Origin of the sequence: Streptomyces sp. NBC_01197, from assembly GCF_036010505.1 — a bacterium.
GTDB lineage: Bacteria > Actinomycetota > Actinomycetes > Streptomycetales > Streptomycetaceae > Streptomyces.
The window spans coordinates 6,083,499-6,138,770 of the sequence record NZ_CP108569.1 but is presented as its reverse complement, the minus strand read 5'-3'; the positions used below and the strand labels follow the sequence as shown (position 1 = coordinate 6,138,770).

The following is a 55,272-nucleotide window of genomic DNA, read 5'->3' as shown; positions in this document are numbered from 1 at the left end:
CTCACGCAAACTATCGGTCCTGCCCCACTTCGGAGGAATCGGCCTCCGACAGCGCCGCGTGGCGGTCCCTGTCGGGTCCCTACAGAAAGCATCTGGCAGCAGGGCGCGTCCGCGCGACATGATGCGAGCGACCGGTCGTGACGACAGGAGACCTCGTGCCACATTCGATCGACGCAGCCTTCACGGCTCTGCCGCTGCGCGCCCTGGCCGACGCGGCGCTCGCCCGCGCCCGCGCGCTCGGCGCCGACCACGCCGACTTCCGCTTCGAGCGGGTCCGCAGCGCGACCTGGCGGCTGCGGGACGCCAGGCCCGCGGGCTCCACGGACACCACGGATCTCGGGTACGCCGTACGGGTCGTGCACGGGGGGAGCTGGGGGTTCGCCTCCGGTGTCGATCTGTCGATGGACGCGGCGGCGCGGGTGGCCGGGCAGGCCGTAGCGATGGCGAAGCTCTCCGCCAAGGTCATCAGGGCGGCCGGATCGGAAGAGAGAGTGGAGCTGGCGGACGAGCCGGTGCACCCGGACCGGACCTGGATCTCCTCGTACGAGACCGACCCCTTCTCGGTACCCGCCGACGAGAAGACCGGGCTGCTGGCCGACTGGTCGGCGCGGCTGCTGCGGGCGGACGGCGTCGCCCATGCGGACGCCTCGCTGATGACCGTGCTCGAGAACAAGTTCTACGCGGACACCGCGGGCACCGTCACCACCCAGCAGCGGGTCAGGCTCCATCCGCAGCTCACCGCGGTGGCGGTGGACGCGGACACCGGTGAGTTCGACTCGATGCGCACCCTCGCGCCGCCGGCCGGGCGCGGCTGGGAGTACCTGACCGGCACGGGCTGGGACTGGGACGCCGAGCTGGAGCGGATCCCGGAGCTGCTCGCCGGGAAGATGCGGGCGCCGAGTGTCGAGGCGGGGGCGTACGACCTGGTGGTGGACCCGTCCAACCTCTGGCTCACCATCCATGAGTCGGTCGGGCACGCCACCGAGCTGGACCGGGCGCTGGGGTACGAGGCGGCGTACGCCGGGACCTCATTCGCCACGTTCGACCAGCTCGGCACGTTGGCGTACGGCTCCCCCGTGATGAACGTGACGGGCGACAGGACCGCCGAACACGGCCTGGCCACGGTCGGTTTCGACGACGAGGGGGTGGAGGCGCAGTCCTGGGATCTGATCAAGGACGGCACGCTGGTCGGGTACCAGCTGGACCGCAGGATCGCGAAGCTGACGGGACTCGGCCGGTCCAACGGGTGTGCGTACGCGGATTCGCCGGGGCATGTGCCGGTGCAGCGGATGGCCAATGTGTCGCTCGAGCCGGATCCGGGCGGGCTCTCCACGGAGGACCTGATCGGGGGCGTCGAGCGGGGGATCTACGTGGTGGGCGACCGGTCGTGGTCGATCGACATGCAGCGCTACAACTTCCAGTTCACCCAGCAAAGGGCATATCGCATCAAGAACGGACAACTCGCCGGGCAGCTGCGGGACGTCGCCTACCAGGCGACGACCACGGACTTCTGGGGCTCGATGGAGAAGGTCGGCGGCCCGCAGACGTACGTACTGGGCGGCGCCTTCAACTGCGGCAAGGCCCAGCCGGGCCAGGTCGCATCGGTCTCGCACGGCTGCCCGTCCGCCCTCTTCCGGGGCGTGAACATCCTCAACACCACGCAGGAGGCCGGGCGATGACCCCCTCGAACCGCACCAGCAGGCCGCACGAGATCGTCGAGCGGGCCCTCGCCCTGTCCACCGCGGACGGCTGCGCCGTCATCGCCGACGAGCGTTCGAGCGCCAATCTGCGCTGGGCCGGGAACGCGCTGACGACCAACGGTGTGACCCGCGGCCGGACCCTGACCGTCATCGCGACGGTAGACGGCAAGGAGGGCACCGCATCCGGTGTCGTCTCCCGGTCGGCGGTGACCGCGGCCGATCTCGAACCGCTGGTCCGGGCCGCCGAGGCGGCCGCCCGCAACGGCTCCCCCGCCGAGGACGCCCGGCCGCTGGTCACCGGGGTGCCCGAATCCGCCGGCTTCACGTCAGCGCCCGCCGAGACCACGTCGGCGGTCTTCGACGCCTTCGCACCGGCGCTGGGCGAGTCCTTCGCCCGCGCGCGCTCCGGCGGGCGCGAGCTGTACGGCTTCGCCAGCCATGAGATGACCTCCAGCTACCTCGGTACGTCCACCGGTCTGCGGCTGCGCCACGACCAGCCGAACGGCACGCTGGAGCTGAACGCCAAGTCCCCCGACCGGTCCCGTTCCGCCTGGGCGGGCCGGGCCACGCGGGACTTCGCCGACGTCGACCCGGCCGCGCTTGACGCCGAACTGGCGCGGCGGCTGCGCTGGGCCGAGCGCAGGGTGGCGCTGCCCGCCGGGCGCTACGAGACGCTGCTGCCGCCGACCGCGGTGGCCGATCTGCTGATCTACCAGTTCTGGTCGTCCGCCGCCCGGGACGCGGCGGAGGGCCGTACGGTCTTCTCCCGGCCCGGTGGCGGGACCCGGCTCGGTGACCGGCTCTCCCCGCTTCCGATGACCCTGCGCAGCGATCCGGCCGAGCCGGGTCTGGAGTCGGCGCCCTTCGTCCTCGCGCACTCCTCCGGCGACGACTCGTCGGTCTTCGACAACGGCCTGCCGCTCTCCCGTACGGACTGGGTGCGCGACGGCCGGCTGGAGAACCTGGTCACCACCCGGCACAGCGCGGAGCTGACCGGCCTCCCGGTGGCGCCCCCCATCAGCAATCTGATCCTGGAGGGCGGCGGGGAGCGCTCGCTCGACGAGATGGTGGCCGCGTCGGGGCACGACGGACCCGCCCTGCTGCTGACCTGCCTCTGGTACATCAGGGAGGTCGACCCGGCCACCCTGCTGCTGACCGGGCTGACCAGGGACGGCGTCTACCTGGTGGAGAACGGCGAGGTCACCGGCGAGGTGAACAACTTCCGCTTCAACGAGTCGCCGGTCGATCTGCTCTCCCGGGCCACCGAGGCCGGGCGTACGGAGCGGACGCTGCCGCGCGAGTGGGGCGACTGGTTCACCCGCGCCGCGATGCCCGCCCTGCGCATCCCGGATTTCAATATGAGTTCCGTCAGCCAGGGCGTATAACCTCTGGGACGTACTTCCAGCCGCACCGAAGGAGACGCGAGACCCGTGACGGACATCGTCGACGAGCTGAAGTGGCGGGGGCTCTTCGCCCTCTCCACTGACGAGGACGCATTGCGCAAGACGCTCGCGGACGGTCCCGTCACGTTCTATTGCGGCTTCGACCCGACGGCGGCGAGCCTGCATGTGGGCCACCTCGTACAGGTCCTCACCGTCCGCAGGCTCCAGCAGGCCGGGCACCGGCCGCTGGCGCTGGTGGGCGGGGCCACCGGCCAGATCGGTGACCCGCGGCCGACCGCCGAGCGGACGCTGAACGACCCGGAGACCATCGCCAACTGGGTGGGCCGGCTGCGCTCGCAGATCGAGCCGTTCCTCTCGTTCGAGGGGGAGAACGCGGCGGTGATGGTCAACAACCTGGACTGGACCGCGGGCCTGTCCGCGATCGAGTTCCTGCGGGACATCGGCAAGCACTTCCGGGTGAACAAGATGCTCACCAAGGAGTCGGTCGCCCGCCGCCTGGAGTCCGAACAGGGCATCAGCTACACGGAGTTCAGCTACCAGCTGCTCCAGGGAATGGACTTCCTGGAGCTGTACCGGCGGTACGGCTGCACGCTCCAGCAGGGCGGCAGCGACCAGTGGGGCAATCTCACGGCGGGGATCGACCTGATCCACCGCCTGGAGCCGGACGCGTCCGTGCACGCGCTGGGCACCCCGCTGATGGTCAAGGCGGACGGCACCAAGTTCGGCAAGTCCGAGAGCGGGGCCGTCTGGCTGGACGCGGAGATGACCACGCCGTACGCGTTCTACCAGTTCTGGCTGAATGTGGACGACCGCGACGTCTCCACGTACAACCGCATCCTCAGCTTCAAGAGCCGCGCGGAGCTGGAGGAGCTGGAGCAGCTGACCGGGGATCGGCCGCAGGCGCGGGCCGCCCAGCGCTCGCTGGCCGAAGAGCTGACGACACTGGTGCACGGCGCGGACCAGTGCGCGGCGGTGGTCGCGGCGTCCAGGGCGCTCTTCGGACAGGGCGAGCTGACGGAGCTGGACGAGGCGACGCTGAGCGCGGCGCTCTCCGAGCTGCCGCACACCAAGGTCGACAAGCTCGTTCCGGTCGTGGAGCTGCTCGCCGACACGGGTCTTGTGCCGAGCAGGTCGGCGGCCCGCCGGGCCGTCAAGGAGGGCGGGGCGTACGTGAACAACGTGAAGGTCACCAGCGAGGACGCGGTGCCGGCGGCCGGGGATCTGCTGCACGGGCGGTGGCTGGTGCTGCGCCGCGGCAAGAAGAACCTGGCGGCGGTCGAGGTCACGGGCGCTTAGTACATACGTGAGGGGGCGGCCGGTGCGGAACCGGCCGCCCTCACGCGTGCGTGGCGTCAGGTGGTGTGTCTGCTGCCCCGGACCGAGGTCCAGAGCTTGTCCCCCACGCCGACGATGATCACGGCGCCGATCAGCTGGAGCAGATGCCTGATCCAGTCGATGCCCCGGGTGTCGTTGACCCCCAGCCCGGTGGCCACCCAGTTGCCCAGCACACTGCCCAGGATACCGAAGATCACGGTCAGCCACAGCGGGATCTGCTGCTTGCCCGGGATGATCGCCTTCGCGATCAGGCCGAGCACCAGCCCCACGATGATGGCCCACAACCAATTCATGTCGCCTCCTGATGCGGCTGCTGGATACGCACGGGCCTCAGTTTCGGCCCACCCTCCATACGGCGCATGTCGGACACCGCCATACGTGCCCCGGCGGCCTCGGTACGGGCGGCACGGACGCGCCCCGCTCTTATGGGCGGCCGGGCGTCGGCGTAACGTGGTGCCGTCCGGTCCGGGGAGAGTCCGGCGCAGGAATCGGGTGGTGGAGCGTGATGCGGAAGCAGAGCAGCGGTGAGGTCTTCCGGATCACGGGTGCCCGTACCGGCCTTGAGGAAGACGTACGCGGCCGGCAGCGCCGGTACATCATCTCGATGACGGTGCGCACCGTCGCGGTCATCCTGACGGCGGCCCTCTGGAACGTGACACGGCCGGTGGCGATCGGGACGCTGGTGCTGGGCGCCCTCCTTCCGTACGTCGCCGTGGTGATCGCGAACGCGGGCCGCGAGAACGCTCCGGGGCTCCCCACGACGTTCGTTCCCGCGCCGTTCCGCCCGCCGCTGGAACCGTCTTCCGTGGTTCCGGGGACGGAACCGGCCGACGAGGCGCCCACCACGGAGCGTGAGCAGCGGGCGGCGGAACAGGGCTGAGGCGAGGCCGAATTCCTGCGGGTGTCAAAGCTCAAGAAAAGCTCAGATCAATCATGTAGTTACGGTGCCGCACTCCGATGGGCCCGTGACATACTTTGGAGGCGCTCCGCATCCCCCGTCGGAGCGACGGACCGACGCCGGGCAGCTCCCCCCGTGGCTGCTCGGCGTCGTTTTTTCCGGCACCTCTCTCCGGCACCTCGCCCGTCCGTAACGGCGATGCTTTGGCCTAGGGTTGAGGTGTGAACTCCCCCGATTCGACTGGTTCCGCCCCGGTCCCGCCCGCCGCAGTCACACCCGCCCCGGTCTGCTCGGCCAAGGGGTGCCGGGCCGACGCCGTGTGGGTGCTGGCGTGGAACAACCCGAAACTGCACACCCCGGAGCGCCGGAAGACGTGGCTGGCCTGTGCGGAACACCGGGAGCACTTGTCGCAGTTCCTGGGGGTGCGCGGCTTCCTCAAGGACGTGGTGGCCCTGGCCGAGTGGGAGCAGCGAGCCCAGGCCGACGAGACACCGGCCGACGAGACGGGGGGCGAACAGGCCCGGGCCCAGGGCGGATAAACACAGGGCCGTCAGCCGCCGATCGCCGACATGGGCCGGTTGGGCTGGAGGAACGACGGGTCGTCCAGACCGGATCCGGCCTTCTTTCCCCACATCGCCAGCTTCCAGCGCCGGGCGATCTCCTCGTCCGGCTCCCCGGAGCGGAGCGCGGCCCGCAGGTCGGACTCCTCCTGGGCGAACAGGCAGGTGCGCACCTGTCCGTCCGCGGTGAGCCGGGTGCGGTCGCAGGCGGCACAGAACGGGCGGGTGACCGAGGCGATGACGCCGACCCGGTGCGGACCGCCGTCGACCACCCAGCGCTCGGCGGGCGCCGAACCGCGCTCGTCGCTGCCCTCCTCGGTCAGCGTGAAGCGGGTGCGCAGCGACTGGAGGATGTCACCCGCCGTGATCATGCCGTCGCGCTTCCAGCCGTGCTGGGCGTCGAGCGGCATCTGCTCGATGAAGCGCAGCTCGTACCCGTGCTCCACGGCCCAGGCGAGCAGGTCGGGCGCCTCGTCGTCGTTGAGTCCCGGCATCAGCACGGTGTTGACCTTGACCGGGGTGAGCCCGGCGGCGCTGGCGGCTGCCATACCGTCCAGCACGTCGCGGTGCCGGTCCCGGCGGGTGAGGGTCTTGAAGACGTCCGGGCGCAGGGTGTCGAGCGAGACGTTGACCCGGTCGAGGCCGGCGGCCGCCAGGGCCTGGGCGGTGCGCTTGAGGCCGATGCCGTTGGTGGTCAGGGACATCCGGGGGCGCGGCTCCAGGGCCGCGACACGCTCGACGATGCCGACGAGACCGGGGCGCAGCAGCGGCTCACCGCCGGTGAAGCGGACCTCGGTGATGCCGAGGCAGGTCACTGCGATGCCGATCAGGCGGACGATTTCGTCGTCCGTGAGCAGATCGGGCTTGGCAAGCCACTGCAGGCCCTCTTCCGGCATGCAGTAGGTGCAGCGCAGATTGCAGCGGTCGGTGAGTGACACTCGCAGGTCAGTGGCCACTCGGCCAAAGGTGTCGATAAGCACGGTGGGCCCCCTCCCCGATAGCGGAAATGCGTACGGACCCGAGCCTACGCGACACGGGTGACAGTGACACTGGCCGAATACCACAGGGCGGGCGGGGGCCCGGTCGTATGGATCTACGACTGGATGTACGACCGGGCCCTGGTGCCGCCTCGTCCTGCCCGGGCGGACTGCCTGTGCGGACACCGCATCCTGGCTGTACGGACACCGCGTCCTGCCTGTGCGGACGCCGCGTCCTGCCGCGCGGACGGCCGTCAGTGGGCGCCGAATCCGGTGAGGGACCTGACCTCCAGCTCGGCGTACTTGTCCTGGTCCGGCTTCTCGGGCGAGAGCAGCGAGCCCAGCCAGCCGAGCAGGAATCCCAGCGGGATGGAGATGAGGCCGGGGTTCTCCAGGGGGAACCAGGCGAAGTCGACGCCCTTGAACATCGAGGTGGGCTTTCCCGAGACGACCGGCGAGAAGAGCACCAGCACCACGGAGGAGACGAGCCCGCCGTAGATGGACCACAGAGCGCCCGCGGTCGTGAACCTCTTCCAGAAGAGGCTGTAGAGCAGGGTCGGCAGGTTGGCGGAGGCGGCGACCGCGAAGGCGAGGGCGACCAGACCCGCCACGTTCAGATCGCGGGCGAAGGCCCCCAGCGCGATGGCGACGGCACCGATCGCGACGGTCGCCCAGCGTGCCGCGCGCATCTCCTCCTTCTCGGTGGCCTGCCCCTTGCGGATGACGTTGGCGTAGATGTCGTGCGCGAACGACGACGAGGAGGCCAGGGTCAGTCCGGCGACCACCGCGAGGATGGTGGCGAAGGCGACCGCGGAGATCACCGCGAGCAGGACCGAACCCCCGGTGGAGCCGGCGCCGCCGCCGATCTCCAGGGCCGCGAGCGGGGCCGCCGTGTTGCCCGCCGGATTGGACGCGATGATGTCGGCGGGCTTGAGCAGGGCCGCGGCACCGAACCCGAGCACGATCGTCATCAGATAGAAGGCGCCGATGATGCCGATCGCCCAGTTCACCGACTTCCGGGCGGCCTTGGCCGTCGGCACGGTGTAGAAGCGGATCAGGATGTGCGGCAGGCCCGCGGTGCCGAGCACCAGCGCGATGCCCAGCGAGATGAAGTCCAGCTTGGAGGTCCCCGTAGCGCCGTACTTGAGGCCGGGTTCCAGGAACGCCTTCCCCTTGCCGCTGTTCGACGCGGCCGAGCCGAGCAGGTCGGAGACGTTGAAGTGGAATTTCAGCAGGATCAGGAACGTGATGAGGATGGTTCCGGCGATCAGCAGGACGGCTTTGACCATCTGGACCCAGGTGGTGCCCTTCATCCCGCCGATCGTGACGTACACGATCATCAGGACACCGACCAGCGCGACGATGGCGATCTTCCCGGCGTCGCTGGTGATGCCGAGCAGCAGCGAGACCAGGACGCCGGCGCCCGCCATCTGCGCCAGCAGATAGAAGATCGAGACGACGATGGTGGACGCACCCGCGGCGGTGCGGACGGGGCGCTGGCGCATCCGGTAGGCGAGGACGTCGCCCATCGTGTAGCGGCCGGAGTTGCGCAGCGGCTCGGCGACGAGCAGCAGGGCGACCAGCCAGGCGACCAGGAAGCCGATCGAGTAGAGGAAGCCGTCGTAGCCGAAGAGGGCGATGGCGCCCGCGATGCCGAGGAACGAAGCGGCCGACATGTAGTCGCCGGAGACCGCGAGTCCGTTCTGCAGCGCGGTGAACTGCCGGCCGCCCGCGTAGAAGTCGGCTGCGCTCCTGGTCCGGCGGCCGGCCCAGACGGTGATGACGAGCGTGGCGACGACGAAGACCGCGAAGAGCGTGATGATCAGGGGCCGGTGCTGGGTGGTCGCCGACGCGGCGAGCTGGACTGCGGGGTTCATGCGCGCTCCTCCATACGTGACTTGATGGCGGCGCCCTTCGGGTCGAGCCGGGTCGCGGCATGCCGCGAGTAGAACCATGCGATGAGGAACGTGGTGAGGAACTGGCCGAGGCCGAGTACCAGGGCCACGTTGATGTTGCCGAAGAGCGTGGTGCCCATGAAGCCGCCCGCGTAGCTCGACAGCAGGACGTACAGCAGGTACCAGGCCACGAAGCCGACGGTCAGCGGGAAGGCGAAGGAGCGGTGGGCGCTGCGCAGTTCGCCGAACTCGGCGCTCTGCTGCACCTCGGTGAACATCTCTGTCGTGGGCCGGTCCGGGCGGGGCCCGGTGTCCGTTCCTTCCGGGGTCTGCGGTGCATCGGTGGCCACGGATTCTCCTCGCGACGTGCTTACGGTGGGTGGGCTTCCGGAGGACCCGCGGTACGGGTCTCCGACAAGGGCACGGCGCGCGGGGCGGAGTGGTTCAACGCCCGGCCCTTCTTGCTGGACTGATTGCCGGGCAGGAACGGCCGGCGTCGGCTTCACTGGTCGGGCAGCGCCCAACTGCGGCTCGCAGGGCGTCGGTTGGCAGGGATGATGTGGAGAACCCATGGCTCGTCCGAGATACGCCCATCCGGGATACGGGCGGTGGCGCGCCCTCGCGCTGCCCGCGGGACTGGCCCGCTACGCGGAGCGCAAGGGCACGGTCAACGTCGCCGGCGCCGCCAATGACGGGTTCGACCTGGCCTCGCACGCGGTCACCGACGCACTGAGCCCGGACGACGGCACAGCGGTCACCCGCACGGTGGACCCGTCCAGGTGCCCAGTGATTCCGGGCCAGTTGCCGGGCGTGGTCACGGTGGCGGCGACCGGCGCCAAGACCCTCAAGTCCTCCTACTCCAACTACGGCCTGGGGGTCATCGACATCGCGGCGCCGGGCGGCGACTCGGTGGCGTTCCAGCCCCCCGAGCCGCCCGCGACCAGCAGCGCGGTGCTCGGCCCGGTACCGGGCGGCGGCTATGCCTACATGTCGGGTACGTCCATGGCGTCCCCGCATGCCGCCGGGGTCGCGGCGCTGATCAAGTCCCGCCATCCGCATGCCTCGCCCGCCCAGATCGAGGCGCTGCTGTACGCGGGGGCCGACCGGCTCGCCTGCCCGGACCCGTACCCCATCGACGCCGACGGTGACGGCAGGCCCGACGCGGTCTGCCGGGGCGGCAGGGACCACAACAGCTTCTACGGGGCGGGCCTGGCCGACGCGCTGCACGCGGTCACCCGGTAGGACGTGGCCGCCGGACCGGGCCGGGCCGCTGCGCCCCCTACTTCACGAGCACCTTGAGCGCGGTGCGCTCGTCCATCGCCCGGTAACCGTCCGGCACCTCGTCCAGGCCGACGGTCCGGTCGAAGACCGGTGACGGGTCGATCGTGCCGTCCAGTACGTCGGGCAGCAGCTCGGGGATGTAGGTGCGGACCGGCGCGACACCACCGCGCAGGGCGATGTTGCGGTTGAACATGTCGCTGAGGTCCAGGCCCGTACCGCTGCCGTGCGGGACACCGACGTATCCGATGGCCCCGCCGTCGCGGGTGACGGCGACGGCGGTGGCCATCGACTGCTCGGTGCCGACGGCCTCGATCACCGCGTGCGCGCCCTGGCCGCCGGTCAGCTCGCGCACCGCGGCGACGGCCTCGTCGCCGCGGACCGCGACGATGTCCGTGGCACCGAAGGTCCGGGCGATGTCCGTACGGGCCTGGTGCCGGCCGAGCGCGATGATGCGCTCGGCGCCCAGCCGCCTGGCGGCCAGTACCCCGCAGAGCCCGACGGCTCCGTCACCGACGACGGCGACGACGCTGCCCGGCCGCACACCGGCGCCGAGGGCTGCGTGGTGGCCGGTGCCCATGACGTCGGAGAGCGCGAGCAGCCCGGTGAGCAGCCGGTCGTCGGTCGCTGCGGCGGCCGGGAGCTTGACGAGCGTGGCGTCGGCGAAGGGCACTCTGACCGCTTCACCCTGGCCGCCGTCGGAGCCGGCCGAGCCCCAGAACCCTCCCTGCGGGCAGGAGGTGGTCAGCCCCTCGGCGCAGTACTCGCACGCGCCGTCGGACCAGACGAAGGGCGCGACGACGAGGTCACCGGCGGCGAACCCCCGCACGTCGGAGCCGGCCGACTCGACCGTGCCGAGGAACTCGTGGCCTATGCGCTGCCCGGGGACGCGCGCGGCCACCCCCCGGTAGGCCCAGAGATCGCTGCCGCAGATACAGGACCGCAGGACCCGGACGACGACATCGGTGGGCTGCTGGACCACGGGGTCCGGCACCTCCTCCACCCGGATGTCATGAGGGGCGTGGATGACGGTGGCGCGCATGGGACAAATCCTTGCTGATCAGACAGGTGTACGGCTGCCACGGTACGCGGGAGCCGGCGTGCCCGCGGACCGGAGCACCCCCGCGGCCAGCAGGGACTGGGCCGCCACATAGGTCGCCATGACCCAGAAACCGGGTAGGGGCGGCTGAGGCAGGTCCGCGATGCCGGTGGCGATCAGCGTGTCGGAGACCAGGAAGAGCGCACCGCCGAGCCCGGCCGGCAGGCCGAGGCCGCTCGCCCGGTACGCCATGGCGGTGAGCAGCAGCGAGTAGCCCGCCACCGGGATCCGCAGCCCGGCCGGGAGGGCGGACAGCAGCACGGCGGCGGTGGCGGCCAGCGCGACCGCGTAGCCCGCCCCGAGGTACGGGTTCGTCCGGCCGCGGCCGAAGAGCACCAGGTAGCAGACGTGTCCTGCGGCGAACAGGGCCATCCCGGCGAGGAAGGCCGGGTCCGCGTTGATCAGCAGCAGGGTGTCGCCGCCCCAGCCGAACAGCAGCGCCGCGATCAGCAGCCGGGGCGCGCCCCGCGTGTACACCTGGGCGGCGAGCAGCGGCATCAGGAGCGGTTTGGCGACGGCGTGGAGGGTCTGGGCGGTGTGCCCGTGCGCAAGGAGCGCGGAGAGGTCGGTCAGGGCGGCGAGCGCGTAGGCGAGCAGCAGCAGCCGCGCGGCCCGCTCCCGCGTCACGCGATCCGCTCGGACGGGTTCTCCCGGACGGCGGAGGCGGTGGCTGGACCAGGAGCGGCGGCGGGAGAAGGTGCGGGAGCGGATGCGACGGCGGGCCCCACCGGCTCCATGGCGGCGGCCCCGGTCACCGGTACCGGCTGCCAGCCCGGTCCGCCGAAGACCCGCCCCGCCCGTTCGCGCCAGTTCGCCGCGGCCCGTACGTCCCGGGCGATCGCCGCGTACTCGTGGGTCGCGACCCGCAGCGGGTTGTAGGTCTCGATGTTCTTGGTCAGCCCGAAGACGGGCCGCACGGTCTCCGGTGTGAAGGATCCGAACAGCCGGTCCCAGACGATGAGGATCCCGCCGAAGTTGCGGTCCAGGTAACCGCCCTGGGAGGCGTGGTGCACCCGGTGGTGGGAGGGCGTGTTGAGTACGTACTCGAAGGGGCGCGGCAGCTTGCCCACCCGCTCGGTGTGCACCCAGAACTGGTAGACGAGGTTGGCCGACGAGCAGAAGGCGAGCGCGGCCGGATGCACACCGAGGGCGATCAGCGGGACGTAGAACGGCCAGACGGTCAGCGACGTCCAGGGCTGGCGCAGCGCGGTCGTGAGGTTGAACTTGCGGCTGGAGTGGTGCACGACGTGGCAGGCCCACAGGACGCGGACCACGTGGTGGCCGCGGTGCGACCAGTAGTAGAAGAAGTCCTGGCCGAGCAGCATCAGCGGGACGGTCCACCACAGGACGGGGACGCGCAGCGGGGTCAGTTCGTAGACCGCGGTGTAGATCGCGACGATGGGGATCTTCCACAGGAAGTCGAAGACCAGGCTGCCGAGACCCATGCCGATGCTGGTGACGGCATCCCTGGTCTCGTACCCCGCGGAGTCCTCGTCGGGATGGAACCGGTAGCTCGCCATCTCCACGACGGTGAGCAGGACGAAGGCCGGTATGGACCACAGCACGACATCGGGCAGATTCGGCATGCCAGCACGGTACGGCCGCCGGATCGGCCCCGGCTAGATGTTGTTACTGACAAGTATGCGAGACATTCTGTCAGCGTGTTTTGGTGAGTTCCGCCAATCGGCGCCGCCCGGCGGGTCCTTGAGCCAGTCCCCTGAGCTGGTTCCTCGAACGGGCCTGGGCAGCCCGGCCGCTCAGACGCCCGCCGCGCCGAGGAGCGCCCCGGCGGCGTAGGTCACCGCCATGGCCAGCGCGCCCCCGGCCATGTTCCGCACCACTGCGGGGCGCACCGGTGCGGCGCCCAGCCGGGCGCTCCACCAGCCCGCCACGGCCAGCGCCGCCAGGACCGAGAGCACCGTGATGTACAGCCGGACCGGGGCCGGCGGCAGCACCATGGCCAGCAGAGGCAGCAGCGCACCGGCCGTGAAGGCGGCGAAGCTGGCGCCCGCCGCGTGCCAGGGACTGGTGAGGTCGTCGGGGTCGATGCCCAGCTCGACTTCGGCGTGGGCGCGCAGCGCGTCGCGCTCGGTGAGCTGCTCGGCCGCCTCGCGGGCCAGTTCCGCCGAGAGGCCCTTGCCCTCCAGGAGCCCGGCCAGCTCGTCGAGTTCGGCGTCCGGGGTCTCGCGCAGCTCGCGCCTCTCCAGGGCCAGCGCGGCCTTCTCTGAATCGCGCTGGGTGGACACCGATACGTACTCCCCCGCCGCCATCGACATCGATCCGGCGAGCAGTCCGGAGAGACCGGCGGTGAGCAGCGCGGTACGCGAGCCGGTGGCGCCGGCGACGCCGACGACGATGCCTGCGGTCGACACGACACCGTCGTTGGCACCGAGCACCGCTGCCCGGAGCCAGTTGAGCCGCGCTCCGAGGCCTCTGTGATGAGGTTCGCCGTGGGAGGAGTCCGTCATCGGGCCAGCGTCTCATCCGGGCAGCCGCGTACCGCGCCTCCCCGCCCGTGGCGTCCCGGGAGCAGCAGGCGGCCGGGACGGGCAGGGCGGTACCGGCCCGGGGCGGCGCCGACGCCCCGTCATATCGGTTACGCCGTAACGGAAGCCGTGCGCTGCCGTCCCGGACACGGGTGCCGGCCTCCGGCGGCGGCCGGGCGGGCCCGCCCCCGGGATTGCGGCGTTGTCGGTAGGGGCCCGTATTCTCTGTGACCATGCTCGACGACCGCCAGACAGCAGCGACAGCGTGGCCGGCCGCGTACCCGCAGGGGTACGCGGTCGTCGACGTGGAGACCACCGGCCTCGCACGCGACGACCGGATAATCTCCGCTGCCGTCTACCGGCTGGACGCCCGGGGCGAGGTCGAGGACCACTGGTACACGCTGGTCAATCCGGAGCGGGACCCCGGCCCCGTCTGGATCCACGGCCTGACCAGTGATGTCCTGGAGGGCGCCCCGCTCTTCCCGGAGATCGCGGCGGAGTTCGCCGAACGGCTCGACGGGCGCGTGCTGGTGGCGCACAACGCGATCTTCGACTGGCAGATGATCTCGAGGGAGTACGCCCGCGCTCAGCGCACCGCCCCGGTCCGCCAGCGGCTGTGCACCATCGCGCTCTCCAAGGAGCTGGCCCTCCCGTTGCCCAACCACAAGCTGGAGTCGCTCGCCGCGCACTTCGGCGTCGTACAGGAGCACGCCCACCACGCTCTCGACGACGCCCGCGTGCTGGCCGAGGCGTTCCGCCCGAGTCTGCACGCGGCGGCCAGGGACGGGGTGCGGCTGCCGCTCCTTGAGTGCAGGCCGCTCACCGAGTGGTCGGACGCCCCGGCCGCGCCGCGCGTCGGCTACCAGGCCTCGTACCGGCAGAGCAGCTGGCGCCCGGCGAGGAAGCGGCCCGCCTGTCCCTATCCGAATCCGGGGCGGTACGAGCCGGGGAAGCCGCTGGCGCAAGGGATGCGGGTGGCGTTCTCCGGTGACACCTCGGTCGACCGCGAGCTGCTGGAGGACCGGGCGGCCGAAGCCGGGCTGCATGTGGCGACGAGCCTGTCCCGGCTGACCAGCCTGCTCGTCACCAACGACCCGGACTCCGCCACGTCCAAGACGGTCAAGGCCAAGTCCTTCGGCACCCCAGTGATCGACGAGGCCGCCTTCACCCAGCTGCTGCGCGACGTCGCCCCGGCCCCGGCAGACGGGTGATTGGCGGGCGACTCGCCCACCGCCCGCTCGCCCGCCGGCGCCCGCGCGTCCCACCCTGTGGCGCATGGCACGTTGCGAGGTATGCGGAAACGACTACGGCATGTCCTTCGAGGTCCACGCGCAGGGCGCGGTCCACGTATTCGACTGCTTCTCCTGCGCCATTCACCGGATGGCGCCCATCTGCGGGCACTGCCGTGTCCAGGTCATCGGGCAGGGCGTGGAGGCCGACGGCGAGTGGTACTGCGGCGGGCACTGCGCCCGCGCGGAGGGGAAGGGGGGCATCGTCGACAAGGTCTGACTCTGCCCGGTTCTGCCCCTCCGGCCGGACCCCCCGTCCGGAGGGCTTCGCCGGGCGAGTACCTTCAGAGGCGTGTACCGCTTCCTGTTGACACGGCAGTGGGTGATTCTCGCCCTTGTCTCACTCGTCCTGATGCCGACGATGATCAAGCTTGGCTTCTGGCAACTGCACCGCCATGAACACAAGGTCGCGCAGAACACGCTCATCGGCAAGAACCTCAAGTCGAAGCCCGTTCCGGTCGGAGACCTCACCTCCCCCGGGCACACCGTGCCGTACGACCAGTACTGGCGCCAGGTGACGGCGACCGGCCACTACGACACCGCGCACGAGGTCGTCGTACGGCGCAGGACCTCGGCCGACGGCACCGTCGGGTACCACGTACTGACGCCCTTCGTCCTGGACGGCGGCAAGACCGTACTCATCAACCGCGGCTGGGTCGCGGACAACGGCAGCCAGCTCACGCTCCCCAGGATCCCGGCCGCCCCCAAGGGCAGGCTGACGGTGGCCGGCCGGCTGATGGCCGACGAGACGACCAGTGCCAGCGGGATCAAGAACGAGAAGGGGCTGCCGCCCCACCAGGTGATGCTGATCAACAGCGTCGAGGAGTCGAAGGCACTGGGCCGACAGGTGCTCGGCGGCTACATCGAGCAGACCGCGCCCCAGCCCAGGGGCGGCTCGCCCGAGCTGATCCCCGCGCCCGAGCATTCGGACATCGGCCCGCACATGGCGTACGCCGTCCAGTGGTGGCTCTTCACCGCCGGGGTGCCCATCGGGTTCGTGGTCCTCGTACGCCGTGAGAAGCGCGAACGGGCCGCGGCGGCGTCGGAGAGCACACCCGAACCGGTGCCCGCTGCTGCTTAGCGGGCCGCGCTCCCGGGAAGACGGCACACCGTGACCCAACGCATCGAGGACTACGCCCTCATCGGCGATCTGCAGACCGCGGCCCTGGTCGGCAGGGACGGCTCCATCGACTGGCTGTGCCTGCCCCGCTTCGACTCGGCGGCGTGCTTCGCCTCGCTGCTCGGCGACGACGAGAACGGCCACTGGCGCATCGCACCGGCCGGAGCCGGCAACTGCACCAGGCGGAGCTACCGGGACGAGTCGCTCGTCCTGGAGTCGGTCTGGGAGACGGCGACCGGCACGGTCAAGGTCATCGACTTCATGCCGCAGCGCGACACCGCCCCGGACATCATGCGCATCGTCGAAGGTGTCAGCGGCGAGGTGGAGATGGCGGGAACGCTACGCCTGCGCTTCGACTACGGCTCGGTCATCCCGTGGATGCGCCGCTCGGACGGGCACCGGGTCGCGGTGGCGGGTCCGGACGCGGTGTGGCTGCGCAGCGAGCCGGCCGTGAAGACCTGGGGCCAGCACTTCTCCACCTGCTCGTCGTTCACGGTGGCCGCGGGCGAGAAGGTGGCGTTCGTGCTCACCTGGCACCCTTCGCAGGAACCGCGCCCTCCGCTGGTGGACCCGCACGAGGCACTGGTCAGCACGCTGGAGGACTGGCACGAGTGGTCGGTGCGCTGCCGGTACCGGGGCCCCTACCGCGAGGCCGTGATCCGCTCGCTGATCACCCTCAAGGCGCTCACCTTCGCCCCGACCGGCGGCATCGTCGCGGCCCCGACCACCTCCCTCCCGGAGGAGATCGGGGGCGTACGCAACTGGGACTACCGGTTCTGCTGGCTGCGCGACTCCACGCTCACCCTCGGCGCACTGCTGGCCTGCGGCTATCTGGAGGAGGCCGGGGCGTGGCGCGACTGGCTGCTGCGCGCGGTCGCGGGCAACCCCGGTGATCTGCAGATCATGTACGGGCTCGCGGGCGAGCGGCGGCTGCCCGAGACGGAGCTGGAGTGGCTGCGCGGCCACGAGGGATCCGCGCCGGTGCGTACCGGGAACGGAGCCGTGACCCAGCTGCAGCTCGACGTGTACGGCGAGGTCATCGACTCGCTCCATCTGGCCCGCACGGCGGGTATTGCCAATGAGCCGCACGCCTGGAGCCTCCAGCTGGCCCTGCTCGGCTTCCTTGAGTCGCGCTGGCGCGAGCCGGACGAGGGGCTGTGGGAAGTACGCGGCCCGCGCCGCCACTTCGTGCACTCCAAGGTGATGGCGTGGGTGGCCGCCGACCGCGCCGTACGCACCCTGGAGGCCGCGCCGAAGCTGCGCGGGGACGTGGAGCGGTGGCGGCGGATGCGCGACGCGGTACACCAGGAGGTGTGCGAGAAAGGCTTCGACAAGGAGCGCAACACCTTCACCCAGTCGTACGGCTCCACCGATCTGGACGCCGCGACGCTGCTCATTCCCCAGGTCGGCTTCCTGCCGCCGGACGACCCGCGGGTGGTCGGGACGGTCGACGCCGTACGTGCGGAGCTGTGCCACGACGGCCTGGTCCGCCGCTACAGCGTGGCGGGGCCGTCGGTGGACGGACTGCCGGGCGGCGAGGGGACGTTCCTGGTCTGCTCGTTCTGGCTGGCGGACGCGCTGCGGATGACCGGGCGGATCAAGGAGGCCGAGGCGCTCCTCGAAAAGCTGCTGGCGCTCCGCAACGACGTCGGGCTGCTGGCGGAGGAGTACGACCCGGTGGCCGGGCGCCAACTCGGCAACTTCCCGCAGGCGTTCAGCCACATCGGCCTGGTGAACACCGCACTCGGGCTGGCCCGCGCGCTGGGGGCGCCCGAGGAGGATGCAGGATAGAGCCATGGATCTTGGACTGAAGGACCGCGTCTACGTCGTCACCGGAGCCACCAGGGGGCTCGGGTTCGCCTCCGCACGCGAGCTGGCGGCCGACGGGGCGAAGGTGATCATCACCGGGCGCGACGCGGAAACGGCGCGAGCGGCGGCGGCCGAACTCGGTCCCGGTGTGCTCGGGGTGGCGGCCGACAACAGCGACCCCGCGGCCGCCGAGCGGCTGATCGCCACCGCGCGGGAGCATTTCGGCCGCTTCGACGGCATCCTCATCAGCGTCGGCGGGCCGGCCGCCGGCTCCGCGGCCGACAACACCGACGAGCAGTGGCGGACGGCCTTCGAGGCGGTCTTCCTCGGCGCGGTGCGGCTCGCCCGCACCGCCGCGGCCGAGCTGTCCGACGGCGGCGTCATCGGCCTGGTGCTCTCCGGCTCGGTGCACGAGCCCATCGGCGGGCTGACGATCTCCAACGGGCTCCGCCCCGGCCTCGCCGGTTTCGCCAAGTCGCTCGCCGACGAGGTGGGTCCGCGCGGGATCCGGGTGGTCGGGCTGCTGCCCGGCCGGATCGACACGGACCGGGTACGGCACCTGGACACGCTCGGCGGTGACCCGGAGGCCGCGCGCACGAGGAGCGAGGCGGGGATCCCGCTACGGCGCTACGGGCGGCCTGAGGAGTTCGGCAGGACGGCAGCGTTCGTGCTGTCGCCGGGGGCCTCGTACCTCACCGGGATCATGCTGTCGGTCGACGGCGGCTCCCGGCGCGGATTCTGACGTCGGCGCCGCGACGGGTCAGGGCAGTTCCACCGCCGTGACCAGCACGGCGACCGACCGGTCCGGACCGGCCGCCGCGGCCACCGCCGACCGCACCGCCGCCGCCACATCCAGGGCCCGCCGCCCAGGGGCAACCGCGAGCTCCACCCGGACGTGGTAGCCGGTACGGTGCACGGCCGCCCCCAGCACACCGGTCAGATGGGCGACGCCGGGAACGGCGGCCGCCGCCTCCGCCTCGGGGCCCCGTACGGCAGCGGCTCCCCTGTCCGGCCCAACCACCGCCGACGGATCCGGCCGAGCGTCCGGACCGGCCACCACCGACGGACCCGGGCGGGCCTCCAGCAGCCCTGTCACCCGTACGTCCACCTCGGTCACACCGAGCCCCAGCGCGTCGGCGCAGGCTCCGAACAGCGCGTCCCGCAGCCGGTCGGCGACCGCAGGCAGCGACTCTCCCCCGGCCACCGCTTCGGCCTCCGCCTCGACCCGCAACGGCCCGGGCGGCAGGGCGCTCGGCGGGGCCGGAACCGCCGCGTCGGCGGCCACACCGGTCCCGTCCGGAGCGATCCTGAGCTTCCCGAGCACGGTCCCCGGCACCCCGCAGGCAGCGCGCCGCAGCACCGCGACGGCCGCCTCCTCGGCGATCCAGGCCCCGTCCCCCGCGCCGCCGAGCGGCAGCAGCCTGCCGAGGCCGAGTCTGCTGCGGACGGCCTGCGCCCACCCGTCATGGCCCCACTGTCCGTCACCCGTCATGTCCCCAGCCTGCCGCATTCCCGGCGCGGAACCGGGAAAGCACACCTACCGTGGGCACAGAATCGGCTACCGCTCGGAGAGGGACGTACGGCGATGAGTGAGACCCCGCAGCAGAACCAGTCCGACACCTCTGACAAGGGCCCCACGGGCCAGGGCCCAGGCAGGCCCGATGTGACCAAGCGCGGCGGCGGCGCCCCCGGCTCCCGTGGCCGGACCACCATCGCGGACGGCGTGGTGGAGAAGATCGCCGGTCTGGCGGCGCGCGACGTGCCCGGCGTGCACGCGATGGGCAGCGGTATCTCGCGTACGTTCGGCGCGGTGCGCGACCGGGTGCCCGGCGGCGGCACCAAGTCCGTGACGCGCGGGGTGAAAGCCGAGGTCGGTGAGGTCCAGACGGCTCTCGATCTGGAGATCGTCGTCGAGTACGGCGTGTCGATCTCGGAGGTCGCCCGCGATGTGCGGGAGAACGTCATCTCTGCCGTGGAGCGCATGACGGGACTTGAGGTCGTCGAGGTCAATATCGCGGTCAGCGATGTGAAGCTGCCCGACGAGGAAGACGATGAAGAGCCGGAGTCCCGACTTCAGTAACCCCGTACCTTCGGCTTAGGAGCGCACGATGAGTATGGCTGTGGTCGGCCTGTTGGTCGGTATGGCACTTGGCTTCGCCGGCTACTTCGGCGGCTTCGGAGCCTTTCTTCTGGTGGCCGCACTCGGTGCGATCGGCTTCGTGGCGGGCAAGTTCGCCGACGGCGACCTCGAAGCCGGTGACTTCTTCCGCGGCCGCGACCACGGCGACGGGCGGCGATGACCGCTCAGGTGGCGCCTGCGGAACGCGGTTCGACCCGCATCGCCGACCGGGTCGTGTCGAAGATCGCGGCGCAGGCGGCGCGTGAGGCGATCGGCCCGGTGCCCGACGGCGGAACGGCCCCGCACGCCACGGTCACCGTGCAGGACTCCCGGGCGCGGGTGCGGGTCAGTCTGGACCTCGGCTATCCGTCCGACATCGGCGCGCAGTGCGGTGCGGTACGCCGCCGGGTGGCCCAGCGGGTCGAGTCGCTGGCGGGCATGGAGGTGCCCGAGGTGGCGGTACAGGTCGAGCGGCTGCACTCCGAGCAGACCCGCCGTTCCGACGGGGAGAGGGCCCGATGAGCGAAGCGGACGACACGACGCGGCGGCTTCCCGTCATGGAGAAGACCCCGGCCGGGCCCAGCGGTCCCGGCTCCGCCACGGCGTACGCACCGGTGCCCGGTTCGGGTGGCCGGGCGAGGCGTTTCTGGTCGCGGCGCAGGACACCCGCGGCGCTGCTCGCGCTCGTGCTGCTCGGGGCGGCTGGGATGCTGCTGTACGACGTGTCGGCGGTCCGGGCCGGGCGGCCCGCGATGCACTGGCGCCATGTGGTCGCCCACGATCTGGCGATGCGACCCCTCGACAGCATCTGGATCAAGGTCTGCGCGGGGGTGGTGATGGCCATCGGCCTCTGGCTGATCGTCCTGGCGCTCACCCCGGGGCTGCGTTCGCTGCTGCCGATGCGGCGCGACAGTCCGCAGGTGAGGGCAGGGCTCGCACGGGACGCGGCGGCGCTGGTGCTGCGGGACCGGGCCATGGAGGTGCCCGGTGTGCAGTCCGTGCGCATCCGGATGAAGCGCTCCAAGGTCAAGGTGCGCGCCCGCTCGCACTTCCGCGAACTCGACGACGTACGGACCGACTTGAACGGTGCGATGGCGACGGGGATCACCGGTCTGGGGCTCGCGTCGCGGCCGCGGCTCTCCGTCCACGTGAGCCGTCCGGCCAGGAAGGGCTGATGCCGCGATGCTGAAGACGGTCAACCGGGTGCTGCTGACTCTCGCCGGACTGGTACTGCTCGCCATCGGCGGGGCGGTGCTGGCGGCGGGGCTGCACCTCGCCGTTCCCTCGTGGTGGCCATGGAGCGGACCGCACGACGTCCTGCTCAGCACGGAGCGCCGCACCAAGTGGCGCGGCGACAGCTGGTGGTGGCCGGCGGTCATCGCGGCGTTCGCCGCCATCGTGCTGCTCGCACTGTGGTGGCTGCTCGCCCAGCTGCGCCGCTCGCGGCTCTCCGAGGTGCTGGTCGACAGCGGCGACGGGGACGGGGCGCGGCTCAGGGGCCGGGCGCTGGAGAACGTACTGGCGGCCGAGGCCGAGTCGCTGCACGGCGTCGACAGCGCGATGGTGCGGCTGACCGGCCGGCGCACCTCCCCCGCTGCCCGGATCGGTATGTCGCTCGCGCCGCACTCGGAGCCGGTGTCGGCGCTCTCGGACCTCACCACCGGGGCCCTGGCGCACGCCCGCGAGTCGGCCGGACTGGCCGGACTTCCCGCCGAGGTCCAGCTGCGCACCGTGAAGCACCGCGCGCGCCGGGTGACCTGAGCGAAGCGTGCCGGGTGTTGGACACGGGGCCCGGCGGAAAGCCCGGGAACGCCGTACGGACCGTCAGCCGGACCGGTCAGCCGGACAGGCAGTGGGGCCGTCAGTCGGACAGTCCCGCCAGGTCACGCAGCCTGCGGGCCTGCCCGGCGCGCTCGGCTGTCCGCTGCTCCTCGTAGGTACGGTCCGGTGCTCCGAGCAGCAGTGCCTTGGTCTCGATGACCGCGTCGCGGGGGGCGGCGAGCAGGGCGGCCGCCAGGTCGGTGACCGTTCCGTCGAGCTCGTCGGCGGGGACGGCCAGATTGGCCAGGCCCGTACGGACGGCTTCGTCGGCGTGCACGAACCGGCCGGTGGCGCAGATTTCCAGCGCCCGGGCATAGCCGACGAGCCCCACCAGCGGGTGCGTGCCGGTGAGGTCGGGGACGAGTCCGAGGCTGGTCTCACGCATGGCGAACTGCACGTCATCGGCGACGACCCGCAGGTCGCACGCGAGAGCGAGCTGGAACCCGGCACCGATCGCATGGCCCTGTACGGCGGCGATCGTGACCAGGTCGGTGCGGCGCCACCAGGTGAACGCCTCCTGGTACTCGGCGATGGCCGCGTCGAGCGTGGCGTCATCACCTCGTGCCAGATCGAGGAAGGACGGTTCACCGTCGAAACCCTCAGGCGTGAACGCCTGCCGGTCCAGGCCCGCGGAGAAGGACTTGCCCTCTCCGCGCAGCACCACGACGCGGACACTGCCCGGCAGTGACCGTCCCGCTTCTGTCAACGCCCGCCACAGAGCGGGAGACTGGGCGTTGCGCTTCGCGGGGTTGGCCAGCGTCACCGTGGCAACCGCGTCCTCGACGGTCAGCCGTACGCCGTCCTTGTCGAGCACGTAGTCGAGCGAGGTCATGGGGGTCTCCGGTTCGGTGCAGACAGTTAAGTGACTGCACAGTAACCACCCTGCCGGCCTTCCGGCCGACCGGGTGGCCACCGTGGTGAACCGGTGAATCCCAGAACCCTTGGCCACAGCCCTGTCAGGCGGTTGCGGCCTTCTTGCCTCGTGTCGCTCCGCCGCGTCCTCGCAGCGTCACACCGGACTCGCTGAGCATCCGGTGGACGAATCCGTAGGAGCGGCCGGTCTCTTCGGCCAGTGCCCGGATGCTCGCACCGGAGTCGTATTTCTTCTTCAGGTCTGCCGCGAGCTTGTCACGCGCGGCGCCGGTAACCCGGCTGCCCTTCTTCAGAGTCTCGGCCACCCGTGCCTCCTCAAGGAAGTGCGCTCTGGACTCTCATGATCACCCCTACCGGCCTTCCTGGCCACCCATTCGGCAAGGTCTGTGCGACGGGGATTTCTGTGTCCCGGCTCACTCTGCCGACCGGACCGCGGAATTCTGGCCCCGGCAGGACACACAAAGGACCGCCGCTGAGCGCTAAGTCGCTGGTCAGCGGCGGTCCGATGGAAGAAGCACGGTACGGGCCCGCGCGCTGCCCGCCGGGCGGGCAGCCGTCGCGGGACGCGCCGGGGTACGAGAGCGGCTCACTCAGATGAAGGATCACCTGTGAGCCGAATGATCCATCCGAAGTGGATCAGGCGGAGGACCGGGCGACGGATCAGGCCAGTGCCACGAGATCCGCGTAGTCCGGACCCCACAGGTCCTCGACGCCGTCGGGCAGCAGGATGATCCGCTCCGGCTCCAGGGCGTGCACCGCGCCCTCGTCGTGGGTGACGAGGATGACCGCGCCCTTGTAGGTGCGGAGCGCGCCGAGGATCTCCTCGCGGCTGGCCGGGTCGAGGTTGTTGGTGGGCTCGTCGAGCAGGAGGACGTTGGCCGACGAGACGACGAGGGTGGCCAGTGCCAGCCGGGTCTTCTCACCGCCGGAGAGGACCCCGGCGGGCTTGTCGACGTCGTCGCCCGAGAAGAGGAACGAGCCGAGCGTCTTGCGGACCTGGACCAGGTCGAGATCAGGCGCGGCTGAGCGCATGTTCTCCAGCACCGAGCGGTCGGGGTCGAGCGTCTCGTGCTCCTGGGCGTAGTAGCCCATCTTCAGGCCGTGGCCCTCGATGACCTCGCCGGTGTCGGGCTTCTCGGCGCCGGCCAGCAGCTTCAGCAGCGTGGTCTTGCCCGCGCCGTTGAGGCCGAGGATGACGACGCGGGAACCCTTGTCGACCGCGAGATCGACATCGGTGAAGATCTCCAGCGAGCCGTACGACTTGGACAGGCCCTCCGCCATCAGCGGGGTCCTGCCGCACGGCGCGGGGTCGGGGAAGCGCAGTTTGGCGACCTTGTCGGACACCCGGACGGCTTCGAGACCGGCGAGCAGCCGGTCCGCGCGCTTGGCCATGTTCTGCGCGGCGACGGTCTTGGTCGCCTTGGCTCGCATCTTGTCGGCCTGCGAGTTGAGGGACGCGGCCTTCTTCTCGGCGTTCTGGCGCTCGCGCTTGCGGCGCCTCTCGTCGGCCTCGCGCTGCTGCTGGTAGAGCTTCCACCCCATGTTGTAGACATCGATCTGGGTGCGGTTGGCGTCCAGATAGAAGACCTTGTTGACCACCGTCTCGACCAGTTCTTCATCGTGGGAGATCACGATGAAGCCGCCGCGGTAGTTCTTCAGGTACTCGCGCAGCCAGACGATGGAGTCGGCGTCGAGGTGGTTGGTGGGCTCGTCGAGGAGCAGGGTGTCGGCGTCCGAGAAGAGGATCCTGGCCAGCTCGACCCGGCGGCGCTGACCACCGGAGAGCGTGTGGAGCGGCTGGCCGAGCACCCGGTCGGGCAGTCCGAGTGCGGCGGCGATGGTGGCCGCCTCGGCCTCGGCCGCGTACCCGCCCTTGGTGAGGAACTCCGTCTCCAGGCGCTCGTACTTCTTCATCGCCTTCTCGCGGGTCGCACCCTGCCCGTTCGCCATGCGCTCCTCGTTCTCCCGCATCTTGCGCAACACGGAGTCCAGCTCGCGGGCGGAGAGGATGCGGTCGCGGGCGAGCACATCGAGGTCGCCGGTGCGCGGGTCCTGCGGGAGATAGCCGACCTCGCCGGAGCGGGTGATGGTGCCCCCGGCGGGGACACCCTCGCCGGCGAGGCACTTGGTGAGCGTGGTCTTGCCCGCGCCGTTGCGGCCGACCAGGCCGATGCGGTCGCCCTTGGCGATACGGAAGGAGGCGGATTCGATGAGGATGCGGGCGCCGGCGCGCAGCTCGATGCCGGAAGCGGTGATCACGGAAAAACTCCAGGGCGGTATGGACGGCGGAAGGGCAGGCGGAGGGTTGCTTCGACGCCGGCTAATGCACAAGGAGAAATGCCATGCGGCCCAGTCTAACGGTGCCGCGCGGGCACTCTGCCGGTGCCCGGTGCCAGACTGGGACCGCACCGCGCACAAGTGAGACAAACAGGAAGACCGAACTCCGCGGGAAAGGGTGTCCGGCATGGTTGCCACGATCAGTCCGACGCTTCTGTACGACGACGCCAAGGCGGCCATCCGGCTGCTCAAGGACGCCTTCGGCTTCACCGAGGTCGCTGTGTACGAGGACGAGAGCGGCGCCGTCGCCCACGCCGAGCTGGCCTACGGCGACGGCATGGTGATGCTCAGCACCCGGCGCCGGGAGGGGTTCTTCGCCGAGGCGATGGCGAAGGGCGGGCCGATGGGCGTCTACGTCGCCATCGAGGACACCGACGCCCACCACCGGCGGGCCGTGGAGCACGGGGTGGAGATCCTGATGCCGCCGACCGACCAGGACTACGGCTCCCGCGACTACGTGGCGCGCGACGCCGAGGGGAACGTCTGGAGCTTCGGCACCTATGTGCCGGGGGGCCCGGTCTGAGCCGTCCCGGCACATAGGGCCGCCCGGAAACTCAGCCCCCGGTGTGCACCTGGAACGCGGCCCGGCGCACCGCCTTGGCCAGGGCCGGATCGGGGTGCGCGGCAGCCAGCGCCACCAGCACCTGCACGGTGCGCGGGTGCCCCACCGCCCGCACCTCTTCGAGCAGCGCGGGCACGGTGCCCTGCACCGCTGATTCCAGATGGCGCACCAGCAGGGTGCTCTCTCCGTGGTCGGCGACGGCCGCGGCGGTGTCCACCCAGAGCCAGGTCGCCTCCTCACGGGTGAGGGCGTCGTGGGCGTCCTCCGGGTCGGCGCCCTCGTACTCGGCCAGCCAGAGCACCGCGTACGGACGGAGCGAGGTCTCACCGGCCGCGCCCCGTACCGCCGCTTCCGCGGGGGCGCCGACCACCCTCAGTGCCTCGAAGGCGAGACCGCGCAGCAGCGCGTCCTCGCCGCGGGCCACCCCGAGCAGCTCGGTGACCGCGCTGCCCACGGTCCGGGCGGCCAGCCAGGCGCGGTACTCGGCCCGCGCCGGGCCGGGTGTCAGCCCCGCACAGCCGCGCAGCATGTCGTCGGCGCGCTGCTCGATGTTGCCCGCCGGGCTCTGCGCCGCGACGCAGATCTGCTCCAGCTTGACCCAGACCGCCCAGTTGCCGAGCGGTGTCAGCGTCGCCTGGCCGGGCGCCAGCGTCAGGGCGCCGACCGCCGCCAGGCCCCGCAGCGCCCAGTCGAGCAGCGCGGCGAGCGTCCCGGCCGCCATCGGGGGCTCAGGCTGCGGACGCGGGCCGCAGGGGACCTCGCAGCGCTCCTCGTGCAGTTCGACGACGCGCTGCTGGAGCAGGTCGAGCAGGGCCGGCACGGTCACAGGACCCGCGGAGAGCTGAAGCAGCGAGAGCACCTGCGGTACGGCCTCGACGACCTCGGCCACCGCGGTGGCGGGAACATCGGCGGCGGCCGGGTGGACGATCGACCAGGCGTCGAAGAGGGCGACCCAGCCGCGCAGCACCGCGCTGTCGTCACCGTCCCAGGCGCGCAGCCGCCACCCGGGGCGGGCGATGTCCCCGTGCAGTTCGACGAGTCCGGCGAGCCGGGCGCGGTCCCAGCCCGCGCGGACCGCCTCCGGGGTCAACGCGAGGGTACGTACGGCGTGTTCGGCGGCCGGGGCGGTGAGCGCCCCGCCCTGCACCGGCCGGGCGTCCCCGGCCCAGCGGGCGATCCGGACGGCGTCGGCGAGCACCGTCCTGGCCTGACGGGCCAGCTCCGCCGGGGCCGGGGTACCGGCGGGCGGGCGCGGGGCTGGGCGGATGGGCCTGTTGCTCACGACACGGCGGGCCGTGACCAGAGGTCGGGGGCGGACGAGGCGGAGTCTGGAGTCGCGCGGGTTACGGGACGTCACGGGGAGCAGTCTTGCCTCTGACGGCCCGAAAGCCCAAACGGAACCCCTCGCTACAGGTTGACGCAGGGCGCACGGACGCCGGCCGGCGGGCCCGGACCGCTACATCAGCGGGGTCAGGAAGCGCCGCATGGACTCTTCGTAGGCGGCGGGATCCGCGTTCCACATGGCGCCGTGCGGGGCATCCGTGACGGTCCGCATCGCCACCAACGACGGGTCGCCCGCGGCGAGTTCGACGGAGCGCTGCCAGGGAGCCACCCGGTCGCCGGGGCCGTGGACGACCAGCGTGGGCACCTTCAGCGCCCGCGGGTCGGCGGCGGCGCGCAGCCGGTCGCCGTTGGTGCCGGTCCGCCCCTGGGCCGCCCGCACCGCGAGCGGCAGCAGGAAGGCCGGTGTGCCCCGGGCGGCGGCCAGCGCGCCGAGGGTGGCCTCCCAGTCGAGGACCGGGGAGTCGAGGATCAGGCCGCTGATGCGTTCGCGCATCCCCGAACCCACCGCGGCGTGCAGGGCCATGGCGGCGCCGGTGGACCAGCCGTGCAGGACGACGCGCTCCGCGCCGTAGCGGACGGCGTAGCGGATGGCCGCGTCCAGGTCGCGCCACTCGGACGCGCCGAGGTGTCCCAGGCCGTCCGGGTTCGCGGGGGCGCCGGTGTCGCCCCGGTAGGAGATGTCGAGGACCGCGAACTGCTGGCGGTGCAGGAAACCAAGGACGTTCATGGGGTGCTCCCTGCCGGTGCCCAGACCGTGCACCGTGATCACCCAGGTGGAGCGTGGGCCGGGCACGAACCAGGCCGGAGAGGCGCCGAGTTCACCGGGGATGTCCACGTCGGCGTGGTCGATGCCGAGCGCGGAGCGCGGGTCGCCCACGTACACCTGCGGAGTGAGCCGGACCTTGGTGCCGGGGGCGAGCGTGCCGTAGGTGACCCGGTCGAGACGGCGCACGACGGTGTCGGCGGTCTCGGAGCCGCCGTCGATCACCGGTCCGACGACCGCGTGGACCCCCGGGCCCTCCAGCCCGTACACACCGGGGCGCAGCGAGGCCAGGCACCGGGTGAGGGTGACCCGGCCGGGGGCCGTGGCGTGTACGGAGAGCCGGGGCTCGGCGGGCAGGGCCCGGCCGTGCGGAGCCCTGAGCGCGGCGTCGGCGGCGAGCCGGCCGACCGCTGCCGCGGCCGCGCCGGCGCCGATCAGAGTGGTGACGGCCGTTGCCGTCGCGGTTGCCGGGCGCACCCCACCAGTGTCGGCGGAGGCGGGCCCGGATGCCAGCCGACCGGGGCAAATGAGGCCTGGCCTGCGAGGATCCGGCCTCTCATCCGAACGAAAGGTCCCTAACCGGGCTGGCCGTACCCCAGGAGCTTCTCGGTGGCCTCGGCCAGCTGTCCTGGCGACAGCAGCGACGGGGTGCGGCCGGGCAGCGCGGACGCGGTGAGCCAGAGCCGGCACATCCACTCCAGCTGGGCGGTGCGGTCGTAGGCCTGGTCGAGCGAGCTGCCGTAGGTGACCGTGCCGTGGTTCTGGAGGAGGCAGCCGGAGCGGTCCGTGAGGGCGGTGAGCATGTTCACGGCCAGTTCGTCGCTGCCGTAGAGCGCGTACGGGGCGACGCGCACCGGGCCGCCCAGCGCGGCGGCCATGTAGTGGACGGCGGGCAGCTCGGGGACCAGGGTGGAGACCGCCGTCGCGTGCACCGCGTGGGTGTGGACCACGGCGGTGGCGGTGGTGGACCGGTGGACGGCCAGGTGCAGGGGCAGTTCGCTGGTCGGTCTCAGCTCGCCGAGCACCTGGCGGCCGTCCAGGTCCACGGCGACGGTGTCGCCGGGGCCGAGCTTCTCGTACGGCACTCCGCTCGGGGTGACCAGGACGAGGTCGCCGCAGCGCACCGAGACATTGCCCGATGTGCCGACGACCAGACCTTCGGACGCGGTCCTGCGGGCGGTGGCGACGAGCTCGTGCCAGGCCTTCGCGAGCGGGTCGGTCTCCTCAGGCGCCACTGCTGTCTCCCCGGTCACATCTGTCCCGCTGCCACATCTGCGCTGCTCCGGGCATTCTGGGCCCGTCCACGCGATGATGCCAGCCCTCCGGGTGCCCCCGGTACGCCACCGCGGCAACCGCCGGCCGCGAGTGGAATGGGGGCCTCCGCGCAGAGTCACCACAGCGCCCGTCTCAGTTCATCTTCCGTTCACCCGGGTTGCCTACGTTCATCTCGTCAATGACCTCGAACGATTGCCCAGGTAAATGGAACACTTGACCCTGCTCCTTGGGATCGTGATCATTACCGCTCTCGTGTTCGACTTCACGAACGGTTTCCACGACACTGCCAACGCGATGGCGACGACCATCTCGACCGGCGCTCTCAAACCGAAGACCGCGGTGGCCATGTCCGCCGTGCTCAACCTTGTCGGGGCATTCCTGTCCGTCGAGGTCGCCAGGACGATCTCCGGCGGGATCATCAATGAACAGGGCATCACCACAGAAGTGATCTTCGCGGCACTCGTCGGTGCCATCCTCTGGAATCTGCTGACCTGGCTGCTCGGCCTGCCGTCCAGTTCCTCCCACGCACTCTTCGGCGGGCTCATCGGAGCCACGCTGATGTCGGTCGGCTCGTCGGGTGTCAACGGCCACGTCGTCATCACCAAGGTCCTGCTCCCCGCGGTCGCCGCGCCGGTCGTCGCCGGTCTCGCCGCGCTGCTGGCCACCAGGCTGACGTACCGGATCGGGCGCCGTACGGACGAGAAGTCCACCGCCAAGGGTTACCGGGCCGGCCAGATCGCCTCCGCGGGCCTGGTCTCGCTCGCCCACGGCACCAACGACGCCCAGAAAACCATGGGTGTCATCACCCTCGCCCTGGTCACCGGCAACGTCATCGCACCCGGCTCGAACCCGCCCCTGTGGGTCATCGTCTCCGCGGGCACCGCCATCGCACTCGGTACCTACCTGGGCGGCTGGCGCATCATCAAGACCATGGGCAAGGGGCTCACCGAGCTCAGGCCGCAGCAGGGCTTCGCCGCCCAGACCGGTGCCGCGACCGTGATCCTGGCCTCCTCGCACCTCGGCTTCTCGCTCTCCACCACCCAGGTCTGCTCGGGCGCCGTGATGGGCGCGGGCGTCGGCCGCAAGGGCGCGGTGGTCCGCTGGTCCACCGCGACCCGGATGGCCATCGCCTGGTGCCTGACCCTGCCCGCCGCCGCGCTCGTCGGCGCGGGTGCCGAGTTTCTGACCGGCCGCGGCCCCTGGGGCGTCGGCGCCGTCGCCGTCCTGCTGGTCGCGGGCTCGGGTGTCATCTGGTCGCTCTCCCGCCGCAAGCCGGTCGGCCAGCACAGCGTCACCCCCGACGAACCCGCCGGGTCCGCGGAGCCGGCCGGGGTGGTGACCGCCGCCATCGCGGCCGTCGTCCCGCCGCCCGTCGGAGCGGTCTCCGACCCTCTCCGCACCACCATCCCCGCACCGGGCGGCGCCGCACCGGAGCCCAACCGGCCCGCCACGGTCTGAAGGAGAAGGACACCGCACCATGGACATCGACTGGGCAGCTCTCGGCACCGTCTTCGGCGTCAGCCTCGTGGCGACCGTCGGACTGGTGGGCCTGTTCACCCTCGGCGTGGTGGGCCTGGCGCGGAAGCCAGCGCCGGAACCAGGCACCGCCACCGCACCCGCCGCCGCGACGCCTGCCGGTACGGGCCTGGGCCCGGCATCGGCCGCGCGGGCCGGTTCGTACGCCTGCTTCGCACTCTGCGCGGCGGCCGTGGCGTACGGGATCTATCTGATCGTCGCCTGACAGCCGCTCCTCCCGCCACTTCGTCACTCCGCCCGCCCGGCGGCCTCCACCGGCCACCGGGCGGGCGTCTGGTGTGCGCGGCCGGTGCGCCCGGCCGTCCGGGTGGCCGGTGTGGGGCTCGGCACACTGCGCCGCCGCAGGTCAAGGGTGAGTTGACGGGTGTTCGCCGACCGTGGTGGACTTCCGGGGCCAATACGGCGGCAGGAGAGGAAGTCCGGTGCGAATCCGGCGCGGTCCCGCCACTGTCACCGGGGTCGCCCCCGGGAGCCAGGAACTCTCACCGCCGATCACGTCGGACCAGGGCGCGGACACCCTGAGTGAGGACTACGCCATGCGCGGCCGCCTGCTGCCCGAACCGCCCGATGCACCGAGTGCCGCCGCCGTGAGGGTCCCGGACGTACCGGCCTGCTGACCCCATGCGTGCCGAGCGTGTCTTCGTGTACGGCGCCACCACGGGCCTCCTGGCAGACCTCATCTTCGCCGACCCCCGGCGCGGGCACCCCGTCGCCGCCTTCGGGCGGGCCGCCGCCGCCGTGGAGCGCCGGCTCTGGCGTGACCACCGCGGGTGGGGCGCGCTGCACACCGCGCTCTGCGCCGGGGGCGTGGTGGGCGCCGCCGTACTGGCCGGGCGTGCCGTACGCGGCCGTCCCGTCGCGGGCGTCGCGCTGACCGCCGCCACCACCTGGGCCGTCGTCGGCGGCACTTCGCTGGGACGGGAGGCGCGCGCGGTGGGCGACGCGCTGGCGGCGGGTGACATCGAGGCCGCCAGGGGGCGGCTGCCGCATCTGTGCGGGCGCGATCCGCAGGCACTCGACGCGCAGCAGATCGCGCGGGCCGTCGTGGAGTCCGTGGCCGAGAACACCTCCGACGCGGTGGTGGGCGCGCTGGTCTGGGGCGCCCTGGCCGGGGTGCCGGGGCTCGCCGGGTTCCGGGCGGTGAACACCCTGGACGCGATGGTCGGCCACAGGTCGCCCCGGTATCTGCGGTACGGCTGGGCCTCCGCCCGGCTCGACGATCTGGCCGGCCGGCCGGGCGCCCGCCTCACCGCCGTACTCGCGGTGCTCGCGGGCGGGGACCCGCGCGGCGCCGTACGGGCCTGGCGGTCGGACGCGGGCGGCCACCCGAGCCCCAACGCGGGCCCGGTGGAGGCGTCGTTCGCGGGCGCGCTGGGCGTACGGCTCGGCGGCACCCTCTCGTACGCCGGCCGGGTCGAGCACCGGGCGGTGCTCAACGGCGGCGGCCGTCCGGTGGCCGTCGGCGACATCGAGCGCGCGGTGCGGCTGTCGCGCCGGGTGTCCGTGCTGGCGCTCGCGACAGCTCTCGTGGTGAGGAAGGTACGCGGATGAGTGGCGGACTGCTGGTGGCCGGAACCACGTCGGACGCCGGGAAGAGCGTGGTCACTGCGGGCATCTGCCGGTGGCTGGTGCGCCGGGGTGTGAAGGTCGCGCCCTTCAAGGCGCAGAACATGTCGCTCAACTCGTTCGTCACCCGCGAGGGCGCGGAGATCGGGCGGGCCCAGGCGATGCAGGCGCAGGCGGCGCGGGTCGAGCCCACGGCACTGATGAACCCGGTGCTGCTCAAGCCGGGGAGCGACAGGTCGAGCCAGGTCGTGCTGATGGGGAAGCCGGTGGGCGAGATGAGCGCCCGCGGCTACCACGGCGGCCGGCAGGAGGCGCTGCTCGGCACGGTGACGGACTGTCTGGCTCAGCTCCGGGGCACGTATGACGCGGTGATCTGCGAGGGGGCGGGCAGTCCGGCCGAGATCAATCTGCGGCGGACCGACATCGTGAACATGGGTGTCGCGCGCGCCGCGCGGTTCCCGGTGGTCGTCGTCGGCGACATCGACCGGGGCGGTGTCTTCGCGTCGTTCTTCGGTACGACGGCGCTGCTGAGCGCCGAGGACCAGTCGCTCGTCGCCGGGTACCTCGTCAACAAGTTCCGCGGGGATGTATCCCTGCTCGAACCGGGGCTCGACATGCTGCACGGGCTGACCGGGCGGCGGACCTACGGTGTCCTGCCGTACGCGCACGGCCTGGGTATCGACGAGGAGGACGGGCTGCGGGTGTCGATGCGCGGCACTGTGCGCGAGTCCGCCGTGTCCGCGCCGTACGGGCAGGACGTGCTGCGGGTCGCCGTGTGCGCCGTGCCGCTGATGTCGAACTTCACCGATGTGGACGCGCTGGCCGCCGAACCGGGCGTCGTGGTGCGGTTCGTGGACCGTGCGGAGGAGCTGGCCGACGCCGACCTGGTGATCGTGCCGGGTACGCGCGGCACGGTGCGCGCGCTGGAGTGGCTGCGGGAGCGCGGGCTCGCCGACGCGCTGGCCCGGCGGGCCGCCGAAGGCCGTCCGGTGCTGGGCATCTGCGGTGGTTTCCAGCTGCTCGGCGAGCACATCGACGACACGGTCGAATCGCGCGCCGGGGCCGTCGACGGGCTCGGGCTGCTGCCCGTCCGGGTGCGGTTCGCGGTGGAGAAGACCTTGGCGCGGCCCGTCGGAGAGGCCCTCGGGGAGCCGGTCGAGGGGTACGAGATCCACCACGGGGTCGCCGATGTGCTGGGCGGCTCCCCCTTCCTGGACGGCTGCCGCACCGGTTCCGTGTGGGGCACGCACTGGCACGGCTCGCTGGAGAGCGACGGTTTCCGCCGGGCCTTCCTGCGCGAGGTCGCCGCCGTCGCGGGCCGGCGGTTCGTACCGGCGCCCGACACCAGCTTCGGCGTGCTCCGCGAGGAGCAGCTCGACCGGCTCGGCGACCTCATCGAGGAGCACGCTGACACCGATGGGCTGCTCGCGCTCATCGAGTCGGGCGCGCCGGCCGGACTCCCGTTCGTGGCCCCCGGAGCGCCGTGAGCGCCATGAGAGCGGCCGGGGCGCGACAGCGCACACCCCGCCGGTCCGTTGGTGAACCTGTCACCCGAGCATCTGAAGGAGTGATCCCCAAGTGAGCACGCCCTACCCGTTCACCGCTGTCGTGGGCATGGATGACCTGCGTCTCGGGCTGCTGCTCAACGCGGTCAGCCCGGCTGTCGGCGGCGTACTCGTGCGCGGCGAGAAGGGGACCGCGAAGAGTACGGCGGTGCGGGCCCTGTCCGCGCTGCTGCCCGGGGTCCCGGTGGTCTCCGGGTGTCGCTTCTCGTGCGACCCCGGAGCCCCCGACCCGGCATGTCCTGACGGCCCGCACGAGTCGACCGACGGCGTGGTGCGCGACGCGCGCATGGTCGAACTGCCCGTCGGCGCATCGGAGGACCGGCTCGTCGGCGCGCTGGACATCGAGCGGGCGCTGGCCGATGGCGTGAAGGCGTTCGAGCCGGGGCTGCTCGCCGACGCGCACCGCGGGATCCTGTACGTCGACGAAGTCAACCTGCTGCACGACCACTTGGTGGACCTGCTGCTCGACGCGGCCGCCATGGGCGCCTCGTACGTGGAGCGCGAGGGCGTCTCCGTACGGCACGCCGCGCGGTTCCTGCTCGTGGGGACGATGAACCCCGAAGAGGGCGAGCTGCGGCCGCAGTTGCTGGACCGCTTCGGGCTGACCGTCGAGGTCGCCGCGTCGCGCGACCCGGACCAGCGGGTCGAGGTGGTGCGCAGGAGGCTCGCGTACGACGACGACCCCGCCGGTTTCGCCGCCCGCTGGGCCGGCGAGGAGGCCGGACTGCGGGCGCGCATCGTGGCCGCGCGGGCGCTGCTGCCCTCCGTGCGTCTTGGCGACCCGGCGCTGCGGCAGATCGCCGCGACCTGCGCCGCCTTCGAGGTGGACGGGATGCGCGCGGACATCGTGATGGCGCGCACCGCGACCGCGCTGGCCGCCTGGGCGGGGCGGTCGGATGTCACGGCCGACGACGTACGGCAGGCCGCTCTGCTCGCGCTGCCGCACCGCCGCAGGCGCAACCCGTTCGACGCGCCGGGGCTCGACGAGGACAAGCTCGACGACACGCTGAAGGAGTCCGCCGGGGACGACGACGGCAGCGGGAACGACGATGGGGATGACGACGGCGGGCCCGACGGCGGCGGCGGTGGCGGGCTGCCGCCACAGCGCGACGGGGACGGCGGACCGGCCGACACGCCGCAGCAGCAGGAGCCATCGGCGGACGGGTCCTACACGCCCGCGCAGCAGCAGACCGGCGGGGGCGGACCCGCCGCGCCGGGCAGTGCCGCGGAGCAGCCGGCGGCGAAGGCGGCCGAGCCGTTCCGTACGCGGATGCTGAGCGTGCCGGGGCTGGGCGACGGCGCCGCGGGGCGCCGTTCCCGGGCCAGGACCGAGCACGGCCGCACCACCGGTTCGCGCCGGCCGCAGGGCGCGCTCAGCAGGCTGCATCTGGCGGCGACGGTCCAGGCGGCGGCGCCGCACCAGCGGGCGCGCGGGCGGTCCGGCCGCGGGCTCGTGGTCCGCAGGGACGATCTGCGGCAGGCCACCCGTGAGGGGCGCGAGGGCAATCTGGTGCTCTTCGTGGTGGACGCCTCCGGGTCGATGGCGGCCAGGCAGCGGATGAGCGCGGTGAAGGGCGCCGTGCTCTCGCTGCTGCTCGACGCGTACCAGCGGCGGGACAAGGTGGGTCTGGTGACGTTCCGCGGGAAGGACGCGGAGATCGCGCTGCCCCCGACCTCGTCGGTGGACGCGGCCGCGGCCCGCCTCGACACGCTGCCGACCGGCGGGCGCACCCCGGTGGCCGCCGGGCTGCTGAAGGCCCATGAGGTGCTGCGGGTCGAGCGGATGCGGGACCCGTCGCGCCGGCCGCTGCTCGTGGTCGTCACCGACGGCCGGGCCACCGGCGGCCCCGATCCGGTCGCGCTGGCCGCGCGCGCGGCGCGGCTGCACGAGGCGGAGGGCGTCGCGTCGGTCGTCGTGGACTGCGAGGCGGGGCCGGTCAGGCTCGGGCTGGCCGGAGAGCTGGCGCAACGGCTCGGCGGCACCGCGGTGACGCTGGACGAACTGCGGGCCGAGAGCATCACGGGGCTGGTGAAGGACGTAGTGCGGGACGCACAGAGCAGTTCTACGAGGAGGGCAGCGTAATGCCGCAGGGACAGCCGACCACCGTGCCCGAGGACGGGCTCACCACCCGCCAGCGCCGCAACCGGCCGCTGACCATGGTGCATACGGGTATCGGGAAGGGGAAGTCGACCGCGGCCTTCGGGCTCGCGCTGCGCGGCTGGAATCAGGGCTGGCCCATCGGGGTGTTCCAGTTCGTGAAGTCCGCCAAGTGGAAGGTCGGCGAGGAGCGGGCCCTGAAGGTGCTCGGGGACAGCGGCGAGGGCGGGACGGTCGCCTGGCACAAGATGGGCGAGGGGTGGTCCTGGGTCCAGCGGGACATCGAGTCGAGCGAGGAAGCCGCCCGGGAGGGCTGGGAGCAGGTCAAGCGGGATCTGGCGGCGGAGAGCTACCGGCTGCTCGTGCTGGACGAGTTCGCGTACCCCATGCACTGGGGGTGGGTGGACACCGACGAGGTGGTCTCGGTGCTGCGGGACCGGCCCGGCACCCAGCACGTGGTGATCACCGGGCGGAACGCGCCGCAGCCACTGCTCGACTTCGCCGACCTGGTGACCGACATGTCCAAGGTCAAGCATCCGATGGACGCGGGGCAGAAGGGGCAGAGGGGCATCGAGTGGTAGCCAGACTCGTCATCGCCGCGCCGTCGTCGGGCAGCGGCAAGACCACGGTCGCCACCGGGCTGATGGCCGCGTTCGCCGGGCGCGGTCTCGCCGTGTCGCCGCACAAGGTGGGTCCTGACTACATCGACCCCGGCTACCACGCGCTGGCGACCGGCCGCCCCGGGCGCAATCTCGACGCGTACCTGTGCGGTACGGAGCTGATCGGGCCGCTCTTCGCACACGGTGCGGCCGGCGCGGATCTCGCGGTCGTCGAGGGCGTGATGGGTCTGTACGACGGGGCGGCCGGGCAGGGCGAGCTGGCGTCCACCGCGCAGATCGCGAAGGTGCTGCGGGCCCCGGTGGTGCTGGTGGTCGACGCGTCGTCGCAGTCCCGGTCGGCGGCGGCGCTGGTGCACGGGTTCGCCTCCTGGGACCCGCGGGTGCGGATCGGCGGGGTGATCCTCAACAAGGTGGGCTCCGACCGGCACGAGGCGCTGCTCCGGGAGGCGCTGGACGAGTCGGGGGTTCCAGTGCTCGGGGTGCTCCGGCGTACCGGGCAGGCGCAGACCCCGTCCCGGCATCTGGGGCTTGTGCCGGTGGCGGAGCGGCGGCCCGACGCGGTGGGCGCCGTCGCGGCCATGGCGGAGCAGGTGCGGGCCGGCTGCGATCTGGATGCGGTGCTGGCGCTGGCGCGGAGCGCGCCGCCGCTGGACGCCGGGGCGTGGGACCCGCGGGAGGCTCTTGCCCCTGGCGTCGGCGGGTCCGACACCCCGGCCCGGCCTTCGGGCCACGGGGCGGGCCGTCCTGCCCCGGCCTCCGGCGGCGGGGCTGCCCGCCGTGCGCGCCCCGTCGTCGCCGTCGCCGGCGGGGCCGCGTTCTCCTTCTCGTACACCGAGCACACCGAGCTGCTCACCGCGGCGGGCGCCGATGTCGTCGGCTTCGACCCGCTCCACGACGAGCGGCTCCCCGAGGGCACCGGGGCGCTCGTCATAGGCGGCGGCTTCCCGGAGGTGTACGGGCCCGAGCTGTCCGCCAACGAGCCGCTGCGCGGGGCCGTCGCGGAGCTGGCGGCGTCCGGTGCGCCGGTCGCCGCCGAGTGCGCCGGCCTGCTGTATCTGTCGCGCTCGCTCGACGGGCATCCGATGTGCGGTGTGCTGGACGCCGAGGCCCGGATGTCGGAGCGGCTGACGCTCGGCTACCGGGACGCGGTGGCCGTGTCGGACAGCTCGCTGGCGCAGGCCGGGACCCGGCTGCGTGCCCATGAGTTCCACCGCACGGTCCTGGAGCCCGGTGCGGGCGCCATCCCCGCGTGGGGTGTGCACCAGCCGGAGCGCCGGGTCGAGGGGTTCGTCCAGCAGGGCGTGCACGCGAGCTATCTGCACACGCACTGGGCCGCACGGCCCGAGGTCGCCCGCAGATTCGTGGAGGGGTGCGCGGGATGAACGGGCCGGTCGCGGGGGCGGCGCGTGGGATGGACGGGCCGGTCCGGAAGCCGGGGCGGGTTCGTGGGCTCTCAGGGCTCTCAGCCCGCGACGCCCACCACCAGCCAGATGAACGCCACCCCCGCCACGGTACAGAGCAGCGTGGAGCGGGCCGGGTGTTCGTGGTGTGCCTCGGGCAGGATCTCGGCGGCGGCGAGATAGAGCAGAACACCGCCGAAGAAGCCGAGATAGCAGCCGAGCGGCTGCTCCGGAAGAGTGAACAGGAGGGTCGACGCCGCACCCACCACGGGAGCCAGCGCATCGGCGACCAGCATGAAGACCGCCTTGCGCCGCGCGTTCCCGTACAGGCTGGTCAGGGTGTACGTGTTGAAGCCGTCGGCGAAGTCGTGGGTGACCACCGCGATGGCCACGGCGGCTCCCATCCCGTTGCCCACCTGGAAGGCGGCGCCGATCGCGACGCCGTCCATCAGACTGTGGCCGACCATCGCGGCCGCCGCCGTCAGCCCGACCTGGGGCACCCGCTCCTCCGCCGCGCCGTGCGCCGCCTGGCGCACCGCGAGCAGCCGCTCCACCAGGTGGGCGACGAGGAACCCCGCGACGAACAGCAGCAGCGCGGCGGGCACACCGAAGATCTCGCCGCCCGCCGCACGCAGCGCCTCGGGCAGCAGGTCGAGCCCGACCACACCGAGCATCAGACCGCCGGCCAGGCCCAGCACCAGATGACGCTTGTCGGTGACCCGCTGGGCCGTCCAGCCACCGACAAGCGTCATCAGGAACGCGCCGAGCGCGACGAAGACCGCCATGGGCCCTGCCTAGCCCATGACACCCCGGTTCCGCATGTCAACGCCTGAATCCGTCGGAGAGGATCCCGCCGCCGTGTCCGCTGCCCGCCCGGGCCCGGCGCGTGCGCCGGCCGCGCGCGCACAGGGCCCCGGACCGGACCTGGTCGTGGGCGTCGGTGCCTCCCGCGGGGTCCGCGCCGGCGAGGTCGCCGGGCTGATCGCGGCCGCCCTGCGGGACGCCGGTCTTTCGCCGCTCGACGTCGCCGAGCTGGCGACCGTGGAGACCAGGGCCGCCGAACCGGGGCTGGTCGCCGCCGCCGTGCGACTGGGGGTGCCGCTGCGTCCGTACAGCGCCGCCGCGCTCGCCCGGATCGTGGTGCCCCACCCGTCGGACAGGTCGCGGGCCGCGGTCGGCACCCCGTCGGTCGCGGAGGCCGCCGCGCTCGCCGCCGGAGGCCAACTGCTCGTTCCGAAGCGGAAGTCGGCGCCGCGCGGCCGGCCGGCGATGGCGACCTGCGCCGTCGTACGCCGGGAACCGCAAGCACCGGGCCCGGGGCACCGGATGACGCCGCCCGGCGGCACGGCGGATCCGGGACTTCCACAACAGCCCCACGTCCACCCTGATGACGAGAGGCACCACCTTCACCACCATGGCAGTCATGCGCCCACACACTGACGTCCACGATCTGCGGCACCACGGCGACGCCGAGGTACGGGACTGCGGTCCCGGCGGCCTCACCGACCTCGCGGTCAATGTCAGGGCGGGCACTCCCCCGCCCTGGCTCAGGGACCATATATCGGGGTCGCTCGGCGGCCTGGCCGCGTATCCGGACGGGCGGGCCGCCAGAGCCGCGGTGGCCGCCCGGCACCGGCTGCCGGTCGAACGGGTCCTGCTGACGGCCGGCGCCGCCGAGGCGTTCGTGCTGATCGCCCGCGCCCTTCCGGTGCGCAGACCCGTGGTCGTGCATCCGCAGTTCACCGAGCCGGAGGCGGCGCTGCGCGACGCCGGGCACACGGTGCGGCGGGTGCTGCTGCGTGCGGACGACGGTTTCCGGCTGGATCCGGCCGCCGTCCCCGAAGCGGCGGACCTGGTGGTGGTCGGCAATCCGACCAACCCGACGTCCGTGCTGCATCCGGCCGGGACGCTCGCCGCGCTGGCGGCGCCGGGGCGGCTGCTGGTGGTCGACGAGGCGTTCATGGACGCGGTGCCCGGCGAGCGCGAGTCGCTCGCGGACCGTACGGATGTGCCGGGCCTGATCGTCCTGCGCAGCCTCACCAAGACCTGGGGGCTCGCCGGGCTGCGGATCGGCTATGTGCTGGCCGGTCCGGAGACCGTGGAACTGCTGGCGCGCGCACAGCCGTTGTGGCCGGTGTCCACTCCGGCGCTGGCCGCGGCCGAGGCGTGCTCGGCGGCTCCCGCGCTCGCCGAGGCGGAGCTCGCCGCGCACGCGATAGCCGCGGACCGCGCCCATCTGCTGGCCGGTCTCGCGGAGTTCGACGAGGTATGCGCGGTGGAGGCGGCCGAGGGCCCCTTCGTACTCGTCCGGATGGCGCGTGCCGACCAAGTGCGCGCCCGGCTGCGGCAGTTGGGCTTCGCGGCCCGGCGCGGTGACACCTTTCCTGGGCTCGGGCCCGAGTGGCTGCGGCTCGCGGTGCGCGACCGCGCGACGACCAACCGGTTCCTGCAGGCGCTCGACCAGGCGCTGAGCGGAGTCTCCGGCTGAGGTCCGGACGGGCCGGGGCCGCACCCCCCTCCGGTGCGGCCCCGGCTCTCGTACGGATCAGGCCTTGTTGCGGCTCCGTCCGCGTGCCACCGCGAGCGCGCCGCCGCCGGCCAGGACCAGGGCCGCCGCGCCGCCTGCGATGTACGGCGTCATGGAGCTGCCGCCGGTCTCCGCGAGGTTCTCCTTCTCCGGTGCGGCCGCGGGCTTCGAGTCGGCCACGGTCTGCTCCTTGGCCCCGGTGGCGGGGGTGGGCTCCACCGGCCGGCCGCCGCCCTCGTGGTGCGACGGGGCGGCCTTCGGCGACTCGCAGGTCGCCTGAGCGAGGGTGACCTCGCCCCGGACATCGGCGACGTTCAGCTTCAGTGGGTTGACCGACACCTTGAGCTGCAGTGCGGTGGCAGCGGCCGTACGGGACGTCGTGCTGGTCTTCGAGAGGCCGAGCGTCACATCGCCGACGGCGGGCACATGGATCTGGGTCGTGCCACCGGCGGAGAGCGTGATCCTCTTGCCGAGCACCGTCACATGGCCGAGCACGTTCGACTCGGCGTGCGGCCGCTCACCGGCCTCGCAGACCGCCTTCGACGTGACCTTCTCGACCTCGATCAGCGACAGCAGCGGCAGCCCGGGGACATGGACCGACGCGCGGGCGACGTTGGCGTACCCCTCCGCCTTGTGCCGGTCGGCCGTCGCCCGGGCGGTGGCGACATCGGCGCGCAGCAGGCTGAACGGGCGGCCCTTGTCGACGCCGTCCAGCTTCGCGGTCAGCGCCGTCCTGTCCGCACTGGCCGGGGCGTGCACCTCGTTGAGCGCGACCGTGAGCGGCACATCGACGGTCTTGTTGAGCAGCGAGACGTCGAGCCCGGTACGGAGCACGACCGCGCTCGCTTTTCCGTCACTGCCGGAGGCCGCCTGGGCGGGTGCCGCGGCCAGCAGCGCCGCGGGGCCCGCGGTCAGCGCGGCGGCCACGCAGACGGCAGCCGTACGGCGTGCGGACATTCTGCGTGCGGACATACGGAAGGTGTTGCTGTTCAAGGTGGTGGAACCCCCACAAGAGACATGACGTCGCCGGGGGCGCGATTCACGGGGACTTCGTGGCTGCGTCGGCGACCGAGACACCGGAATCTTTACGCACTGTGGGTGAACGGTCAGCAACCTGACGTGAGTTCACTCCAAAGTGGCGTTTCCGCGCCTGCATTCGAATCCTGAGGCACGGGCGTTCCTCTGGACCCCTTGTTTCACCGTCCGGAGGTGGCGCGCCGGCGGCCCTCCGACACACAGCGGGTGTCTCAACGACTGCCGGAGTCTCACGTCACGCGTTGGTCAACCCGGCACCCCGCCGGGGCGACGCGGCCCCGCATCCGTACGTTCCTCCCACCCCACGAGACGGCTCACCCCACCACACGGCCTTCGAGGACCACCCGGTGCGGAGCGCCCAGCACCCGTACGTTCTCGCGCGGGTCCTCGCCGTACACCACGAGGTCGGCCGGCGCGCCCTCGGTGAGCCCCGGCCTGCCCAGCCACTCCCGGGCGCCCCAGGACGCGGCCGACAGCACGTCGGACACCGGGATGCCCGCCTTCACCAGCTCCGCAGCCTCCTCGGCGACCAGGCCGTGCGGCAGCGAACCGCCCGCGTCCGTACCGACGTAGACCGGCACACCCGCGTCGTAGGCGGAGCGGACGGTGTCGTAACGGCGTTCGTGCAGCCGCCTCATATGGGCGGACCAGCGCGGATACTTGGCGTCGCCGCCCGCGGCGAGCTGCGGGAAGGTCGCGATGTTCACCAGCGTCGGCACGATCGCGACCCCGCGGCCGGCGAAGAGCGGGATGGTCTCGTCGGTCAGCCCGGTGGCGTGCTCGATGCAGTCGATCCCCGCCTCCACGAGGTCGCGCAGCGAGTCCTCGGCGAAGCAGTGCGCGGTGACCCTGGCCCCGAGCCGGTGCGCCTCGGCGATCGCCGCCTCCACCTCCCCGCGCGGCCAGCAGGCGGACATGTCGCCGGTTTCCCGGTCGATCCAGTCGCCGACGAGTTTGACCCAGCCGTCGCCGTTGCGGGCCTCCCTGGCGACGTACTCGACGAGATCCCCCGGTTCGATCTCATGGGCGAAGTTGCGGATGTAGCGGCGGGTGCGCGCGATGTGGCGGCCCGCCCGGATGATCTTCGGGAGGTCGGGGCGGCCGTCGATCCAGCGGGTGTCGGACGGCGACCCCGCGTCGCGCAGCAGCAGCGCCCCTGCCTCCCGCTCGCCGAGCGCCTGCTTCTCGCTGGTCGCGTCGTCGACCGCGCCGTGCGCGTCGAGCCCGACATGGCAGTGCGCGTCGACCAGACCGGGCAGCACCCACCCCCGCACGGTGACGGCCTCCGCGGCCGGGCGTATGTAGGTGATCCGCCCGCCGACCACCCACAGCTCGTCCCTGACGTCGTCGGGCCCGACCAGCACCCGCCCCTTCACATGCAGCACCGTGTGATCGCTCATACGGCGAGCCTAACGACGGGACCGCGCCGGGCGTCAGGGGCCCGGAAGCCCGCTCAGTACCATCGGACCGCACCATCGCCGGGCCGGTCGGCACCTTCGGACCGGCAACACCATCGGGCAGCCCGAACGACCTCGTGAAGAGAGCACCACCGTGACGCACCCCTTCCTTGACCTCGCCCCGCTCACCCCCGCGCACTTCGCCGCGATCGAGCGGCAGACGGCCTCGCTGCTCGGCACCCGGCAGGACGTCGTGATCATGCAGGGGGAGGCGCTGCTGCCGCTTGAGGGATGCATCCGCGCCGGCGCCAGGCCGGGCTCCACCGCGCTCAATGTGATCACCGGGCCGTACGGCCAGACCTTCGGCAACTGGCTGCGCGACTGCGGGGTCACCGTGGTCGACCTGGCCGTGCCGTTCCACACCGCGGTAACAGCGGCCCAGGTGCGCGAGGCGCTCGCTGCCCGCCCGGAGATCGACTTCGTGTCCCTGGTCCACGCGGAGGCGGCGACCGGCAACACCAATCCGGTCGCGGAGATCGGTGAGGCGGTACGGGCGCACGGCGCGCTCTTCATGCTGGACGCGGTCGCTTCGGTGGGCGCTGAGCCGCTGCTGCCGGACGTCTGGGGCGTCGACCTCTGCGTGATCGGCGCGCAGAAGGCGATGGGCGGTCCCGCCGGGGTGTCGGCGGTCTCGGTGAGCGAGCGCGCCTGGCAGCGGTTCGCGGAGAACCCGGGGGCTCCGCGCCGCTCGTACCTGTCGCTCCTCGACTGGAAGGAGCGCTGGATCGACGCGGGGCGTACCGCGCTGCCGCACGCGCCCGCCCAGCTGGAGATGCTGGCGCTGGGGGCCTGTCTGGAGCGGATCGAGTCGGAGGGCCCCGCGGCGGTGATGGACCGGCACGCACGGGCCGCGGCGGCCACCCGGGCCGGGGCGCTCGCCCTGGGTGGCGGACTGGCGCCGTTCGTGCGTGAGGCACGGGACGCGGCCCCGGTGGCCACCACACTCCGCACCCCGGCCGGGGTCGATGCGTCGGAGCTGGTCGCGAAGGCCCTGGCGGCCGACCCGACGCTGCCGCTGATCGCGGGCGGCGGGGCGCTGGCCGGGGAGATGGTGCGGATCAACCACTACGGACCGGACGCCGCCCAGGGCGTGGTGCAGTCCTCGCTCGCGGCACTGGGTGCCGCGCTGAGCGACGCCACAGCGGCGGCTGGACCGGCTTCGGGCGGTCCGGCGGCTGCCGTGGACCTGGAGGCCGCGCGCGGCGCCGTTACGGCGGCCTGGCAGCGCGGCTGAGCCACCGGACCGCTGCGGCGGGTGCTGACGGCGGAAGCTGTGTACGGGCCGGTACCGGCCCGTACACAGCCACTAATCAAAGAATTGCAGAAAACAGAATTCCAGCTTTTACCTACAGCTATCTGTTTTCTTCTGCCCGCTTTCCCGGACCCTAAACGCAGTATTTTCAACAGGGTCCATCAGCGGTTTTCGGACATGCATCACGAAGGTTACGCACATGTGACCGACCCCACAGTCGGCTCGGTTTGCCCGATAATTCCAGGACAAATCATCCATATTCGCGACCGGGAGGGCTCCGACCCGCGCCCGCGCGATAGCATGGTCTGCGCTTTTGGCCAACCCTGCGCCAGAATGCATTTTTTGAATTTGCTGGGTAAATTTCCCTTACATGACCGCCGCGCAAGAAGACCTTGTACGTGCCCGTAGCGAATTCCACGAGATAGACACCCCACGAGTGGAGGACGGAGCCGCGATCTGGCGCATCGCCCGCGACTCCGAGGTGCTGGACCTCAACTCCTCGTACAGCTACCTGCTGTGGTGTCGCGACTTCGCAGCGACCTCCGTGGTGGCGCGTGACACGGCCGGTGCCCCCATCGGCTTCGTCACCGGATATGTCCGCCCCGACCGCCCCGAAGCCCTTGTCGTCTGGCAGGTAGCCGTCGACCAGGCATATCGCGGCCAGGGCCTCGCCGGCGTACTGCTGGACGGCCTGATCGCCAAGGTGACCGCCAGGGGGGTGGTCCGGGAGCTGGAAACCACCATTTCCCCGGACAACACCGCGTCCGACCGCCTGTTCCGCTCGTTCGCAGAGCGTCACGGGGCGACAGTGGAACGTGAAGTGCTCTTCGACGGCGGACTGTTCCCCGAAGGGACGCACCAGCCGGAAGTGCTGTACCGCATCAGCCCCGTCTCGGCCTGACTGACATCCCTCACCCCCAGGAGATTGCTGTGACCATCACCCCGCCCGCCCTGAGTGTCTTCGAGACCCTTGAGTCGGAGGTGCGCAGTTACTGCCGCAGCTGGCCGGCCGTGTTCGACCGGGCCCAGGGCAGCTACCTCCACGACGAGGACGGCCACACCTACCTCGACTTCTTCGCCGGGGCCGGATCGCTCAACTACGGCCACAACAACCCGGTGATCAAACGCGCCCTGATCGACTACATCGAGCGCGACGGCATCACCCACGGCCTGGACATGGCCACCACGGCGAAACGCGCCTTCCTGGAGTCCTTCCAGAACGTGATCCTCCGCCCGCGCGACCTGCCGTACAAGGTGATGTTCCCGGGCCCCACGGGCACCAACGCCGTCGAGTCGGCGCTGAAGCTGGCCCGCAAGGTCAAGGGCCGCGAGTCCGTCGTCTCGTTCACCAACGCCTTCCACGGCATGTCGCTCGGCTCGCTCGCCGTGACCGGCAACGCCTTCAAGCGGGCCGGCGCCGGTATCCCGCTGGTGCACGGCACGCCGATGCCGTTCGACAACTACTTCGACGGCCAGATCCCGGACTTCCTCTGGTTCGAGCGCCTGCTGGAGGACCAGGGCTCCGGTCTCAACAAGCCCGCCGCCGTGATCGTCGAGACGGTCCAGGGCGAGGGCGGCATCAACGTGGCGCGCGCCGAGTGGCTCCGCGCGCTCCAGGAGCTCTGCCACCGCCAGGACATGCTGCTGATCGTCGACGACATCCAGATGGGCTGCGGCCGCACCGGTGGCTTCTTCTCCTTCGAGGAAGCGGGCATCACCCCCGACATCGTGACGCTGTCGAAGTCCATCAGCGGCTACGGGCTGCCGATGTCGCTCTGCCTCTTCAAGGGCGAGCTCGACGTGTGGGAGCCGGGCGAGCACAACGGCACCTTCCGCGGCAACAACCCGGCGTTCGTCACCGCCACCGCGACCCTCGAGACGTACTGGGCCGACGGCCAGATGGAGAAGCAGACGCTGGCCCGCGGCGAGCAGGTCGAGCGTGCGCTGCTCGCCCTCGTCGAGGAGAATGACGGTGCCGGCGTGAGCTTCCGCGGCCGTGGCCTCGTCTGGGGCATCGAGTTCGAGGACAAGCCGCGTGCCACGGCCGTGTGCCGCCGCGCCTTCGAGCTCGGGCTGCTCCTCGAGACCTCCGGCCCGGAGAGCGAGGTCGTCAAACTGCTGCCGCCGCTGACCGTCTCCACCGAAGAACTGGACGAGGGCCTGAGGATCCTGGCCCGTTCCGTCCGCGAGACCGCCTGACGCACCACGCACCATCGCACCGGCTACACAGAAAGGCTCACGTCACAGTGATTGTCCGATCGTTCAAGGACGTCGAGGGAACCGACCGCCACATCAAGTCCAAGTCGGGGACCTGGGAGAGCAAGCGCATCGTGCTCGCCAAGGAGAAGGTCGGCTTCTCCCTGCACGAGACCATCCTGTACGCGGGAACCGAGACGTCGATGTGGTACGCCAACCACATCGAGGCCGTGCTCTGCACCAAGGGCGAGGCCGAGCTCACCAACGACGACACCGGCGAGGTCCACTGGATCGAGCCCGGCACCATGTACCTGCTCAACGGGCACGAGAAGCACACTCTGCGTCCGAAGACCGATTTCCACTGCGTCTGTGTCTTCAACCCTCCGGTCACCGGACGGGAGGACCACGATGAGAACGGCGTTTACCCGCTGCTGACCGAGGAGGCCTGACAGCCATGACCGAAGTACTGTCCAACATCCGGGCGGATCTCTATCCCACCCGCGGAGCGAGTGAAGTGACCACCCCCCGCCAGGACCCGGTGGTCTGGTCGCAGCCCGGCACGGCGGGCCCGATCTCGCAGCCGGAGCTCCAGGGCTACGAGCGGGACGGCTTCCTCACCGTCGGCGAGCTGCTCACGGACGACGAAGTGGCCCTCTACCGTGCGGAACTGGACCGGCTCATCGCCGACCCGGCCATCCGCGCCGACGAGCGCTCCATCATCGAGCCGAAGTCTCAGGACGTACGGTCGGTCTTCGAGGTGCACAGGCTCAGCGAGGTCTTCGCACAACTGGTGCGGGATGAGCGGCTGTTGGGCCGGGCCCGGCAGATCCTGGGATCGGACGTCTATGTCCACCAGTCCCGGATCAACGTCAAGCCGGGGTTCGGCGCCAGCGGCTTCTACTGGCACTCGGACTTCGAGACGTGGCACGCCGAGGACGGTCTGGCGAACATGCGGACGGTGTCCGTCTCGGTCGCGCTGACCGAGAACTACGACACCAACGGCGGCTTGATGATCATGCCGGGTTCGCACCAGCAATTCCTGGGGTGCGCGGGTGAGACGCCGAAGGACAACTACAAGCGGTCGCTCCAGATGCAGGACGCGGGCATCCCGTCGGACAAGGCGCTGACGCGGATGGCGGACGCCCACGGCATCAGGCTCTTCACCGGCCGGGCCGGTTCGGCCACCTGGTTCGACTGCAACTGCATGCACGGTTCGGGTGACAACATCACCCCGTACGCCCGCAGCAATGTCTTCATCGTGTTCAACAGTGTGGACAACGCGGCGGTGGAGCCCTTCTCGGCTCCGATCCGGCGGCCCGAGTTCATCGGGGCCCGGGACTTCACTCCGGTCAAGTGATCTGAGGTACGCGGGAGGGGGACGGCACAGTGTGCCGTCCCCCTCCCGCGTATGCTCCCGCCTCGGCGATTCAGCCGGAGAGCACGTCGAGGAGCCCCGCATGTCCTTCCCCCGGCGCGGGGCGCGTTCACTCACCGGCGTAGGCCACCACATCGATTTCGACCAGGATGTCCATCAGCTCGGAGCCCACCGTGGTGCGCACCGGGTACGGCGCCGTGAAGAACTCCCCGTACGCCGCGTCGAACGCGGCGAAGTCCCGGTGGAGGTCTGCCAGATGCACGGTCACCTTGACGACGTCGTCCAGAGACAGCCCGCGCTCGGCGAGCACCGAGCGGACATTGCGCAGCACCTGGGCGGTCTGCGGCCCGACCGTGCCGGGCACTTCCCCGGTCGCCGGGTCCTGCGGGCCGAAGCCCGCCGTGTACAGGAATCCTCCGGCCAGCACGCCCTGGCCATAGGCCCCGGCGGGGCGTGGCGCGTGCGCGCTGTGCACCGCCTGCTTGGCGCCGCTCCGCCGCTGTGCGGGCTGCTGTTCCGGGTACCGCTGGGCGGGCTGCTGTTCCGGGTGCTGGCCCCGCTGCTGTTCCGTGTGCTGTCCCGGTGCCTGGCTCATCCGGTCAGGTCTCCTTCGCGCTCGTTGACCCCGGCGAAGTGGCGCAGCTTCTCCTCGTCCACACTCACACCCAGGCCGGGCCCGGTGGGCACCCGCAGCCGGCCGGCTTCGAGGTGCAGCGGTTCGATGATGTCGTCGGCGTGCAGGTAGTACATGCTGTCGATCGCCCGCGAGAGGACCGGTGTGCTGGAGACGACGGCCAGATGCGCCGCGGTCGCGATGCCCAGTTCGCCGCCGCTGTGCAGGTTCATCCCGAGCCCGAACGTCTCGCAGTGGGCGGCGAGCGCCTTGGTCGCGGCGATGCCGCCCCACTTGTAGACGTCGCCGTGGATCACGTCGACGGCGTTCAGCCGTATCGCCGGGGCGAACTCTTCGAAGCGGACGACGCACATGTTGGTGCAGAGCGGGATCCGGACCTTGGCGTGCACCTGGCTCATGCCCTCGATGCCGACGCAGGGGTCCTCCAGGTACTCCAGGTCCAGTTCCTCCAGGGCGATCCCGGCCCGCACCGAGTCGGGGACCGACCAGGCCGCGTTCGGGTCGACCCGCAGGTTCACCCGGGGCAGGGCCTCGCGGACGGCCCGCAGGATGGCGACGTCACCGGCGACGTCCCTGGTGCCCTTGAGCTTGACCGCGTCGAAGCCGCCTTCGGCCACCACCCGTGCGGTGTGCTCGGCCAGCGCTTGCGGCAGCCCGTCCGCGGCCACTCCGGGTGCGTCGGCACGGGTGACCAGTGCGGTGATGGGGACCTCGTCGCGTACCGCACCGCCCAGCAGGTCCGTGACGGACTGCCCCGATGCCTTGCCCATCGCGTCCCAGCAGGCCACGTCCAGGGCGGCGATGGCCGCGTAGCCCAGGTAGCCGTGGAAGAACGGCACCATGTGCTGTTTGCGGTGGAAGCTCTCCAGGGCGAACGGACTGGTGCCGATCAGGTCCGCTGCGAGCGCCTTGACGATCGCCGCCACCGGTCGGCCCCACATCGTCTCGCCCCAGCCGTCGACACCCGCGTCGGTACGGATCCGCACCACCGTACGGGTCTCCCCCGTCTTGGTCTCGAACGAGCTGGTGAACGGGTTGACCAGCGGAAGGTTCACAACCCACACGTCGACATCAGTGATCTTCATAGCTCTTTCTTTTCTCTCATCGGGTCTGTCCTGGTTCGGGGGTTCAGCGGTTCGGCGGTTCAGGGCTTCAGGGCTTCAGGGCTTCAAACGGTTCCGCGGGACGCCGCGTCGAACGCGCGGATCGCGCGGGCCAGCCCGGTGGCCCGGTCGTCGAGCAGCCGGGTGCCCCGCTCCGCGTCGGCGCCGGACGCGTCGTCGGTCGCACCGCCCACCCGCTCCCACTCGCCGTGGCGCTCCACGGTCAGCCCCGGGTAAGGCGGGTGGTCGAAGAGCGGTGGGGGCTCGACGGGCGCGCGGGCCGGTACCGGTGTACGGACCAGGTCCGGATGCGCCGCCAGCATCAGCGAGGTCTCGAACCACCCGGCGTGCCCGGGGGTGACATCGGGCCTCCCCCCGTCGTCCGCGCCCGATGTGACGGTCCAGTACGAGCAGGCGGCGACCGTCACATCGGCGCGCAGCGCGAACCGCTTCACCGCGAGGCGCATGATCTCGTCGTTGCCGCCGTGTCCGTTCACCACCATGATCCGGCGGTATCCGCTGGTCACGAGCGAGTCCAGGATGTCGTCGAGCACCGCGCCGAGGGTGGCGGCGGAGAGCGAGACGGCGGCGGCGAACAGATGGTGCGGGCTGTGCCCGAACGGCAGGGCGGGCAGCCGTACGAGTTCCGGTGTGTCCGGCTCCCGGGCGAGCAGGGCGCCCGCCCGGTCGATCACCGCCTCGGCGAGCAGGGTGTCGGTGCCCATCGGCAGATGTCCGGCGTGCTGCTCCTGGGATCCGATGGGCAGCAGGGCGATGCCGTGCTCACCGGCAGCGCGCACCTCGCCCCAGGTCAGTTCGGTCAGCCGGGAAGGCCCGGTCGGTTGCAGTTGGCTCACAGCGCTACCTCCTCGAAACTCCGCCGTGGCAGAGTCGGCGCATGGTTCAGAGACGTTCTCCGTTGCGGCTGGTGCCCGAGCCCGCCCCGGCCCCCCTGGCGCCCGGCGCCCGCCGGACGCTCGGCGCGGTCGAGCTGGTGCCCGGCCGGATCACGGCGGCCGTCCTGACGATGTCGGGCGCCGTGCTGGAGCGGGCGGAGACCACCTACGACGCGCGCGCGGCCACGCCGCGCGACATCGATGCCGCGCTCTCCGGGGCGGCCCGGGTCTTCGCCGGTCATGATCCGGACGGGGTCGGGGTGGCCGCCGCCGGTCTTGTCGACCCGGAAGCGGGCCTGATCACCGAGGTCCACGACGTCCCCGCGCTGCACGGCTACCCGGTGGCCGCACGGCTGGGCGCGCTGACCGGGCTGCGGGTGCGGGTCGAGCACCGGGCCAGGCTCCAGGTGCTCGGCGACCGCTGGTTCGGTGCGGGGCGCGGACGGCGTACCTTCGCCTCGGTCTCGACCGGCGAGGTGCTGGGCGTGGGCATCCTGTACGGCGGTGAGGTGCTGGCCCCGCCCGGGGGCCGCAGCGGCGCGCATATGACGGTGTCGGCCAGTGGCGACCCATGCACCTGCGGCCGCCGCGGCTGCTGGAAGACCGTGGCCACCACCCGCTGGCTGCGGGAGCGCTCGCGTGAGGCCGGGCTCGGCGACGGCGTCTCGCTGGCCGCGCTGGTGGAGCGGACGGACGAGCCGGCCCGCCGGGTGGTGGAGGAGTACGCGCGCAACGTGGCCCTGGGCCTGGTCAACGTGCAGCAGCTCTTCGCCCCCGGGCTCTTCGTGCTGCACGGCGAGGCCCGGGAGGGCGGCGAGCGGTTCCGTACGCTGATCGAGGAGCGGCTGCGCGCCGACAGCGCCGACGGGGCGTCGGGCGCCGCCGAACTCCCGAGGGTGCAGGTCAGCGCGGCGGCCGTGGACGATGTGGCGCTGCTCGGCGGGGCCGGTCTCGTCCTGTCGCAGCTGTAGGGCGGCGGGCGCCGGGGCGAGTCCGGTCATCGCGGCCCCGCCCCGTCGCTCTCCGGGCCGGTCGGACGGCCGGCCGTGCGGCGTGCGGTGCGCGGGTCCGGGTCGGGGACCGCGTCGAGGAGCCGGCGGGTGTACTCGTGCCGGGGGCGCCGGAAGACGTCGGCCGCGTCGCCGACCTCCACCAGGGCGCCCCGGCGCATCACGGCGACCCGGTCCGCGACCTGGCGCACCACGGCCAGGTTGTGCGAGACGAAGACATAGGTCAGACCGAGGCGCTGCTGGAGCTCTGCGAGCAGATCGAGGATCCGGGCCTGTACGGAGACGTCGAGGGCGCTGGTGGGTTCGTCGAGCACCACGAGCCGGGGTTCGATGGCGAGCGCGCGGGCGATCGAGACCCGCTGGCGCTGGCCGCCGGAGAACTCGTGCGGATAGCGGTCCTGGATGCCCGCGTCCAGACCGACCGCCTCCAGGAGTTCCCCGACGCGCTCCCTGGTGCGGGCCCTGCCGCGTCGGCCCCGGGCCGCCGGATCGTGGGTGACCAGGGGTTCCGCCACGATGTCGGCGATCCGCATCCGCGGGTTCATGCTGGAGTACGGGTCCTGCAGGACGACCTGCATCTCCCGCCGTACGGAACGCAGTTGGGCGGCGTTGAGAGCCCCGAGGTCCTGCCCGCCGAACCGCACCCGGCCCGCGGTGGGTTCGATGAGCCGCAGCAGCAGCCTGGTCAGCGTGGTCTTGCCGCACCCCGATTCGCCGACCAGGGCCAGGGTCTCGCCCTCGTACACCGTCAGCGACACGTCATCCACCGCGACGCTCACCGGCCGACTGCCGAACTCCATGCGCAGACGGTCCAGTTCGAGCAGCGGGCGCCCTGCTCCAGGGCGCGCACCGGCGTCCTGGCCGGGCTCTGTGCCGGGCTGCGCCGGGCCGGTTCCGGATGTCATGCCGGCTCCAATCGGGGGGTGGCGTCCAGGAGTCGGCGGGTGTAGTCGTCCGCCGGGTGGGCGAAGACGTCCAGGACGTCGCCGGTCTCCACGACCCTGCCGCGGTTCATGACGGCGACCCGGTCGGCGGTCTCGGCCACCACGCCCAGGTCATGGGTGATGAGGACGACGGCCATACCGTGCCGCTGCCGCAGCTCGACCAGGAGATCGAGGATCTGCCGCTGCACGGTGACGTCGAGGGCGGTGGTCGGTTCATCGGCGATGAGCACCCGCGGCCTGGCGACCAGTGCGGTCGCGATCATCACACGCTGGCGCAGCCCTCCGGAGAGCTCGTGCGGGTACTGCCGGTAGCGGCGTTCCGGGTCGGGGATGCCGACCTCGTCCAGCGCCGCGACGGCGGCCTCCCGGGCCTCGGACCGGGACAGTCCCTGATGGTGCCTGAGCACTTCGGCGACCTGGCTGCCGACCCGCTGGAGCGGGTCGAGGCTGGTCATCGGGTCCTGGAAGACCATGGCGATGTCATGGCCCCTGATCCGGCCGAGCTCCTTCTCGGAGAGCGCGAGCAGGTCATGCCCGTCGAAGAGGATCCGGCCGCCGCTGTAGACGCAGGGCGGCGCCGGGTTGAGGCGCAGCACCGAGAGGGCAGTGGCCGTCTTCCCGCTGCCGGACTCGCCGACGACGGCGAGCGTCTCTCCGGCGCGGACCTCCAGGGAGACACCCCGGACGGCGTGCACGGTGGAGCTTTCGAGCCGGAAGTCGACGCTGAGGTCGCTGATGCGCAGCAGCGGCGCTGCGGGGGCCGGGGTGGGCGGTGTGGGCTTCATCGGCGGTACGCCTTCGGGTCCGCGACGTCGCGCAGGGCGTCGCCGGTGATGTTGACAGCGAGCGAGGTGATCATCAGGGCGGCTCCGGGGAAGACGGCGAGCCACCAGGAGGTGCCCAGGTAGAGCTGTCCGTCGGAGAGCATCGAGCCCCAGGTGACGGTCTCCTTGGGCACACCGAGCCCGAGGTAGCTCAGCGACGCCTCGGCGACGATGGCGGCGGCGATGTGCAGGGTGCCGATGGTGGCGAGGGGCGCCATCACGTTGGGCAGCAGATGACGCCGCATGATGGTGGCGTCCGTGACGCCGATGGCCCGTGCCTCGGTGATGAAGTCGCGGGAGCGCAGCGACATGACCTCGGAGCGGACGACACGGGCGTACGAGACCCAGCCGGTGAAGCCGAGTACGAGGATCACGTACCAGAGGCCGGAGCCGAGGAATCCGACGATGGCCAGCGCCAGCAGGATCGCGGGGAACGCCAGTTGTACGTCGGCCAGCCGCATCAGCACCCGGTCGGTCCAGCCGCCGAAGTACCCGGAGGCCAGCCCGACGGCGGTGCCGATGACTCCGGCGAGCAGTGCGGCGCCCGCGCCCACCAGCAGTGAGACCCGGGTGCCGTAGATGACGCGGGACAGCATGTCCCGGCCGAGCTGGTCGGTGCCGAGGAGGTGGGCGCTGCTGCCGCCGTGCTGCCAGCCGGGCGGCCGGAGTCTCAGCAGCAGGTTCTGGGCGTTCGGGTCGGATGGGGCGATGAGCGGGGCGAACACGGCGGCGATCAGCATGACCGCGAGTACGGCCAGGGCGATGACCGCGAGCCGGTTGCGCAGCAGGGCCCGCAGTGCGGCGGATCCGGGGCCGCGGGCCGGCGCCGGAGCCGGGGCGGGAGGGGCCGGTGGTGTGACGGGCGTCGCGGCCGTCGTGGCCGTGGGGCGTGCCGGGGGCTGCGTGCTCACTTGGTTGACCTCACCCTCGGGTCGAGGAAGCTGTACGAGAGGTCCACCAGCAGGTTCACCACGACGAAGGTGGCGGCGAAGAAGAGCACCGTTGCCTGGACCAGCGGGAAGTCGCGTTTGGAGATGGCCTCGATCGTCAGTTGTCCGACGCCGGGCCAGGAGAAGACCTGTTCGGTGAGGATCGCGCCGCCGAGCAGACTGCCCACTTCGAGGCCGACCACCGTGATCACGGGCAGCGACGCGTTGCGCAGCCCGTGCCTGAGCACCACCTTGAGCGGGCCGAACCCCTTGGCCCTCGCGGTACGGATGTGGTCGGAGGAGAGCACATCGATCAGCGAGGACCGCAGCAGCCGGGCGACCACCGCGACGGAGTAGACGGCGAGCGTGACCGCCGGGAGTACGAGGTTGGCGAAGGTGCCGTATCCGGACGCCGGAAGGGCGTGCAGTCCCACCGCGAAGACGAGGATGAGCAGGATGCCGACCCAGAAGGGCGGTGTGGACTGCCCGAGCAGCACTCCGGTCATCACGCCGCGGTCGGAGGCCCGGCCGCGCCGCATGGCGGCGAAGATCCCGGCCGGCACCGCGATGACCAGGGTCACCACCAGTGCGGCGCCCGCGAGTTGGAGGGTCGCGGGCAGCCGGTCGGCCAGGACGGTCCTGACCGGTTCGTTGTAGAAGAGGGAGTTCCCGAAGTCGAGGCGGGGCAGCCCCTGGAGGAAGTCCAGGTACTGGGTGAGCAGCGGCCTGTTCAGTCCGAGGCTCGCCCGCAGCACGGCATCCTGGTGTGCGGTGGCGTCCGGCGGGAGCAGCTGTTTGACGGGGTCGCCGGAGAGCCGGACCAGGAAGAACGAGACGGTCGCCGTGCACAGCAGGACGAGCAGCGCGGTGCCGAGCCGCACCAGGACGCCGCGCAGCAGCCCGGTCCGGTCGCGGACGGTGCGGCGGGCCGGGCCGGGCGTTCGCACGTCCGGTTCCCGGAGGGACAGGTCGCTCATACCGTGACCTCCGCGTTCTGCATGGCCAGCGAGCCCACGACGCCCGGTTTCCACCGGGGCCGCGCGTTGCGGGCGAGGATGTTGTCGAGCTGGTAGAGGAAGACGAAGGGCGCCTCCTCGCGCATCAGCCGCTGGAGGTCGGAGAAGGCGCGGGCGCGTTCGGCGGGGTCGACCGAGAGCTCCTCGGCGTCGATGAGCCGGTCGGCCTCCTTGGAGTGCCACCTGCTCTGCCTGCGGTCGCTGCGCACGACGGACTGGAGCATGCTCTCGCCGTCGAGGGTCCAGACGGTGCTCGCCGCCAGATACATCGGGCCGAGCGCGCTGTGGTCGTCGGAGGTGAGCCGGGCCGCGTACGTACCGGGGTCGAGGAGGGCGACTCGGGCGT

58 protein-coding genes and 1 riboswitch (1 of these 59 cut by a window edge) are annotated in these 55,272 nt (G+C 71.9%); of the genes, 32 read left to right on the top strand and 26 right to left on the bottom strand.

What is annotated here, in order from left to right:
• The first annotated feature begins 155 nt into the window (after positions 1 to 155).
• Genes OG452_RS28225 through tyrS form a run of 3 tightly spaced genes read left to right on the top strand, consistent with a single transcriptional unit; the run spans position 156 to position 4,399 of the window.
• Complete coding sequence (locus tag OG452_RS28225; RefSeq protein WP_327298379.1) at positions 156 to 1,679, top strand: TldD/PmbA family protein; 1,524 nt, start codon at positions 156 to 158, stop codon at positions 1,677 to 1,679.
• Positions 1,676 to 3,085 (top strand): metallopeptidase TldD-related protein, encoded by a 1,410-nt coding sequence (locus tag OG452_RS28220; RefSeq protein ID WP_327298378.1) that lies wholly within the window; start codon positions 1,676 to 1,678, stop codon positions 3,083 to 3,085. Before OG452_RS28225 ends, OG452_RS28220 begins: the two co-directional genes overlap by 4 nt.
• A 45-nt stretch (positions 3,086 to 3,130) precedes the next feature.
• Complete coding sequence (gene tyrS / locus OG452_RS28215; RefSeq protein WP_327298377.1) at positions 3,131 to 4,399, top strand: tyrosine--tRNA ligase; 1,269 nt, start codon at positions 3,131 to 3,133, stop codon at positions 4,397 to 4,399.
• 56 nt (positions 4,400 to 4,455) lie between these two features.
• Here tyrS and OG452_RS28210 read toward each other — a convergent pair whose 3' ends face one another.
• The gene (locus tag OG452_RS28210) at positions 4,456 to 4,731 is read right to left on the bottom strand and encodes a GlsB/YeaQ/YmgE family stress response membrane protein (protein WP_327298376.1); all 276 of its coding nucleotides are present in this window, start codon (positions 4,729 to 4,731) and stop codon (positions 4,456 to 4,458) included.
• Positions 4,732 to 4,943: 212 nt separating this feature from the next.
• Here OG452_RS28210 and OG452_RS28205 point away from each other — a divergent pair, with 212 nt between their 5' ends.
• A complete protein-coding gene (locus OG452_RS28205; RefSeq protein WP_327298375.1) occupies positions 4,944 to 5,318 on the top strand; it encodes a DUF3099 domain-containing protein in 375 nt (124 codons plus the stop codon).
• A gap of 239 nt (positions 5,319 to 5,557) precedes the next feature.
• Positions 5,558 to 5,875, top strand: a complete 318-nt coding sequence (locus tag OG452_RS28200) for a hypothetical protein (RefSeq protein WP_327298374.1) — start codon at positions 5,558 to 5,560, stop codon at positions 5,873 to 5,875.
• 11 nt (positions 5,876 to 5,886) lie between these two features.
• Here OG452_RS28200 and moaA read toward each other — a convergent pair whose 3' ends face one another.
• The 3 genes from moaA to OG452_RS28185 form a co-directional block, all read right to left on the bottom strand.
• Positions 5,887 to 6,876, bottom strand: a complete 990-nt coding sequence (gene moaA / locus OG452_RS28195; RefSeq protein ID WP_327298373.1) for a GTP 3',8-cyclase MoaA — start codon at positions 6,874 to 6,876, stop codon at positions 5,887 to 5,889.
• A gap of 251 nt (positions 6,877 to 7,127) precedes the next feature.
• Positions 7,128 to 8,750: a solute symporter family protein gene (locus OG452_RS28190; RefSeq protein ID WP_327298372.1), complete on the bottom strand. Its 1,623-nt coding sequence runs from the start codon at positions 8,748 to 8,750 to the stop codon at positions 7,128 to 7,130.
• The gene (locus OG452_RS28185; protein WP_327298371.1) at positions 8,747 to 9,118 is read right to left on the bottom strand and encodes a DUF485 domain-containing protein; all 372 of its coding nucleotides are present in this window, start codon (positions 9,116 to 9,118) and stop codon (positions 8,747 to 8,749) included. Before OG452_RS28185 ends, OG452_RS28190 begins: the two co-directional genes overlap by 4 nt.
• A gap of 220 nt (positions 9,119 to 9,338) precedes the next feature.
• Here OG452_RS28185 and OG452_RS28180 point away from each other — a divergent pair, with 220 nt between their 5' ends.
• The gene (locus tag OG452_RS28180; protein WP_405560364.1) at positions 9,339 to 10,010 is read left to right on the top strand and encodes a S8 family serine peptidase; all 672 of its coding nucleotides are present in this window, start codon (positions 9,339 to 9,341) and stop codon (positions 10,008 to 10,010) included.
• A 37-nt stretch (positions 10,011 to 10,047) separates the two neighbouring features.
• On the opposite strand, the gene OG452_RS28175 is transcribed toward OG452_RS28180, so the two are convergent.
• The 4 genes from OG452_RS28175 to OG452_RS28160 all read right to left on the bottom strand — a co-directional run bounded on the left by OG452_RS28175 (position 10,048) and on the right by OG452_RS28160 (position 13,613).
• On the bottom strand, positions 10,048 to 11,088 hold the full coding sequence (locus OG452_RS28175; RefSeq protein ID WP_327298370.1) for a zinc-dependent alcohol dehydrogenase family protein: 1,041 nt from the start codon (positions 11,086 to 11,088) through the stop codon (positions 10,048 to 10,050).
• Positions 11,089 to 11,106: 18 nt separating this feature from the next.
• Positions 11,107 to 11,772, bottom strand: a complete 666-nt coding sequence (locus OG452_RS28170; RefSeq protein ID WP_327298369.1) for a lysoplasmalogenase — start codon at positions 11,770 to 11,772, stop codon at positions 11,107 to 11,109.
• Entirely contained in the window at positions 11,769 to 12,731 is a 963-nt protein-coding gene (locus tag OG452_RS28165) for a sterol desaturase family protein (protein ID WP_327298368.1), read from the bottom strand. The genes OG452_RS28170 and OG452_RS28165 overlap by 4 nt, the downstream gene beginning before the upstream one ends.
• A 171-nt stretch (positions 12,732 to 12,902) precedes the next feature.
• Complete coding sequence (locus OG452_RS28160; protein ID WP_327298367.1) at positions 12,903 to 13,613, bottom strand: VIT1/CCC1 transporter family protein; 711 nt, start codon at positions 13,611 to 13,613, stop codon at positions 12,903 to 12,905.
• 245 nt (positions 13,614 to 13,858) lie between these two features.
• Between OG452_RS28160 and OG452_RS28155 the strand changes: the two genes are divergently transcribed.
• From OG452_RS28155 to OG452_RS28135, 5 genes are all read left to right on the top strand, one after another.
• Positions 13,859 to 14,842: a DEDDh family exonuclease gene (locus OG452_RS28155; RefSeq protein ID WP_327298366.1), complete on the top strand. Its 984-nt coding sequence runs from the start codon at positions 13,859 to 13,861 to the stop codon at positions 14,840 to 14,842.
• A gap of 64 nt (positions 14,843 to 14,906) precedes the next feature.
• Positions 14,907 to 15,140 carry a hypothetical protein gene (locus tag OG452_RS28150; protein WP_327298365.1) on the top strand — a complete coding sequence of 78 codons (234 nt, stop codon included), beginning with the start codon at positions 14,907 to 14,909 and terminating at the stop codon, positions 15,138 to 15,140.
• A gap of 72 nt (positions 15,141 to 15,212) precedes the next feature.
• Complete coding sequence (locus OG452_RS28145) at positions 15,213 to 16,001, top strand: SURF1 family cytochrome oxidase biogenesis protein (RefSeq protein WP_327298364.1); 789 nt, start codon at positions 15,213 to 15,215, stop codon at positions 15,999 to 16,001.
• Between the two features lie 30 nt (positions 16,002 to 16,031).
• A complete protein-coding gene (locus OG452_RS28140; RefSeq protein WP_327298363.1) occupies positions 16,032 to 17,831 on the top strand; it encodes a glycoside hydrolase family 15 protein in 1,800 nt (599 codons plus the stop codon).
• A gap of 4 nt (positions 17,832 to 17,835) precedes the next feature.
• Entirely contained in the window at positions 17,836 to 18,591 is a 756-nt protein-coding gene (locus OG452_RS28135; protein WP_327298362.1) for an SDR family oxidoreductase, read from the top strand.
• Positions 18,592 to 18,609: 18 nt separating this feature from the next.
• On the opposite strand, the gene OG452_RS28130 is transcribed toward OG452_RS28135, so the two are convergent.
• A complete protein-coding gene (locus tag OG452_RS28130) occupies positions 18,610 to 19,341 on the bottom strand; it encodes a hypothetical protein (protein WP_327298361.1) in 732 nt (243 codons plus the stop codon).
• 93 nt (positions 19,342 to 19,434) lie between these two features.
• Here OG452_RS28130 and OG452_RS28125 point away from each other — a divergent pair, with 93 nt between their 5' ends.
• From OG452_RS28125 to amaP, 5 genes are read left to right on the top strand one after another with little or no spacing between them, the layout of a single operon-like run.
• Positions 19,435 to 19,929 carry an Asp23/Gls24 family envelope stress response protein gene (locus tag OG452_RS28125; protein ID WP_327298360.1) on the top strand — a complete coding sequence of 165 codons (495 nt, stop codon included), beginning with the start codon at positions 19,435 to 19,437 and terminating at the stop codon, positions 19,927 to 19,929.
• Positions 19,930 to 19,957: 28 nt separating this feature from the next.
• Positions 19,958 to 20,149, top strand: a complete 192-nt coding sequence (locus tag OG452_RS28120; protein ID WP_266858302.1) for a hypothetical protein — start codon at positions 19,958 to 19,960, stop codon at positions 20,147 to 20,149.
• Positions 20,146 to 20,490 (top strand): Asp23/Gls24 family envelope stress response protein, encoded by a 345-nt coding sequence (locus tag OG452_RS28115; protein WP_327298359.1) that lies wholly within the window; start codon positions 20,146 to 20,148, stop codon positions 20,488 to 20,490. Before OG452_RS28120 ends, OG452_RS28115 begins: the two co-directional genes overlap by 4 nt.
• Positions 20,487 to 21,143, top strand: a complete 657-nt coding sequence (locus OG452_RS28110) for a DUF6286 domain-containing protein (protein ID WP_327298358.1) — start codon at positions 20,487 to 20,489, stop codon at positions 21,141 to 21,143. Before OG452_RS28115 ends, OG452_RS28110 begins: the two co-directional genes overlap by 4 nt.
• Before the next feature lie 7 nt (positions 21,144 to 21,150).
• Complete coding sequence (gene amaP, locus OG452_RS28105; protein WP_327298357.1) at positions 21,151 to 21,729, top strand: alkaline shock response membrane anchor protein AmaP; 579 nt, start codon at positions 21,151 to 21,153, stop codon at positions 21,727 to 21,729.
• Between the two features lie 100 nt (positions 21,730 to 21,829).
• On the opposite strand, the gene OG452_RS28100 is transcribed toward amaP, so the two are convergent.
• The 3 genes from OG452_RS28100 to OG452_RS28090 all read right to left on the bottom strand — a co-directional run bounded on the left by OG452_RS28100 (position 21,830) and on the right by OG452_RS28090 (position 24,921).
• Positions 21,830 to 22,621: an enoyl-CoA hydratase/isomerase family protein gene (locus OG452_RS28100; protein ID WP_327298356.1), complete on the bottom strand. Its 792-nt coding sequence runs from the start codon at positions 22,619 to 22,621 to the stop codon at positions 21,830 to 21,832.
• A gap of 124 nt (positions 22,622 to 22,745) precedes the next feature.
• Positions 22,746 to 22,967 (bottom strand): helix-turn-helix domain-containing protein, encoded by a 222-nt coding sequence (locus tag OG452_RS28095; protein ID WP_018518904.1) that lies wholly within the window; start codon positions 22,965 to 22,967, stop codon positions 22,746 to 22,748.
• 355 nt (positions 22,968 to 23,322) lie between these two features.
• On the bottom strand, positions 23,323 to 24,921 hold the full coding sequence (locus OG452_RS28090) for an ABC-F family ATP-binding cassette domain-containing protein (protein WP_327298355.1): 1,599 nt from the start codon (positions 24,919 to 24,921) through the stop codon (positions 23,323 to 23,325).
• Between the two features lie 205 nt (positions 24,922 to 25,126).
• Between OG452_RS28090 and OG452_RS28085 the strand changes: the two genes are divergently transcribed.
• Positions 25,127 to 25,522: a VOC family protein gene (locus OG452_RS28085; protein WP_327298354.1), complete on the top strand. Its 396-nt coding sequence runs from the start codon at positions 25,127 to 25,129 to the stop codon at positions 25,520 to 25,522.
• Between the two features lie 31 nt (positions 25,523 to 25,553).
• Here the strand turns inward: OG452_RS28085 and OG452_RS28080 are convergent, their stop codons facing one another.
• The 3 genes from OG452_RS28080 to OG452_RS28070 all read right to left on the bottom strand — a co-directional run bounded on the left by OG452_RS28080 (position 25,554) and on the right by OG452_RS28070 (position 28,903).
• Entirely contained in the window at positions 25,554 to 26,918 is a 1,365-nt protein-coding gene (locus OG452_RS28080) for a hypothetical protein (protein WP_327298353.1), read from the bottom strand.
• Between the two features lie 99 nt (positions 26,919 to 27,017).
• Complete coding sequence (locus tag OG452_RS28075; RefSeq protein WP_327298352.1) at positions 27,018 to 28,145, bottom strand: alpha/beta hydrolase family protein; 1,128 nt, start codon at positions 28,143 to 28,145, stop codon at positions 27,018 to 27,020.
• A 98-nt stretch (positions 28,146 to 28,243) separates the two neighbouring features.
• Positions 28,244 to 28,903, bottom strand: coding sequence for a class II aldolase/adducin family protein (locus OG452_RS28070; RefSeq protein ID WP_327298351.1), 660 nt, complete (start codon positions 28,901 to 28,903; stop codon positions 28,244 to 28,246).
• A gap of 244 nt (positions 28,904 to 29,147) precedes the next feature.
• Between OG452_RS28070 and OG452_RS28065 the strand changes: the two genes are divergently transcribed.
• The 7 genes from OG452_RS28065 to OG452_RS28035 all read left to right on the top strand — a co-directional run bounded on the left by OG452_RS28065 (position 29,148) and on the right by OG452_RS28035 (position 37,710).
• A complete protein-coding gene (locus OG452_RS28065) occupies positions 29,148 to 30,401 on the top strand; it encodes an inorganic phosphate transporter (protein WP_327298350.1) in 1,254 nt (417 codons plus the stop codon).
• Between the two features lie 19 nt (positions 30,402 to 30,420).
• Positions 30,421 to 30,684 carry a hypothetical protein gene (locus OG452_RS28060; protein ID WP_327298349.1) on the top strand — a complete coding sequence of 88 codons (264 nt, stop codon included), beginning with the start codon at positions 30,421 to 30,423 and terminating at the stop codon, positions 30,682 to 30,684.
• A gap of 204 nt (positions 30,685 to 30,888) precedes the next feature.
• Positions 30,889 to 30,963, top strand: a riboswitch (adenosylcobalamin (AdoCbl) riboswitch).
• A gap of 137 nt (positions 30,964 to 31,100) precedes the next feature.
• On the top strand, positions 31,101 to 32,030 hold the full coding sequence (locus tag OG452_RS28055) for a cobalamin biosynthesis protein (RefSeq protein ID WP_327298348.1): 930 nt from the start codon (positions 31,101 to 31,103) through the stop codon (positions 32,028 to 32,030).
• On the top strand, positions 32,027 to 33,532 hold the full coding sequence (locus OG452_RS28050) for a cobyric acid synthase (protein WP_327298347.1): 1,506 nt from the start codon (positions 32,027 to 32,029) through the stop codon (positions 33,530 to 33,532). The genes OG452_RS28055 and OG452_RS28050 overlap by 4 nt, the downstream gene beginning before the upstream one ends.
• Positions 33,533 to 33,623: 91 nt before the next feature.
• Positions 33,624 to 35,693: a putative cobaltochelatase gene (locus OG452_RS28045; protein WP_327298346.1), complete on the top strand. Its 2,070-nt coding sequence runs from the start codon at positions 33,624 to 33,626 to the stop codon at positions 35,691 to 35,693.
• On the top strand, positions 35,693 to 36,289 hold the full coding sequence (cobO, locus tag OG452_RS28040) for a cob(I)yrinic acid a,c-diamide adenosyltransferase (RefSeq protein ID WP_327298345.1): 597 nt from the start codon (positions 35,693 to 35,695) through the stop codon (positions 36,287 to 36,289). Before OG452_RS28045 ends, cobO begins: the two co-directional genes overlap by 1 nt.
• Positions 36,283 to 37,710 carry a cobyrinate a,c-diamide synthase gene (locus OG452_RS28035; protein ID WP_327298344.1) on the top strand — a complete coding sequence of 476 codons (1,428 nt, stop codon included), beginning with the start codon at positions 36,283 to 36,285 and terminating at the stop codon, positions 37,708 to 37,710. The genes cobO and OG452_RS28035 overlap by 7 nt, the downstream gene beginning before the upstream one ends.
• A gap of 80 nt (positions 37,711 to 37,790) precedes the next feature.
• Here the strand turns inward: OG452_RS28035 and OG452_RS28030 are convergent, their stop codons facing one another.
• Positions 37,791 to 38,513 carry a ZIP family metal transporter gene (locus tag OG452_RS28030; protein WP_327298343.1) on the bottom strand — a complete coding sequence of 241 codons (723 nt, stop codon included), beginning with the start codon at positions 38,511 to 38,513 and terminating at the stop codon, positions 37,791 to 37,793.
• A 73-nt stretch (positions 38,514 to 38,586) separates the two neighbouring features.
• Here OG452_RS28030 and OG452_RS28025 point away from each other — a divergent pair, with 73 nt between their 5' ends.
• Complete coding sequence (locus OG452_RS28025) at positions 38,587 to 39,168, top strand: cobalamin biosynthesis protein (protein ID WP_327298342.1); 582 nt, start codon at positions 38,587 to 38,589, stop codon at positions 39,166 to 39,168.
• On the top strand, positions 39,152 to 40,216 hold the full coding sequence (gene cobC / locus OG452_RS28020) for an Rv2231c family pyridoxal phosphate-dependent protein CobC (protein WP_327298341.1): 1,065 nt from the start codon (positions 39,152 to 39,154) through the stop codon (positions 40,214 to 40,216). The genes OG452_RS28025 and cobC overlap by 17 nt, the downstream gene beginning before the upstream one ends.
• A gap of 57 nt (positions 40,217 to 40,273) precedes the next feature.
• On the opposite strand, the gene OG452_RS28015 is transcribed toward cobC, so the two are convergent.
• A complete protein-coding gene (locus tag OG452_RS28015; RefSeq protein ID WP_405560384.1) occupies positions 40,274 to 41,248 on the bottom strand; it encodes an SCO1860 family LAETG-anchored protein in 975 nt (324 codons plus the stop codon).
• A gap of 356 nt (positions 41,249 to 41,604) precedes the next feature.
• Positions 41,605 to 42,690 (bottom strand): amidohydrolase family protein, encoded by a 1,086-nt coding sequence (locus tag OG452_RS28010; RefSeq protein WP_327298339.1) that lies wholly within the window; start codon positions 42,688 to 42,690, stop codon positions 41,605 to 41,607.
• A 151-nt stretch (positions 42,691 to 42,841) separates the two neighbouring features.
• Between OG452_RS28010 and OG452_RS28005 the strand changes: the two genes are divergently transcribed.
• The 5 genes from OG452_RS28005 (at position 42,842) to thpD (ending at position 47,552) form a co-directional block, all read left to right on the top strand.
• Positions 42,842 to 43,981 (top strand): pyridoxal-phosphate-dependent aminotransferase family protein, encoded by a 1,140-nt coding sequence (locus OG452_RS28005; protein WP_327298338.1) that lies wholly within the window; start codon positions 42,842 to 42,844, stop codon positions 43,979 to 43,981.
• Positions 43,982 to 44,369: 388 nt separating this feature from the next.
• Positions 44,370 to 44,900, top strand: a complete 531-nt coding sequence (gene ectA / locus OG452_RS28000; protein ID WP_327298337.1) for a diaminobutyrate acetyltransferase — start codon at positions 44,370 to 44,372, stop codon at positions 44,898 to 44,900.
• Positions 44,901 to 44,929: 29 nt separating this feature from the next.
• Entirely contained in the window at positions 44,930 to 46,198 is a 1,269-nt protein-coding gene (gene ectB / locus OG452_RS27995; protein WP_327298336.1) for a diaminobutyrate--2-oxoglutarate transaminase, read from the top strand.
• A gap of 47 nt (positions 46,199 to 46,245) precedes the next feature.
• Positions 46,246 to 46,644 (top strand): ectoine synthase, encoded by a 399-nt coding sequence (locus OG452_RS27990; RefSeq protein WP_266858261.1) that lies wholly within the window; start codon positions 46,246 to 46,248, stop codon positions 46,642 to 46,644.
• Positions 46,645 to 46,649: 5 nt separating this feature from the next.
• Positions 46,650 to 47,552, top strand: coding sequence for an ectoine hydroxylase (thpD, locus tag OG452_RS27985; RefSeq protein ID WP_327298335.1), 903 nt, complete (start codon positions 46,650 to 46,652; stop codon positions 47,550 to 47,552).
• Between the two features lie 127 nt (positions 47,553 to 47,679).
• Here thpD and OG452_RS27980 read toward each other — a convergent pair whose 3' ends face one another.
• From OG452_RS27980 to OG452_RS27970, 3 genes are all read right to left on the bottom strand, one after another.
• Complete coding sequence (locus tag OG452_RS27980) at positions 47,680 to 48,165, bottom strand: RidA family protein (protein ID WP_327298334.1); 486 nt, start codon at positions 48,163 to 48,165, stop codon at positions 47,680 to 47,682.
• Positions 48,162 to 49,289, bottom strand: a complete 1,128-nt coding sequence (locus OG452_RS27975; protein ID WP_327298333.1) for a mandelate racemase/muconate lactonizing enzyme family protein — start codon at positions 49,287 to 49,289, stop codon at positions 48,162 to 48,164. The genes OG452_RS27980 and OG452_RS27975 overlap by 4 nt, the downstream gene beginning before the upstream one ends.
• Before the next feature lie 83 nt (positions 49,290 to 49,372).
• Complete coding sequence (locus OG452_RS27970; RefSeq protein WP_327298332.1) at positions 49,373 to 50,164, bottom strand: creatininase family protein; 792 nt, start codon at positions 50,162 to 50,164, stop codon at positions 49,373 to 49,375.
• A gap of 41 nt (positions 50,165 to 50,205) precedes the next feature.
• On the opposite strand from OG452_RS27970, the gene OG452_RS27965 reads away from it, so the two are divergent.
• Positions 50,206 to 51,174: an ROK family protein gene (locus OG452_RS27965; RefSeq protein WP_327298331.1), complete on the top strand. Its 969-nt coding sequence runs from the start codon at positions 50,206 to 50,208 to the stop codon at positions 51,172 to 51,174.
• Positions 51,175 to 51,200: 26 nt separating this feature from the next.
• Here OG452_RS27965 and OG452_RS27960 read toward each other — a convergent pair whose 3' ends face one another.
• The 5 genes from OG452_RS27960 to OG452_RS27940 all read right to left on the bottom strand — a co-directional run.
• Complete coding sequence (locus tag OG452_RS27960; protein ID WP_327299809.1) at positions 51,201 to 52,013, bottom strand: ATP-binding cassette domain-containing protein; 813 nt, start codon at positions 52,011 to 52,013, stop codon at positions 51,201 to 51,203.
• Between the two features lie 101 nt (positions 52,014 to 52,114).
• On the bottom strand, positions 52,115 to 52,942 hold the full coding sequence (locus tag OG452_RS27955; RefSeq protein ID WP_327298330.1) for an ABC transporter ATP-binding protein: 828 nt from the start codon (positions 52,940 to 52,942) through the stop codon (positions 52,115 to 52,117).
• A complete protein-coding gene (locus OG452_RS27950; protein ID WP_327298329.1) occupies positions 52,939 to 53,892 on the bottom strand; it encodes an ABC transporter permease in 954 nt (317 codons plus the stop codon). The genes OG452_RS27955 and OG452_RS27950 overlap by 4 nt, the downstream gene beginning before the upstream one ends.
• Positions 53,889 to 54,887: an ABC transporter permease gene (locus tag OG452_RS27945; RefSeq protein WP_327298328.1), complete on the bottom strand. Its 999-nt coding sequence runs from the start codon at positions 54,885 to 54,887 to the stop codon at positions 53,889 to 53,891. The genes OG452_RS27950 and OG452_RS27945 overlap by 4 nt, the downstream gene beginning before the upstream one ends.
• Positions 54,884 to 55,272: the 3' portion of an ABC transporter substrate-binding protein gene (locus OG452_RS27940; RefSeq protein ID WP_327298327.1), read on the bottom strand. The gene runs 1,186 nt beyond the window's last position; 389 of the gene's 1,575 nt are visible here — the last part of the coding sequence; its start codon lies off the right edge, out of view; the stop codon is at positions 54,884 to 54,886. Before OG452_RS27940 ends, OG452_RS27945 begins: the two co-directional genes overlap by 4 nt.

Excerpts from the sequence above, each read along its gene's own strand:
- OG452_RS28220 (WP_327298378.1), top strand. The coding sequence starts at position 1,676 with ATGACCCCCTCGAACCGCACCAGCAGGCCGCACGAGATCGTCGAGCGG.
- OG452_RS28210 (WP_327298376.1), bottom strand. The coding sequence starts at position 4,731 with ATGAATTGGTTGTGGGCCATCATCGTGGGGCTGGTGCTCGGCCTGATC.
- OG452_RS28205 (WP_327298375.1), top strand. The coding sequence starts at position 4,944 with ATGCGGAAGCAGAGCAGCGGTGAGGTCTTCCGGATCACGGGTGCCCGT.
- OG452_RS28190 (WP_327298372.1), bottom strand. The coding sequence starts at position 8,750 with ATGAACCCCGCAGTCCAGCTCGCCGCGTCGGCGACCACCCAGCACCGG.
- OG452_RS28180 (WP_405560364.1), top strand. The coding sequence starts at position 9,339 with ATGGCTCGTCCGAGATACGCCCATCCGGGATACGGGCGGTGGCGCGCC.
- OG452_RS28175 (WP_327298370.1), bottom strand. The coding sequence starts at position 11,088 with ATGCGCGCCACCGTCATCCACGCCCCTCATGACATCCGGGTGGAGGAG.
- OG452_RS28165 (WP_327298368.1), bottom strand. The coding sequence starts at position 12,731 with ATGCCGAATCTGCCCGATGTCGTGCTGTGGTCCATACCGGCCTTCGTC.
- OG452_RS28160 (WP_327298367.1), bottom strand. The coding sequence starts at position 13,613 with ATGACGGACTCCTCCCACGGCGAACCTCATCACAGAGGCCTCGGAGCG.
- OG452_RS28150 (WP_327298365.1), top strand. The coding sequence starts at position 14,907 with ATGGCACGTTGCGAGGTATGCGGAAACGACTACGGCATGTCCTTCGAG.
- OG452_RS28135 (WP_327298362.1), top strand. The coding sequence starts at position 17,836 with ATGGATCTTGGACTGAAGGACCGCGTCTACGTCGTCACCGGAGCCACC.
- OG452_RS28130 (WP_327298361.1), bottom strand. The coding sequence starts at position 19,341 with ATGACGGGTGACGGACAGTGGGGCCATGACGGGTGGGCGCAGGCCGTC.
- OG452_RS28125 (WP_327298360.1), top strand. The coding sequence starts at position 19,435 with ATGAGTGAGACCCCGCAGCAGAACCAGTCCGACACCTCTGACAAGGGC.
- OG452_RS28120 (WP_266858302.1), top strand. The coding sequence starts at position 19,958 with ATGAGTATGGCTGTGGTCGGCCTGTTGGTCGGTATGGCACTTGGCTTC.
- OG452_RS28115 (WP_327298359.1), top strand. The coding sequence starts at position 20,146 with ATGACCGCTCAGGTGGCGCCTGCGGAACGCGGTTCGACCCGCATCGCC.
- OG452_RS28110 (WP_327298358.1), top strand. The coding sequence starts at position 20,487 with ATGAGCGAAGCGGACGACACGACGCGGCGGCTTCCCGTCATGGAGAAG.
- amaP (WP_327298357.1), top strand. The coding sequence starts at position 21,151 with ATGCTGAAGACGGTCAACCGGGTGCTGCTGACTCTCGCCGGACTGGTA.
- OG452_RS28100 (WP_327298356.1), bottom strand. The coding sequence starts at position 22,621 with ATGACCTCGCTCGACTACGTGCTCGACAAGGACGGCGTACGGCTGACC.
- OG452_RS28085 (WP_327298354.1), top strand. The coding sequence starts at position 25,127 with ATGGTTGCCACGATCAGTCCGACGCTTCTGTACGACGACGCCAAGGCG.
- OG452_RS28065 (WP_327298350.1), top strand. The coding sequence starts at position 29,148 with ATGGAACACTTGACCCTGCTCCTTGGGATCGTGATCATTACCGCTCTC.
- OG452_RS28060 (WP_327298349.1), top strand. The coding sequence starts at position 30,421 with ATGGACATCGACTGGGCAGCTCTCGGCACCGTCTTCGGCGTCAGCCTC.
- OG452_RS28055 (WP_327298348.1), top strand. The coding sequence starts at position 31,101 with ATGCGTGCCGAGCGTGTCTTCGTGTACGGCGCCACCACGGGCCTCCTG.
- OG452_RS28050 (WP_327298347.1), top strand. The coding sequence starts at position 32,027 with ATGAGTGGCGGACTGCTGGTGGCCGGAACCACGTCGGACGCCGGGAAG.
- cobO (WP_327298345.1), top strand. The coding sequence starts at position 35,693 with ATGCCGCAGGGACAGCCGACCACCGTGCCCGAGGACGGGCTCACCACC.
- OG452_RS28030 (WP_327298343.1), bottom strand. The coding sequence starts at position 38,513 with ATGGCGGTCTTCGTCGCGCTCGGCGCGTTCCTGATGACGCTTGTCGGT.
- cobC (WP_327298341.1), top strand. The coding sequence starts at position 39,152 with ATGCGCCCACACACTGACGTCCACGATCTGCGGCACCACGGCGACGCC.
- OG452_RS28010 (WP_327298339.1), bottom strand. The coding sequence starts at position 42,690 with ATGAGCGATCACACGGTGCTGCATGTGAAGGGGCGGGTGCTGGTCGGG.
- ectA (WP_327298337.1), top strand. The coding sequence starts at position 44,370 with ATGACCGCCGCGCAAGAAGACCTTGTACGTGCCCGTAGCGAATTCCAC.
- thpD (WP_327298335.1), top strand. The coding sequence starts at position 46,650 with ATGACCGAAGTACTGTCCAACATCCGGGCGGATCTCTATCCCACCCGC.
- OG452_RS27980 (WP_327298334.1), bottom strand. The coding sequence starts at position 48,165 with ATGAGCCAGGCACCGGGACAGCACACGGAACAGCAGCGGGGCCAGCAC.
- OG452_RS27975 (WP_327298333.1), bottom strand. The coding sequence starts at position 49,289 with ATGAAGATCACTGATGTCGACGTGTGGGTTGTGAACCTTCCGCTGGTC.
- OG452_RS27965 (WP_327298331.1), top strand. The coding sequence starts at position 50,206 with ATGGTTCAGAGACGTTCTCCGTTGCGGCTGGTGCCCGAGCCCGCCCCG.
- OG452_RS27960 (WP_327299809.1), bottom strand. The coding sequence starts at position 52,013 with ATGGAGTTCGGCAGTCGGCCGGTGAGCGTCGCGGTGGATGACGTGTCG.
- OG452_RS27955 (WP_327298330.1), bottom strand. The coding sequence starts at position 52,942 with ATGAAGCCCACACCGCCCACCCCGGCCCCCGCAGCGCCGCTGCTGCGC.
- OG452_RS27945 (WP_327298328.1), bottom strand. The coding sequence starts at position 54,887 with ATGAGCGACCTGTCCCTCCGGGAACCGGACGTGCGAACGCCCGGCCCG.